Origin of the sequence: Thalassovita autumnalis (assembly GCF_001458255.1) — a bacterium.
GTDB lineage: Bacteria > Pseudomonadota > Alphaproteobacteria > Rhodobacterales > Rhodobacteraceae > Thalassobius > Thalassobius autumnalis.
Genome location: NZ_CYSB01000039.1, coordinates 113,843 through 171,513, shown reverse-complemented (window position 1 = coordinate 171,513; position 57,671 = coordinate 113,843). Strand labels below are relative to the sequence as shown.

The following is a 57,671-nucleotide window of genomic DNA, read 5'->3' as shown; positions in this document are numbered from 1 at the left end:
GGCAATGAAATTCTCCTTCGGGATTGATCTCAGCCCGACGCTGGTCACCCCGACGGTGATTGCGCAATCCACACAGGACATCAACGCGCTGTCCACAGTCAGCAGTTTCAATCTTGCGCCGGGCGGCGGCAATGATCTGCGTCTGACTTGGATCGACAATGACACCGGCGAACAAAAACGGGTGGAGGTCAATCTGGAAGGGTTGACCACATTGGGCGATGTGGTTGCGGCGATTGACGCCGCGGTGAAGGCCGAGTTTGGCGCAACGGTCAGCTTTACCTATGATGAAGCCAGCGGTCAGATCACCCTGTCTGACAGCAACAACACCATCATCGACGACACTGATGTGACCGCACTCTTCGGTGCCGGCGAAGTGACAGGAACTGATGACGGCGGTGCCCTGACCGTGGCGCTGGATGCCGGCTTCGCCGCCTTTGCGGATGAATTGATTTTCACCGTTTCGGTAAACGGAACCCCGGTGGAGGTGACCATCCCGGCCGAGGCGGACCGGACCCGTGCGGGGTTCATCGCGGCGGCCAATGTGGCGCTGCAGAACACCTATCTGGCGCGCAATGTGCTAAGCGCCTCCGCCCTGCCGATCCCGGCGGTGCAGCTGTCTAACCTGTTTGATCTGGTGGACGATGGCGGCGCGCTGAAACTGCGGGCAACTGATTATCCGCAGGCGTTGGGCTATGAGGCAATCACCTTCACGGTCAGCGGCGACGATAAGTCCCAAGACATCGGCTTCAAGGTCGAAAGCCTTGGCGGTTCCAACGTGGCGCGGGCCTTGGGCTTTGCCGGGAACAGTGATTTCAGCGCAGGCGATATGACATCTGAGGTGATCTATGACGGTGTCACTGTTGGTGCGCCGCGCGTCTATCTGGACACGGTCAACACCGGGATCATTGCCAGCTTCACCGCGGGCGTAAATGACGGGCTGGAGCTGAAGCTGGGCTTGGGCCCGATTGAGGTGATGGTTGAAAACGGCCATGCGCTGATCACCGCCGGCGACGATGCAGGGTCGCCCGCGTTCCTGAGACTGGGCATCAATGACATCGACGGGGATGAACACGCGGATCAATATGATCTGAGCCATGTGTTTGAAATCTCAAATGATCCTGCCGTGGGCTATGCCGATCTGTTTGATCTGGACGCGGCGATGGCGATCGATGTCTTCCTGCCGATGAGCGACACGTTGGGTCTGTTTGATCCCACCACTGATGGGTTGAGCTGGAAGGCGGATCTGCTGGTCACGCCGGATGATTTTGTGCTGGCCAACCTGACCTCAGCCAATTGGTCCACTTCGCTCGAAGGGGCGCTGATGGACATTTACAACGGCGTGGCGCTGGCGGTTGGCGACGGTCTGGGTGAAATCAAGTTTGAGATGCCCGATCTGTCAGAGTTCTTGGAGAACCTGAACGTTCTGGCGATCCTGAACGATCCCAAGCTGGTGCTGGGTGGCCTTGATATGCTGCTGAACCAGATGCAGCAGATCTTTGATGATTACCTCAGCGGGATCAATCTGCCGGTGGTCGGCGATGCGATTGGCGCGGGCGTGACCTTCTTTGACGAATTCCGCCTGAACGTAGTGCAAAAGGCCCTGGCCTGGGCGGAAACCCCACTGCCCGATGGCAGCTACCCCACCACGGTCGATTTCCTGACCGGCGTGGTGAACGACGCTCTGAACGATCTGTTGGGCACCTCGGGCACGCAGTATCTGCAGGCCTATCTGAACACCGACGGCGCGACTAAGGACAGCTACCTCTACGTGGCGCTGAACTTCAACGCGATCATCTTTGACGAAGAGGTGGCGATTGATTTTGACCTTGGCGTGCCGGGCTTTGATCTTGCGGTTGAAGATGGTTCCAAGGTGCGGATGACGCTGGATTACATCGTCAACATCGGCTTTGGTTACGATGGCAAGGGCTTCTTCCTGCTAAATGACACCGATGAGAATGAGGTCAGCATCGACTTCACCGTCGATGCAGGCAGCTTTGAGGGCTCGATGAGCTTGTTTGGCATTCTGGGTGTGAATGCTGAGGCGGTGACCGTCACCAATGGCACCGTGACGGAACGGGCCAGCGCCAGCGGCCAAAGTGGCACGGCGCAGCTGACCGCCAGCCTGGGTGCTGATCTATATGGTGATACTGGCCTGCAGATCCTGAACCCCGATGATCAGCCAGACGGCACCGGCGGTGTCACTGCGGACAGCGCCTATCGTGATTTCAGTGGCGTGGATGTGCGCGATGGTCTGGGCAACCGGATGCACTGGGAAAAGGTGGTCTATCTGGCGCAGCTGGATACCAGCAACCTGATCAGTTTTGACTTCGTTGCCGGCTTTGACATCCAGATCGGTCTGGAAGCCAACGTGCTGAACCCGGAAACCGGGGAGCCGATCGAATTTGGTGGCGCGCAGGTCATCCCAAGCGTGATGACCGAGCTGATCTTTGAAGGCGGCTACAGCGTTGCTGATGGTTTGAACATCGACAAGCTGATGTTCAATCAGGTCCGTCTGGACGCCAATGTTCTTTATGATGCGTTGCTCGCGCCGATCCTTGATCCGGTCATGGGCTTCATTGAGCCGCTGGCCGATTTCTTCAAGTTCCTGTCGTCGCCCCCCGTCAGCTTCCTGGTGGATATTCTGGGCAATGTGTTCCCGATCATCGCGATGGCGGACACAGTGATCACCGTCGGCAATCAGGTCACTCAGATGCTGGTGACGCTGAACCGTACGGGCGGAATGGTGATCTTTGGTGACTATGACTTCACCGGCAATGCGGATGACATCGAAAGTGGTGAAACCACCATGTCCAGCATGGATCAGTCCAACATCTCGCGGTCGAACGCTGACTCCGCGACCCAAGGTGGTGGCTTTGGTGTCTTCGGCGATCCCAACAAAGGCCTCTCGGCTGAGCTGCCGCTGCTGACCGATCCCTTCTCGGCGCTCAACATTCTGTTGGGCAACTTTGATGAAGTGGATCTGGTCCGTGCCAAGTTCACGTTGTTTAACGTGAACACCGGTGTGATCGACGTGGCTGACAAGCTGCTGAGCGAATTTGGTATGCCTGGTTGGGTCAGGAAAATTGTCCAAAGCGCCTTCAAGGCGACCTTTGAGGCACGTTTCATCGCCAAGTTCGAAGTCGGCTATGACATGTCGGGCATTGTGAACTTCGTGAATTCCTATGACCCTGAGCGTCTGCTGGATGGGGTCTTTATCGACGCCGCACCGGGCTCCTTGGTGGATGCCTATCTGGGCGCTTCGGTGCGTCTGAATGCAGGGCTTGCCGGGTTGAGTTCCAACTTCCACGTCGGGGTGCAGTTGAGCTTCAACGATCCCAATGATGACGGCAAATTGCGCATCCCCGAACTGATCGCACTGGTTGAGGCTGCAGCTGATTCACCCGGTGATACGCTTGGCTATCTGTTCCGCGGCAGCGCCAGCTACAAGTTCAAGCTGAGCGTCTGGGCCGGGATCAGCCTGCCCTGGCCGCTGCCGGATCTGAAATGGTCGACCACCGTCTTTAACTTTGGCGATTCAATTGATTTTGGCGGGCTTAAGCCGTCGGCGCAGCTGGCAACTGATCTGGGCGACACGGGCAACACCGCGATCATGAATGTGGGCGCGCGTGCCGGTGGCAGCATGTCGACCATCGAAGGCGACGGCGATGACCGGATTGTTGTGGATGGGCCCAATTCACCTTTCCAGGTGACGCTTAACAGCGGTGGCCAGACGATCCAAGGCAGCTTTGATCAAACCGCCGGGGCCATCATCGTGCCGGCCGGCAATGGTAACAACACCGTCGATCTGAGTGGCGTCAACAACGGCATCCCAACCGTGACCTACACGGGCACCGGTGCGGATCAGATCACCCTGCCGCCGTCTGGTGTGCATGTGGTCTTTGCCGGGGACGGCATTGACCGGATCACCGCACCCGCCGGGGCAACCGGGACCTATGTGATTTTCGGTGAAGGGGGTGCAGACACCGTCAATATCCCAAGCGGCAATGTGATCTACTTTGGCGATGATGATTTCGGGATGCGGGATCTGTTCCTCAGCGAATTTTCCAGCGGTGGCGTCACTGAGGCGAAGCTGCTGGCGCTGCTGGGCATTGATGCCAGCGGCAATCCCAACCCCAGCGCTGCAGCCAATTATGACTACAACGGCGGCAAACTGAATCTGCATAGCCTGTTGTCGGTCTATACCGCGGACACCCAGCTGAAGGCGGCGAAAGACGTTGAAACCGTCACCGTGGGCAACGGCAACCACGTGATCCTGACCGGTGCTGGGGATGACCAGATCACCGGCGTTCTGACGGGTACGGGCAATGTGCATGTCTTCTCTGGCGCTGGGGAGGATGTGATCTCCATCGGTGGGTCGGATGTTTACATCGAAGGCGGCGCCGGTGCGGATCTGATCAAGGTCGACGGCGCCCGGACCGAGGTCTGGGGCTGGGGCAAAGCCGCAGGCGAAGACGGGCTGACCGCGTCTGAGGCGATCAAAGCCATGGCGCTGAAAGACAAAGGCGACATCCTGATAGGCGGGTCCGGGGCAGACCAGCTGTTTGGTCAGCTGGGTCAGGACATTCTGGAAGGCGGCGCTGGTGCGGATGTGCTGGCTGGTGGTCTGGAAAACGACCTGATCAATGGCGGCCTTTTCGACATGTCCGACAGTTCCGGCAGTGCATTGGCGCTAAGCGATATTGATCTGAGCGTGCAGCGAACCTCTGGCCTTGTTGTGGCCAGCGAAGACATTGCTGATGGCAATGACACCGTGCGCGGTGGCGATGGTGCCGATGTGCTGATCGGCGGCGGCGACCGCGACAGCATCTCGGGCGGGATTGGCAATGACATCCTGCTGGGTGATTTCGGCACGGTGACCTTCTCGGCCAGTATGGTGGCGAAACACGCCACCACAACCTTTGACACCAGCAGCAATGGCGGCACCGATGTGCTGAAAGGCGAACAGGGCAACGACATCCTGATCGGCGGCCTGTCTGATGTGGGCCTGCCTGAGGTGCTGGAGGATTACGAAGGCAACAACATCTTCCTGGGTGACTTTGGTGAAATTGCCGGGTCGCGCATCCTTGAGGTGCCGACGCTGATCCGCGGCATCGCCAGCGCCAGTGGTGGCGACGATGTGATCCGGGCCGGGCGCGGCAATGACATGATCCTTGGCGGCGAAGGGGCCGATGAGATCTATGCAGGCCTGGGTGCGGATTTCGTGCTGGGCGATCTGGGACAGATCGATCTGACGGGGCCGTCGATGACGGGCACCGGTTCGGCGCATGATGGCAATGACACCATCGTTCTGGGTGTGGATACACCGTCTGAATACACCAGCCCCGCGCTGGAGGATCTGATGGATGTGGTGATCGCGGGTGGCGGCAATGATATGATCGCGGCGCAGGCCGCGGGTCTGGCCGTGCTGAGCGACAGCGGCACCATCAACATGACCTCTGTCGGGGTGAACGCCCTGCGCAGCTATGTGCCGCTGGGCAGCACCCCCACCAGCGATGAGGAGGCCGCCGACGCAAGGGCCAAGAACCTGATCCGGGCCATGGTGTCCGATATGATCAGCGCGGCCCACAGCGGTGACGGCGCGGACCAACTGACCACCACGGGCGGTGATGTGGCGGCGATCCTTGGCGGCGGCGCGGACGTGGCGACCCTGGCCGATGGCACCACTTACGTCATGGGTGATGACGGCTCGATCCGCATTGATGACAACAGCAGCTACACCGGCCGTGAGGTGGTGATGACCAGCACCGCCAGCGTGACCGCCGGCAATGGTGACCGGATCACTGCAGCCAATGGCACGGCGTTGATTGTTGCTGGCGATGGCAATGACACGATCAGCGCGGGCAACGGCACCTCCGCGGTGATGAGTGACAGCGGCACGCTGACCCATGACAGCCGCAGCGCTGATCTGTCGGTTTCCCTGGTTGCGGATGTCACCCCGGGCAGCGGGGATGATCACGTCACGGTTGGCAATGGCGACATGCAGCTGATGCTGGGTGAGGGCGCAGATACGCTGATTGCAGGCAATGGTGATTTTGAAGTGCTGGCCGATTCCGGCACCCTACGCAACAACGCGGCAGAGCGGTTCCTGCAGTTGGATGCCAGCCAGGCCGGTGGCAATGATAGCCTGACCATTGGCGCAGGGGATCACATTGCAGCATTGGGTCTGGGCGATGATGAGGCGCGCTTTGGTCTGGGCACCGCCGCGGTGCTGGGCGACGTTGGCACGTTGAGCCTGACCCGCAGCACCGGCGATCTGCGCCTCAGCTCTGACGGGATCACCGCTGGGGGCAATGATGATGTGACCACCAGTGACGGCAACGATTGGGTGCTGCTGGGCTCCGGCGATGACACTCTGGCGGCGGGTGATGGTGACAACCTGATCCTTGGCGACAACGGTGTGATTGATGTGACGGCGGCAGAAACCACGCTGACCAGCACCGACGATGCCACCGGCGGCGCGGATAGCGTGACCTCGGGCACTGGCAATGACTGGGTGAACCTCGGCGAGGGTGCCGATTGGGCGCACTTGGGCGCGGGTGACAACCTGGTGATGGGCGACAACGGTGTGATCCGTGTCGCGGGCACCAGCACCACCCTGACCACACAGAGCCCGGCGCTGGGTGGCAACGACACCATCACCGCGCTGGGCGGCAATGACATGATGGCGCTGGGCGACGGCGCGGATGTGGCCGATCTGGGTGAGGGCAACAATATCGGTCTGGGTGATAACGGCGTGATTGCCGTGACACCGGTGCAGACGCGGGTGGAAAGCAACACCGCCGCGGAGGGCGGCAATGACAGCCTGACCTCCGGCGCCGGGCTGGACGTGATGGTCCTTGGCTCCGGCGATGACACTCTGGCGGCGGGTGATGGTGACAACCTGATCCTTGGCGACAACGGTGTGATTGATGTGACGGCGGCAGAAACCACGCTGACCAGCACCGACGATGCCACCGGCGGCGCGGACAGCGTGACCTCCGGCACTGGCAGTGACTGGGTGAACCTCGGCGAGGGTGCCGATTGGGCGCACTTGGGCGCGGGTGACAACCTGGTGATGGGCGACAACGGTGTGATCCGTGTCGCCGGCACCAGCACCACCCTGACCACGCAGAGCCCGGCGCTGGGTGGCAACGACACCATCACCGCGCTGGGCGGCAATGACATGATGGCGCTGGGCGACGGCGCGGATGTGGCCGATCTGGGGGAGGGCAACAATATTGGTCTGGGTGATAACGGCGTGATTGCCGTGACACCGGTGCAGACCCGGGTCGCTACCTCCAGCCCTGAGCTGGGCGGCAATGACAGCCTGACCTCAGGTGCGGGTCAGGACACCATCGTTCTGGGCGTCGGCGATGACACTCTGGCGGCGGGTGACGGGGACAACCTGATCCTTGGCGACAATGGTGAGATCCTGGTCAACACCAGCGGCATCAGTCAGGTGTTCGCGACCCATGGTTTGGATGGTGCGGACACGATCACCACAGGTGCAGGTCTTGATGTGATCATCGGGGCCTTGGGGGCTGACAGCATTCAGGCGGGCCATGGCGATAACACTGTGATTGGTGACATGGGGATCATCACCCAAGACGCCGGCCTTGCCGGCGCGGCAACGCGCACGGCTGTGACACAGACCGTGGGCACGGGGGACAATGACACCATCACCGCGCTGGATGGGGTTGATGTGATCCTTGGCGGTGCGGGTGCGGATCGGATTTCCTCGGGCGCGGGTGACGATCTGATCCTTGGCGATGATGGCAACTGGACCTCTGCCCATATGTCCGGGCTGGGTCAGGCAACGGTTGAGGTGATGCAGACCGGTGGCGATGATTGGATCGATGCCGGTGCAGACAATGACATCGTGATGGCCGCACAGGGCAATGACACCGTTCTGGCCCAAGCGGGTGAAGATGTGGTTCTGGGCGACGATGGCACCGTGACCTTCCGCAATGAAACTGATGTGGAAACACTGGTGCTGACCAATCAGGACCGTGGCGGTGATGATGAACTGACCGCGCTTGGTGGCGCGGGCGACAACATCATCATCGGTCAGTTCGGCAACGACAGCATCACCGGCGGTCTGGATGATGACCTGTTGGTCGGGGATCTGGTCACCCTGCACTTTGACAGCTACCAAAACGTGCTGCCGGGTCAGTCTGCCTGGGACCGGATGAGCCGCATGGTTGGCATCCGCGAAGATCTGGGTTTTGACGACACGCTTTATGGCTCTGATGGTGATGACTTCATCATGGGCGGTTTCGGCGATGACATCATCTATGGTGAGGCCGGTCAGGATTTCCTGATCGGGGAAACCGTGATCTACGTCCGCAGCTGGTCGTTCAACACCGAAGGTCTGCTGGATGAGGTGATCACCATCGACACCAACTTTGCCTTCCTTGATGGCGGATATGATGAGATGAGCGGCGGCAGCGGCTTTGACATCATGGTGGGCGGTCTGGGCCCGGATCTGTTCTACGGCGACACGGCTGAGGATCTGCTGCAGTCCGATGGTTACGCGGGCCTGTTCCGCGCCACTTGGGGCATTGATGGCTTTGTCGGCGACACCCCGCACCGGGCGCTTTACACCTCAAACTATGCGGGTCTGGGCGCCACCGATGTGGTCTCTGCCGCGCAGGAAGAGGATTCCATCGGTGTGCCGCTGAAGTTCACCTCACCCGAAGAGGTCGAGGATGACGTTGTGGCCGAAGAGACTGAGATCGAAGTGCCTGAGGGCTATCAGGCTGAGGCGCGGCCGCTGCAACGCGGTCAGATCGTGGCCCATGTGCTGGCCTATCTGGAAAGCGCCGCGGTCACCGATGCGCTGGCCAATGCAATTGCCGCCGGGGCAGATCTGGATCTGGTACGCGGGGCGCTGATTGAAAGCGCGATCAACGATCTTGGGTCCCTGTCGCGCATGGGCGCGGTGGAGTTCGAAGCGCTGATCGGTGAGGTGGTGGATTATCTCCTCAGCAGGGTTGTCACTGACCGTGATGCGGTTACACAGATGGAAAAACTGGCCCTTGCGGCTGAGTGAACTGGCCGCGTGACTTGGCTGAACAACAACGTAGATGTGAGACGGATAACATGACGGAAAAAGTAACCGGCGCCCCGACCGCCCTGAACGGCACGACCATCAACTGGGATGACAGCGAAATGGTCAGCGCCTACGCCAATGTTGGTACGGCAACGGCCAACCGCGAAGAGTTCTTCTTGCTGTTTGGCACCCACCAGCATTGGCGCGGCAGCCGTGAGGAAACCGCAGAGGTGGATGTGAAACTGGCCAATCGCATCGTGATGAGCCCCTTTGCGGCCAAACGTCTGGCGGTGATCCTGACCCAATCGATCAAAGCCTATGAAAACCAGTTTGGTGAAATCGAAACCTGATTGAGCGGTTGCGATGCTGGAAGATGTAAGCGCGGTTCTGCAGTTTGAGGCAGCGCCAGACGCCGATGCGGTGGTGCTGAAGGGTGCCTTGCCTGCGGGGATGTCTGTCCAGGATCTGCGCGCCATGTGCGCCGATAAACCCAATATGCGAAAACTGGCAGAGCGGCTGGCGATTGTCCTGCCGGTCGCCACTACGCTGCCGCGCTGGCAGGCCTGGGTCTTTGACACGGTGCCACCGCTGAATGCGCTGTCAGCACTGGTGCAGGACATTCAGGCGCGCGGGGCTGCGGTTCTGGCGGCCTCTGGTGCGGCGCAACCCGGGCAACAGGGCGCAGAGGCCTCTGTCACTATGGCCGATGGTCAGGTCGCGCCCGATACGGCAGCGGTGGTGGCCCTGACCGCGCTGGGGCAGGGCAGCAAACGCGGGGTCAAAGCGGTGTTGCAGGTCATCGCCAATGCGATGATTGAAACCGGCTTGTGCCAGTTTGCGGCTTTGGCCGAACTGCGCCGTGGCAAGGTGCGGGCGCTGACCTTAAGTGATCAGGTCGGCGAACCCTACGCAGATGAGTTGCGCCATGTGATCCTACACCAGATCGGTGATGAACCGCAGCAACGCCGCATCCCTGCCAATGACTTCACTGCTGAAAACCTGGATCCCGCCCTGTTGGGCGACATGTTCGGGGGCGGCGATCTGGTGCTGGACCTGCCCGCCCCTGGTACTCATGGCTATGCTTTCATGCTGTTTGGCGCCACCGCGCAGGCGGAAACGCAGCTTGCCGCGTTAAAGGCGGTGTTGGCGGCGGCCCTGCCGGGACGCACCCCGCGCCCCATGCGCGCCTTGGCGTTGCGCGGTGCGGCGCTGACCACAACGGCGGCGCTGCTGGTCTGGCTGGCCTTGCCCGCCCCGTTGAAAGTGACCGCAACCGCAACCAGCCTGCCAGCCTCAGCCCAGGCGATGGCACTGCCGTTTGAGGCCTTTCTGGAACAGATGCATGTGCGGGTGGGCGATCAGGTGGTCGCTGGCGATCCCATTGCCGATCTGCGGGCGCCGAACCTGCTGGATCAGCGCGCCGATCTGGTGGCGCAGATCGCAATTGAAGAGGTTTCGGCACAATCGGCCCTCTCGGCCAATGACTACGGGGCCTATGTCCTGTCAGAACAGAAGATCGCGCAGAACCGCAAACGTCTGGATCAGCTTGAGGAGCGGCTGGCGCAGTTGCGGCTGCGCGCGCCTTTCGACGCCCGCGTGGTGCAGGCGCTGGGGCATGAGGTCCTGGGTGGCTACCAGCCCACCGGTGAAAACATCGCTGTGGTTCAGCCCGAAAACCGCTATGCGGCGCGGCTGAAGATCGCCCGCGTTGATGCGCCACTGTTGCAGGTCGGTCAAAGCGGTGTGATCTGGTTTCGCGGCATATCCGGGCAGGAGTGGCAGCTGGATGTGACCAGCGCCCCCAGCCTGACCGTGGACCCCACCACAGGCGAAGAAGAGCTGACCCTTAAGGCCGAACTGTTGGGGCAGGATCAGGCACGGCTGTTTGCGGGGCTGACAGGGTTTGCCCGGATTGAAACCGGTGAACAGATGCGGGTGCTGGTTCTCAGCCGTTATGCGCGGGAATACATCAGGATGAAGCTGTGGACCTGGTTCGACTTCCAACTCTGAGGCAGATCAAGCTGCGGCTGGCGGCTGAAGGGGGGCGGGCGATCTATCTGGCGCAGGACCTCTCAACCGGGCGTATTTTCACGCTGCCGGCCAAGGTGGCCCTTGCGGTGCGCAACAGTCAGATCGCGGTCAGTGATCCGCATCGAGCGGCTGACGCCAAAGCCTCGGTCGATGAAGAGGTTGCGAAAGAGGTCTACGGCTTCCTGCATATGATGAAGGCGGTGCAGGCCACCGATCTGCTGAAGCGCAAACCTTTCAATCCCTTGTTCATGAACCTGCCTCTGTTTGATCTGGGCCCCTGGCAGCGCCACCTGCAAGGTCTCGCGCGTCTGTTGGTCGGCTGGCAGAGCTTTGTGGCCTTGGCGCTGCTGGCGGTGCTGTGTTTTTCGCTGGGCGTGCGCAATAACTGGGCCATTCTGGAGGCGTTTCAAAACGTCTTTTCGTTGCAGGCGTTGCTGAGTTTCGGCCTTGTCGCCCCGTTTCTGAAACTGATCCACGAAGCCGGTCACGTGCTGACTGCCACACGCTATGGTGTGCGGGTAAGGCAGTTCGGGGTGATGGTGATCGGGCTTTACCCGATGCCTTTTGTGGATTGTTCAGATGCGGATATGACCGCGCGGCGACGCCACCGCGTGGCCATCAGCCTGGCGGGCATTGTGACGGATGTGTTCATCGGTCTTATTGCCTTTGCGCTCTGGCATGTGACCGAGGGCAATTTTTTCCATGTGCTGCTGGGCAATATCTTTGTGTTTTCGACGCTCAATTCGATCCTGTTCAACGCCAATCCGCTGATCAAACTGGATGGCTATTACGCGCTGACCGATGCCTTGGGGCGGCGCAATTTCTACACCCGGGCCATGGCCACGCTCAGCGGTGCGCGCGACTGGGTGGTGAGCTTTGGCGCGCAGGGTCAAAGCCTGCGGGGCTGGCGCCGCAAAGGGCTGGCAGGCTATGCGCTGGCCACCGTGCTTTACCGGGTGAACATCCTGTGGATTATCGCCAGCGCAATGATGCCGAAATACTTGGGGCTTGGTGCGGTCCTGACCGCTTGGGGGGCGTTGGCCATGTTTGCACTACCGTTCATGCGGGATCGGCCGCAAAACCCGGCCGCGGATCGCCCAAAACCCACGCGGGTGTGGGGCTGGCGCCTTGGGATCCTGTCGGCGGTTGTGGCTGGTCTGTTTCTGCTCAAATGGCCGTTTTCCACCGTTGTGCCGGTGTCCCTCGACATCACGGGCAGCTATCAGATCACCGTCCGCAGTCCCGGGTTTGTGGACACGCGCGCGCGCTATGGCCCGGTCACGGCAGGGCAGGTGATCTTGCAACAGGACAATGTTGTGCTGGCGGATGAACTGGCCATGCTGACTGAGGAGCTGCGCGGGGCGGCCCTTCTTTATGAGGCGGTGCGGGGCGCGGATCCTGCCAAGGCGCAGGCGGCACAGGAAAAGATCGCGTCACTGCAGGAACGGCAGGCCAATGTTCTGGCGGAGCAGGCAAACCTGACCCTCACCGCAGCGACTGCAGGGGTGTTCATGCCGCTGACCTCAATGGAGGCGCGGCGCTGGTTGGGGCCGGGTGATCTTGCAGGAGCCTTGCTGCCGCAGGAGGGCGCTGCGGTGCTGACCGGCGCCTTCCCTGAGCGGTATGTGACGCTTTACCGGGGTGGGGTGGATAAGGCGACGCTTAAGGTGGCGGGTCAGTATCAATCGGTGCCGGTCTCCGGTCTGGATCTGAGCGAAGTGATGCAGCGCAACAGCGAAAGCGGTGCGCGCAGTTGGCAGTTGCGCCTGCGTCATGAGGCGGCCAGCGCGGCCCAGATGGTTGGGCATCCGGGCCAGTTGCGCCTGTCGTTTGAACGGGCGCCAGCCTGGCGGCATCTGCAGTTCTGGTGGCAAGGCGTGGTTGAGAAGTATCGAAGCGCCCAGCTGATCGAACGGGAAACGCTTCTGGACTAGGTGCAGATGATTAGCCCGCTGGATAAACGCCCAGGATTGGCCCATGGGCGTGCAGCAACCCGATATAGAGGTTCACTGCGATCACCAGCCGTAGCACCAGCCCGCCCCAGCTGAGCGGGGCATGCAGATAGGGCGCCTGTCGCGTGGCGTTTTGCAGGTTTTCCCATTCGGGCATCTCACGCTTCTTGCGCCGATCAATCAGGCGCATGCCCATAAGGGCAAAAAGGCCAAAGACGGTGAACAGTATGGCATGGGCCAGCTGACCGTTTGGCACCAGATGGGCAAAGGCCCAAAGGGCAAGGGCCAGCAGAATAGGGTGGCGGGTATAGCGGATGAGGCCGGGACGTTTGGGATCAAAACTGGCGTTGTTGCGGCCCCCGAAGGAAAACGGATTGGGCCGCGCTACGCCAAGACACAGGATCAGGCAGAACAGCGCCATTGCGGTGAACGGCACGTGGTTTTGCCACGGCGCCCAATCCCATAGCACCACCACCGGTGCCCGGCCCGCCGCCATGATCAGCCAGTAAAGCACGGCCAGGCTGAGGACAGAATAGCCGATGCTGAAACCGCGCTTGCCTAACAGGCCCTGCAGTTGCGCCTTGGTTGCAGGGCGTGTGGGGATGTTATGTGCGGCAAAGAAGCCCAAGAAGGCGGCGATGTATTCAAACCAGTCTGTCATCAGGTGGATTAAACCACGACATCCATTGCCTGTTGTTGCCCAACATCAAACACCCGCTTGTAGCGCTCAATCTCGGATGTGGGGCCCATCGCCTTGTTGGGATTATCCGACAGTTTCACCGTTGCTTTCCCGTCTGCGGCCACCGCCTTGCAGACCAGTGAGAAGGGCGACAGCGCATCGCCCGGGGTCAGGCCACGGAAGTCATTGGTCAATAGCGTGCCCCACCCGAAGGAGGGGCGAACCCGGCCAGCAAACTGCTGGTGCAGATCCTCGATCTTGTCCACATCCAGACCGTCCGAGAAGATCACCATCTTCTGCGTGGGATCCTCACCGCGCGAATGCCACCAGTCGATGGCAGCTTCGGCGCCTGCGGCTGGTTCGCCACTGTCGATGCGGATGCCGGTCCAGCCTGCCAGCCAATCCGGCGCCTGTTTGAGGAACCCTTTGGTGCCGAATGTGTCGGGCAGGATGATGCGCAGATTGCCCTCATGTTCTTCATGCCAGTCGGCCAGAACCTGATAGGGCGATTGCGCCAGTTCGGCGTCATCTTCGGCCAGCGCGGCATAGACCATCGGCAGCTCATGCGCGTTGGTGCCAATCGCTTCTAGATCGCGGTTCTTGGCGATCAAACAGTTGGAAGTGCCAACAAACTTCTCGCCCAGACCTTCGGTCATGGCCTGCACGCACCAGTCCTGCCACAGAAAACTGTGACGGCGGCGGGTGCCGAAATCTGCGATCCGCAAACCGTCGACCTGGCGCAGACGTTCGATTTTTTCCCACAGCTTGGTCATGCCGCGGGCGTAGAGCACCTGAAGTTCAAACCGTCCCATATCGCGCAGCACGGCGCGTGAGCGCAGTTCCATCAGCACAGCGAGGGCGGGGATTTCCCACATCATGACCTCGGGCCAGCTGCCTTCAAAGGTCAGCTCATACTGGCCGTCGCGTTTTTCCAAGTGGTAGTCGGGCAGGCGCAGCTGCTCAAACCACTCCATAAAGTCCGAGCGGAACATCTGGCGTTTGCCGTAAAACGTGTTGCCGCGCAGCCAGGTGCTTTCGCCACGGGTGAGCGAGAGGGAACGGATGTAATCCAGCTGCTCGCGCAGCTCACCTTCGTCAATCAACTCAGCCAGTTTGATATCGGTCGAGCGGTTGATCAGGCTGAATTTCACCTGTGTGTCACGCTTGTTGCGAAACACCGACTGACACATCAGCAGTTTGTAGAAATCCGTATCGATCAACGACCGTACAATCGGGTCGATCTTCCATTTGTGGTTCCAGACACGGGTTGCAATATCGACCATATCTCAGTCCTTGGTTTGCTTCCAAACGCGGGGCGACACCTTAGCGAAAACACGTAACCGTGGCTTGGGCACCGAAGTTTTAGGCGGCACACCGGCTATTTACCAGTGGTTGGGGCGATTTTCTTGCCTCCGCCATGATTGTGAGACGCTGCGCGGGGTCCTGCTGTGGCAAATTCGTCAGTTCAGGGGATGATTGCGCGCAAATCCAGATAATCAGGGACAAAAGCGGCTGGCCTTCTAAATCTTTGCAGGTATTCGGCGTATCAATTTGCAACGCATGCCTGCAAACAGGAGGGAAAACCGTGACCGCAAAGACAGGGATCACCACCGTTTTGGCCACAGTAGTGGCGCTGTCTAGTGCCCTCTGGGCGGTGCCCGTGGCCGCCTCAGGCGCAACAGGTGGCAGCGGCGCGCCGGGCTTCCTTTCGATCTGGGGCCAGACGGTTGCACCCGCACCCGCGCCAAAAACCCAGAGTCGCGCAGGATATTGGGAATATGGATCCTGGAAGGTCTCGGTCGAGCGTCAGGACAGCTATGAGGACGGTGTCTATTACAACTGTCAGGCCTGGACCGGTGGCGATGGCGAACCCTACGCCCGCGTAGGGATCTCATCGCAGGATGTTGGCCCGCCGCATGCCTATCCCGGTGTCACGATTGAGGAATACGCGCCCCGTGGCTATCAGACTTTTATGCAGGATCAGCAGCGGATGTACCTGTGGTTTGATGACGAAGACACCTATGACGGAATCGTCGAATCCTATTACGACAATGACGGCCTGCCCAATGCGGTTGTGTCGTTCTACTACCCCTACAGCCTGCCCGTGCTGCTGGCGATGCGCCGCAACAACCAGATGGACGTGGTTGTTGAAGGCCGGGTGTTCCACAGTTTCTTCCTGAACGGGTTCACTGCGTCTTACCTGAAAATGATGGAAGGCTGCGGCTTTAGCGGTGTGGGCGTCGTTCACTGACGCCCAACCAATTGTCGCCGGATACCGTTACGCGAGGGTGACACCTGCGGCGGTCATGCCTGCCTGTGCGGCGGCCAGGGAACCGTCGAAATCGATGGCCCGGCACAGGTCTTGGCGGACCGTGACGGCAAACCCCAGTTTGGCCGCATCCACGGCGGAGAAGTTCACGCAGAAATCGGTTGCCAGCCCAACCATCACCAGATCAGTGATGCCCCGGGTGCGCAGGTAGCCTTCCAGACCGGTTGGGGTGGTCTGATCGTTTTCAAAGAAAGCTGAATAGCTGTCGATCGCCGGGTTGTAGCCTTTGCGGATGATCAGATCGGCGCGGGTGGTGTTCAGATCTTTATGAAACGCTGCGCCGCCGCTGCCTTGCACACAGTGGTCGGGCCACAGCACCTGTGGACCATAGGGCATATCCACCAGTTCCATCGGGGCCTTGCCCGCATGGGATGACGCGAAGGAGCTGTGCCCTGCCGGATGCCAGTCCTGTGTCAGGATCACCGTATCATGGGCATCAATCAGCGCGTTGATGCCGGGCACGATCTGATCGCCCTCTGGCACCGCAAGGGCGCCGCCGGGGCAGAAATCATTTTGAACATCAATCACAATCAGGGCTTGGGTCATGGTCCATCTCCTTCTGTCTGATATGACTAACCACGCTTTGCGCTATTCCTCAATTGCATCAATCGGGCAGAGCGCGTAATTCTGCGGCCTTTCTGGTACGAACACTGCAGGAGTGTGCGGAAATGACGGTTCTTGGCATTGATTTTGGCACCTCCAACACGGCCGCTGCGGTGGCTGTGAACGGCAAACCCTTTGTGATCCCGCTGGAGGCGGGTGAACAGACCTTGCCAACCGCCGTCTTCCTGGATTTTGCCAACCGCCGCACGCTGTATGGCCGCCCCGCCGCCCGCGCCATGATGGAGGGCGAGGAAGGCCGTTTCATGCGGGCGCTGAAATCTGTCCTGGGCACCTCGCTGGCGCGGGAAAAGCGGCAGTTCATGAATGAAAAGCTGACGCTGATCGAAGTGATCGCGCGGTTTCTGGCTGAGATCCGCAAACGCGCCGAAGCGACCACCTATCAGGAGGTGACAGGCGTGCTGTCTGGCCGCCCGGTGCGCTTCCACTCGGCCGATGAGGCGCGCAATGCGCAGGCGGCAGAGGATCTGGAAGAGGCCTATCGCCTGGCTGGCTTCAAAACCATCAACTTCCTGCCGGAACCTGAAGCCGCTGCGCTGGCCGCCGGGGGACAGGGGCGCAGTCTTATTGTGGACATTGGCGGCGGTACATCGGATTTCACCCTATGTGACCGCGATGGCGATGGGTTCCGGGTGCTGGCGTCGCAGGGGATCCGGCTGGGCGGCACCGATTTTGACAAGGCGCTGAGCCTTGCGCATGTGATGCCTCTGTTTGGCTATGGGGCTGAGATCGGCAATGAAATGGGGCCGGGCAGCCACCGCGCGCCGCGAGCGCTCTATCAGGATCTGGCCAGCTGGGAAAAGATCACCTTTGTCTACGGTCCCGCCCTGTTGCGGGATGTGCGACGCTGGGAACGGCTGGCACGTGATCCGCGGCTGTTTGGCCGATTGGGGGAGGTGCTGGAAATGCATCTGGGCCATGATGTGGCCTATGCCGTGGAGGCCGGCAAAATCCGCGCCAATGGCGAAGGTGAGGGCATGATCCAGCTGGATCCGGTGGAGAAGGGGCTGCGCGTTGCCCTGATGCGCGATCTGATGCAGGCAGAGCTGGAAGGCTACGCGGATCAAATCGCCGCCTGTGCCGCTGAAACCATCGCCAAGGCCGATGTAATGCCTGAAAGCATCGACCGGATCGTTTATGTTGGCGGTTCCTCCCTTCTGGGGGTGATCCAACACCGGATGGAGGCCCTGCTGCCAGAGGCGCGGCCTGAAACATCTGAGGTTTTTACCGCGGTGGTTGATGGGCTGGCCCTTGCGGCGGGGCGCGACGGCTAGACCCAGACGTATAGCCCCCCCTTGTTTCACTGAGGTCAAAGGCGTATCTGGGCGACATGTATATCGTTTGCGCTCTCTATCACTTCACCCGATTCTCTGATCCCGCTGCGTTGAAACCGGCGTTGCTTGATCTGGCTGAGGCCAATGGCGTCACCGGTTCCTTGCTGCTGGCCCATGAGGGGATCAACGGCACGATTGCGGGATCGCGTGCCGGAATCGACGCGGTGCTGGCCCATGTGCGTGGCCTGCCGGGCTGCGCCGATCTGGAATGGAAGGAAAGCAGCGCGCAGGATGCGCCCTTCCCGCGGATGAAGGTCAAGCTGAAGAAAGAGATCGTGACCATGGGCCAACCGGATGTGGATCCGCTGGCCAAGGTGGGGCACTACGTGGCGCCTGAGGATTGGAATGACCTGATCCGCAGCCCGGATGTGGCGGTGATCGACACCCGCAATGATTATGAAGTGGCCATCGGCACCTTCGAAGGCGCGGTGGACCCCAAGACTGACACCTTCCGTGATTTCCCCGCCTGGTGGGACGAAAACAAAGAACGGTTTCACAACAAGCGCATCGCGATGTTCTGCACCGGTGGCATCCGTTGTGAGAAATCCACCAATTTCCTGATGTCGCAGGGGGTTGAGGATGTCTATCACCTCAAAGGCGGTATCCTGAAATACCTTGAGGAGGTGCCGCAGGAAGACAGTTCCTGGGAAGGTGAATGTTTCGTCTTTGATGGCCGCGTCTCGGTGGGGCATGGGCTGGCCGAAGGGCCACATGTGTTGTGTCACGCCTGCCGCCGCCCGATCCTGCCCGAAGATCAGAAACGGCCCGAGTTTGAAGATGGTGTGACCTGCCATCTGTGCATCGATGAGAAGACCGAGGCCGACAAAGCCCGTTTCCGCGAACGTCAGAAGCAGATAGAACTGGCCAAAGCGCGCGGTGAAACCCACATGGGCGGATCGCGCGGGGTTTAAGGCCTTAGGGCCGCGTCTGACCTTGGGGAGGCGCTTTGCGACCTTTTGAGTTGGATGACGCCCCAAAAACCGCAGCGTTTGATTGTTTTGATGACACTGAGAATGCGTCTTCCCGGGGGGAAGGTCAGGCGCGGCCCGGGCTGACGCCCGTGCTGTGCGTTCAATAGCTGACTACCTGCGCGTAGTTTACTCAAACCCAACAAAAAGGGCCGCCGAAGCAGCCCCTTTCTAAATCCGTGATGCCAGTGGCGCTTACAGGCGCTCGATCGCGACGGCGATGCCCTGACCGCCGCCGATGCACATGGTGATCAGCGCTTTGGAACCGCCGATGCGCTCCAGCTCATAAAGCGCTTTCACGGTGATGATCGCGCCGGTTGCGCCGACTGGGTGACCCAGGGCGATGGCGCCGCCGTTCGGGTTTACCTTGGCGGCGTCCAGACCCAGACCTTTGTTCACGGCCAGGGCCTGTGCGGCAAAGGCTTCGTTGCTTTCGATCACGTCAAAGTCCGAGATTTTGAGGCCGGTCTTGGCCATCAGGTTCTCAACCGCTGGGACGGGGCCGATGCCCATGACCTCGGGGCGCACACCTGCGTGGGCGTAGCCCAGGATGCGGGCCTTGGGTTTCAGGCCAGCCTTCTCAGCGGCTTCGGCGCGGGCCAGAACCAGGGCCGCAGCGCCGTCGTTGATGCCAGATGCGTTGCCTGCAGTCACGCGGCCGTCTTTTTTGAAGGCGGGGCGCAGACCGGCCAGCACCTCAGCGGTGGTGCCGCCCTTGACGTGTTCGTCGGTGTCAAAACCCACCATCTCGCGGCGCTTTTTCACCTCAACCGGGACGATCTGGCTGGCGAAGTGACCAGCCTCAATCGCAGCGGCTGCGCGCTGCTGGCTGGTCAGGGCGAAGGCGTCCATATCTTCGCGGGTGACGTCGTTTTCATCAGCCACGTTTTCCGCGGTGATGCCCATGTGACCGGTGCCAAACGGGCAGTTCAGCGCGCCCAGCATCATGTCCAGCGTGCGCACGTCGCCCATTTTGGCGCCCCAGCGCTGGTCAGGCAGGATATAGGGTGAGCGGCTCATGTTTTCGGCACCGCCTGCGATGGCGAAATCAGCATCCCCCAGCATCAGCGACTGGGTGGCGGACACAACGGCCTGCGCCCCGGAGCCGCAGAGGCGGTTTACGTTCATCGCCGGGGTGGTGTCGGGGATGCCTGCATCCATTGCGGCAACGCGGCTCAGGTACATGTCGCGGGGTTCGGTGTTGATCACGTGACCAAACACAACATGGCCGATCTGGCCCGGTTCCACACCGGCGCGGGCCATGGCTTCGCGGGTGACAGTGGCGCCAAGCGCGGTGGGGGCGGTGCCAGCCAAAGCGCCGCCAAAGGTGCCGATGGCGGTACGCACGCCATCCAGAATTACGATATCGGACATGGAAGCCTCCCAGAATGATGTTGCGGGTAGGCTAACCGATCAGGCGTCAATTAACATTAAGACGTTCCGTCAGAACGCGTGGGTAGAAATACGGATGGGGTGCCGGCGCGGTGTAGATCAGTCCAGCGGTAGCAGGGGCTGACGGCCAAAGGGGCCCAATTCCCAGACGTTGCGCCCTGCGATCACCGCAGCGGTAATGGGCCGGCCAAAGCCCGCACCTGAATCCAGATTGACCCGGTTGCCATGGTGTTCTGCCCGCTGCACGGCGGTGTGGCCATGCACCACCAGCCAGGGATGGGGATCGGGATGCTCCAGAAACTCGGCCCGGATCCAGTAGAGGTCTTCCGGGTCCTGATCGGCCAGCGCCACCTCAGGGCGGATGCCGGCGTGCACGAACAGCAGGTCCGCCACCTGATGGTACAGCGGCAGCTGGCGGATAAATTCCAGATGCCGGTACGGGATATGTTCCAAAGCGTCGCGGCGCAGATCCTCAGGATCGGTCAGCCGCATGTCACTGCCGTAGGAGGCCAGCGTGGCCGAACCGCCTATGGTGGAATCCAGATAGGACAGCCCCAGCCGGGTGCGTGGATGAAACAGCTCCGCCTCTTCCAGGAAGGCCTGGAACATCGCATCGTGATTGCCCTTCAGAACCGTCCAGTTGCGGCCTGCTGCGATACCGCGCTGCAACCTCTCAATCACGCCGCAGCTGTCTGGGCCACGGTCTACCAGATCGCCCAGAAACACCACCTGCGCATCCGGGCCGCCATCCTTTTCGATCAGCGCCAGCGCGTGATCCAGTTGGTCCAAATGGCCGTGGATATCGCCAATGGCGTAGATAGGATCGGAGGGCATCGTCAGTATTCCGGCAGCAGAGATTTCGCGGCGAACCTACTGAGGCACCAAAAGAGAAGAAAGGCTTGAGCGTGGCTTATCAGGTGATTTCAGACGAAAAGACCGATAGCGCGGCCTTCGCGCCACGGCCGACCGCGGGATTGCTGGTGGTTTGAACAGAAAAAGGGCACCGCCAAGCGATGCCCTTTGGAATGTTACGTGTCTGTGGTGCTTAGGCGACGTCGAAGGTCAGCGGTTTCATCTGCTTGAACAGACCGGTTGCAGCCAACTGGCCCAGCACCTTCTGATCCACCACACCGTCAACATAAAGCAGTGCAATCGCTTCGCCACCAGCCGCCGCACGGCCCAGGGTGAAGTTCGCGATGTTGACGTTGTTTTCGCCCAGCACACCGCCGAGGGTCCCGATGATGCCCGGCACGTCTTCGTTGGTGGTATAGAGCATGTGTTCACCCACTTCGGCGTCGATGTTGATGCCTTTGATCTGGATGAAGCGCGGCTTGCCATCCGAGAAGACGGTGCCCCCGATGGAGCGTTCGCGTTCGTCTGTGACGATGGTCACTTTGATATAGCCGTCAAAGGCGCCCGACTTGTCCTGATTGGTGGTCGAGATTTGGATGCCCTTTTCCTTGGCGACAACAGGGGCCGACACCATGTTCACATCCGGGTTGGCCTTTTTCATGATGCCCGCCACCACAGCGCAGTTCAGCGCCGGCAGGTTCATGTCAGAGACAACACCGTCATAAAGGATGTTGATCGCTTTGATCGGCTCATCGGTCAGCTGGCCAATGAAGCCACCAAGGTGACCCGCCAGTTCCACCCAGGGGCCCATGACCTTGGCTTCCTCAGCGGTCATCGACGGCATGTTCAGCGCGTTTTCAACGGCGCCGTCCAACAGGTAGTTTGACATCTGGTCGGCCACCTGCAGTGCCACGTTTTCCTGTGCTTCGGTGGTCGATGCGCCCAGGTGCGGGGTGCAGACCACGTTGGGCAGGTTGAACAGCACGTTCTCTTTGGCAGGCTCCACTGCGAAGACGTCAAAGGCTGCACCGGCAACGTGGCCGGATTTCAGCAGATCGGCCAACGCCTCTTCGTCCACCAGACCACCACGGGCACAGTTGATGATGCGCACGCCTTTCTTGGTTTTTTCCAGATTCTCACGGCTCAGGATGTTTTTGGTCTGCTCGGTGAAAGGCACGTGCAGGGTGATGAAATCGGCGCGCTCCAGCAGCTCGTCCAGCTCAACCTTTTCGACCTGCATGTCGCGGGCTTTCTCTTCGCTGAGGAAGGGGTCATAGGCGGCGACTTTCATTTTCAGGCCGCGGGCACGGTCACAGACGATGCCACCGATGTTGCCTGCACCGATGACGCCCAGGGTTTTGCCGGTCAGCTCAACACCCATGAACTTGGACTTTTCCCACTTGCCCGCATGGGTCGAGGCCGAGGCTTCGGGCAGCTGACGTGCGACGGCGAACATCATCGCGATGGCGTGTTCAGCGGTGGTGATCATGTTGCCGAAAGGGGTGTTCATGACGATCACACCCTTTTTCGACGCCGCTTCTTTATCCACGTTGTCGGTGCCGATACCGGCGCGGCCCACGACCTTGAGGTTGGTGGCCGCGTTCAGGATGGTCGGGGTGACTTTGGTGGCCGAGCGGATCGCCAGACCGTCATACTGACCGATGATTTCGGCCAGTTTTTCTTTGTCCTTACCCACGTCGGGCAGGAAATCCACATCAATGCCGCGGTCACGGAAGATCTGAACTGCGGTTTCGCTGAGTTTGTCGGAGACGAGTACTTTGGGAGCCATTTTGAGCGTCCTTTATGTCGGGTGGTCAGTACGACCAGAAAATTGCGAAGGGGCGCGGCCCGGCCTGTGGCCGGGCTCAGATAGGTTTAGCCTTGTGCGGCGATTTCGGCCTCGAAGGCCCACTCCAGCCAGGGCAGCATCGCGGCGATGTCGGCGGTTTCCACCGTGCCACCACACCAGATGCGCAGACCGGCCGGCGCGTCGCGGTAGGCGCCAATGTCCAGCGCGATGTTTTCCGCTTCCAGACGTTTGGCTACAGCCTTGGCAAAGGCGGCGCCGTCTTGAATGCGCGCGTCATCGAACTTCAGGCAGACCGAGGTGTTGGAACGGGTCGCTTCATCTTCGGCCAGGTTGGCGATCCACGGACGGGCGTCGCAGAAATCAAACACCGCTTGCGCGTTGGCGTCAGCGCGGTCCTTCAGGCCCTGCAGGCCGCCCACGTCGCGGGCCCAGTCCAACGCAACCAGATAATCCTCAACCGCCAGCATCGAGGGCGTGTTGATGGTTGCACCTGAGAAGATGCCATCAATCAGCTTGCCACCTTTGGTCAGGCGGAAGATTTTAGGCAGCGGCCATGCCGGGGTGTAGCTTTCCAGACGTTCCACAGCGCGCGGGCTCAGCACCAGAATGCCATGCGCCGCCTCGCCGCCCAGTACCTTCTGCCAGGAGAAGGTGGTCACATCCAGCTTGTCCCACGGCAGGTCCATCGCAAACGCGGCCGAGGTGGCATCGCAAATAGTCAGACCTTCGCGGTCATCCGCGATCCAGTCCGCATTCGGGACGCGCACGCCCGAGGTGGTGCCGTTCCAGGTGAAGACAACGTCGTTGTTCTTGGTGTCGACGGTCGCCAGATCCACGATCTGACCGTAGTCGGCGGTTTTCACCTCGGCGTCGATCTTCAGCTGTTTGACCACATCGGTCACCCAACCCGCGCCAAAGCTTTCCCAGGCCAGCATTTCCACGCCACGCGCGCCCAAGAGGTTCCACAGGGCCATTTCAACCGCGCCGGTGTCGGACGCGGGAACGATGCCGATCTTGTAGTCTGCGGGGATGCCCAAGATCTCGCGGGTGCCTTCGATGGCATCTTTCAGCTTGGTCTTGCCAACAGCTGCGCGGTGCGAACGGCCCAGAGCGGCGTCCGACAGCTTGTCCAGCGAGAATGTGGGGATTTTGGCACAGGGGCCCGAAGAAAAACGCGGATTGACCGGCCGCGTGGCCGGAGCGTGAGTAGCCATAAATGCTATCCTTCCAGATAAATGCCTCTCGTTGGGGAGAGGTGTCCCACGGACCGAGATAGAGCGCTGTACCGCGGCGAGCAACCGGGAAAATGATCCAAAAGCGGCATTTTGCTGAGTCGTTGCGACGGAAATGTCTACGATCGGAAACTTCGGTTTCTTGCCCATGGAACCAGTGCTGTGATGCTGGAAATCATGCGGCACATCGGCTAAGCGGCCTTTAACACGGCCTTACCTTCAGGATTCTGACCCATGTTCATTGCCACCCTGCTGACCAACCCTGCCAAAACCAAACTGGACCCTGCGCTGGTCGAAAACCTGCGCAATGCCTGGGGTGGCGGCGATGCGGTCTGGCTGTCGGCGGATGAGGCGGCAGAATTCACCTTGGCCGAACAGCCCGGCAACCAATGGGATGTCTGGCAGGATCTGCAGGAGCTGGGTGTTGATCTGATTGTGCAGCCGCTTGAGGGGCGTCGCAAAAAGATGCTGCTGGCGGATATGGACAGCACCATGATCCAGCAGGAATGTATCGATGAACTGGCCGCAGAGGCGGGCATCGGTGAACGTGTGGCCGAGATCACCGCACGCGCTATGAACGGCGAGCTGGATTTTGAAGGCGCCCTGTTGGAACGTGTCGGTCTGCTGAAAGGTCTGCCCGAAGCGATCATCGAAAAGGTGCTGGCGGAACGCATCACCTTCATGCCCGGCGGCAAGGCGCTCCTGGCGACGATGAAGGCCAACGGCGGCTATGCGGCGCTGGTGTCGGGCGGGTTCACGGCCTTCACCGCCAAGGTCGCGGCGGAACTGGGCTTTGATGAAAACCACGCCAACACTTTGATCGTTGAGGACGGCGCGCTGAACGGTGATGTGGGCCGTCCAATTCTGGGCAAACAGGCCAAAGTGGACCAGCTGGAACGGATCACCGCCAAGCTGGGCCTGAGCGAGGCGGATGTGATCGCCGTGGGTGACGGGGCCAATGATCTGGGCATGTTGGGTCGGGCGGGCAGCGGTGTGGCGCTGCATGCAAAACCTTCGGTCGCGGCGCAATGTGATATCCGGATCAATCATGGTGACTTGACGGCGCTCTTGTTTCTGCAAGGGTACGCCCGCGCCGATTTCGCAGCCTGACCTGACCACTCTGACATAGATCGAGACCTCCATGTTTTTTGAATTCAGTGCCGAGGTGCTGGCAATCCTGCTGGCGGCCGCTTTTGCTGCGGGGTTTGTTGATGCCATTGCAGGTGGGGGCGGGTTGATCACCCTGCCGGTGCTGATGCTCTCGGGCGTGCCGCCGGTGCAGGCGCTGGCCACCAATAAGATCCAAGGCATGTTCGGGGCGGGCACAGCCGCGTTTTCCTATGCCCGCAGCGGCCATGTTGATCCCAAGGCGCAGGCGCCCGCGGCACTGCTGGCGGCGGCGGCCTCCTTTGGCGGGGCGTTGCTGGTCACCGTGTTGCCAACCGAATGGATCCGGCTGATCCTGCCGGTTCTGCTGATCGGTATTGCGCTGTTCTTTGCCCTGCGCCCCGGTCTGGATGACAGTGATCGCACCCGACGCCTGTCACCTTTGATCTTTACCCTGACAGCGGTGCCGCTGGTGGCGGGCTATGACGGGTTGCTGGGGCCGGGGGCAGGCAGTTTCTACATGCTGTCCTTTGTGTTGCTGTCGGGCTACGGCATTTTGAAAGCGACGGCGCATACCAAACTGCTGAATTTTGCCTCAAACGTCGGCGGGCTGTTGGCCTTTGCGCTGGTGGCGCAGCCTTTGTGGCTGTTGGGGCTGGCGATGGGTGTAGTGCAGATCGCGGGCGCCCGGCTGGGCGCTAAGATGGCGCTGAAACAGGGGGCGAAGGTAATCAAACCGCTGCTGGTGATCACCTCCCTCAGCCTGGCGGCAAAACTCCTGTGGGAGATGGTCTGACGCGCTTGATCCACGAGTGCAGTCCCTTGCCCGTCACAGCGGGCGGGCAAGGGATTTTTTGAGTATTTAAAGAACGTTGAAAGACGCTTAGGCGGCTTTTTCTGCGTTCAGCCCGGCGCGGGTCTGGCCGATCATCAGTGCGGCGCGGGCCGCTTCGCGTCCTTTTTCGACGAAGTGATCGCGGTAGATCGCCTTGTGGTGAGCGGTTTCCTGGAAATGATGCGGCGTCAGCGAGATCGACAGAACCGGCACGCCGCTGTCCAGACCTGCGCGCATCAGCCCGTCAACCACAGCCTGAGCGACAAAATCATGGCGGTAGATGCCACCATCCACCACCAGCGCGGCAGCGGCGACGGCGGCGTAGCGGCCGGTCTCGGCCAGATCGCGGGCCAGTAGCGGCATTTCAAAGGCGCCGGGTACGTCGAACACATCGACCTGTGCGGCGGGGATCACTTCGCAAAAACCGGCCAATGCCTGATCAACGATATCAGCATGCCAGTTGGCCTTGATGAAGGCGTAGCGGGTGGATGTCATGTCATGGTCCTTTCCTATCTCGACACATCCCCCCAAGGCGTTGTCACGAACAGGAAAGGCACCTCACCTGTGGGTGGGGCCTTGCTGTCGCTCTCTTCCATCCGGACTATGACCGTCGGCTCTGGAGTCGCACCAGATCTGCTGACCCACGTCCTGAAAGGGACGTGGCGCTCGCGGGCTTCGGGGTTGGCCCCGTTACCGCCGGTGGGGAATTTCACCCCGCCCTGAGAACGGGCGCAAAAATGGCAGAGGCTGGCGCAAAAAGAAAGAGGAAATCCAGCCGTCAGCGCCGCAGCTTTTTCAGCAGGGAGAGGGAGGCAAAGCCATCCGGCACATCGCCGCGCGCCGCCTGATAGGCGCGGATGGCGCGTTGGGTCATCGGCCCGACCATGCCGTCGACACCGCCGGTGGAGAACCCGGCCTTGGTCAGCAGCGCTTGCATTTCCTTGCGTTCCGCCCGGTTCAGCACCCTATCGTTGCGGGGCCAATCGGCAGTGATGGGACCAGCCCCTTTCAGCCGGTCCGAGAGGTGGCCGACCCCGACCACATAGGAGGTGGCAAAATTGTAGCGGGAGATCACTTTGAAGTTCTTGAAGATCATAAAGGCCGCGCCTTTGTGACCGGCCGGCAGCAGGATTGAGGCCTGCCCGTAATTGCGCACCGCGCGACCTTGGGTGTCTTTCACCCCCAGACGGGCCCATTCTGCCGGGGATTTGGTGATCTTCTTGCTGGCGAGGCTGTAATTGAACCCACCCGGCAGCCTGACCTCGACGCCCCAGGGCTGGCCGGAGACCCAGCCGTGTTTCTTGAGGTAAGCCGCGGTGGAGGCGAGTGCATCAGCGGGGTTGTCTGACCAGATATCGCGCCGCCCGTCGCCGGTGAAATCGACGGCAAAGGCCTGATAAGAGGTGGGAATAAACTGGGTGTGGCCCATGGCCCCGGCCCAGCTGCCCTTCATCTTGGCGGCTGTTGTGTCACCGGATTGCAGGATCTTCAGCGCCGCAATCAGCTGTTTTTCAAAGAAACGACCGCGCCGCCCGTCATAGGCCAGGGTTGCCAGCGCCTCGATCATATTGTGGTCGCCGCGGTATTCGCCATAGGCGCTTTCCAAGCCCCAGACGGCCGCCACCACCTCTTTGTCGACGCCATAGGTGCGTTCGATCTGGGTTAGAACACGGCGATGTTGGCGCAGCGCGGCCTTACCGTTTTTGATCCGTTTGTCCGAGGCGGCGCTGTCCAGATAGTCCCAGATGGGTTTGGTGAACTCACTCTGGTTGCGGTCGCGCTCAATCACCTCGTCATTGAACGTGACGCCGCGAAAGGCGCGCTTGAAGGTGGCATCGGAAATTCCAGCCGCCCGGGCGCGGGGCTGAAAATTGCGGATCCAGCGCTGAAACCCGGCTTCGGTCGCGCGGCTGGCGGCGGGAATTACGGGCAGGGCTTGCGAGGAGCTGGGGACGGTCGATCCCACGCCGGACCCAGGCCGGGCCTGCGGGCGCAGGGAATTGTCCACCGGCATCGCCGCCACTGATGTGGCCGCAATGGAAAGGAGAAATGTGCCAGCGCGCAGGCTGGTCTGTGCCAGGTGTTTCATTGCCTCTGCCCTGTGTTGTGGCCCCCAGAGTTGTGCCTTGGGGTGCGGTGTTCTGTGGTAGAACTTGGGGCCGAGGATAGCCTGCGGCAAGGGGGGCGGAAAGTCTTTGACCCCGCCGCCCTGTCAAAAGGCAAGAATGTGCTGAGGTGCAGTGCCTCAGATCGTCAGGATCACGGAACCGGCACGGTCCCCGCTGGCGATAATGTCATGGGCTTTGGCGCAGTCCTCCAGCGGCAGCTCATGGGCGATGCGCATGTCCAGGGCGCCCGTTTCCAGCAGGGCGTTCAGCTGCGCTTCGCATTGGCGGCGTTCTGCATCGGTCAGGATATAGATCAGCGCCATTTCCAAGGTCACACCTTTGAACATCAACGGGTAGAAAGGCAGGGTGGGGGCGCGATCTTTGGCAGATCCATAGGCAATGATGCGACCGCGTGGCGCGATCACCTCGGTGATCATCTCGGCGTTGGGGCCAAATTCTACCTCAACAACCTGATCCACCGGCTGGCCGTTGTTGGCGGCCAAAACCGCGGCGGCCAGATCGGGGTCATTGTAGCCAATCACCGCATCGGCACCTGCCTCCCGCGCCGCCTCCTGCTGGTCGGGGCTGCCTGCGGTGGAGATCACCCTTGCGCCGGAGGCTTTGGCGATTTGTACGGCCAGACGGCCCACGGTGCCGCCACCACCACTGATCAACAGGGTTTTGCCAGCCACATCCCCACCGCCCAGCACGCAGTAGGTGGCGGTCATCGCCGGAATGCCCAGCACCGCCCCTTCGGCAAAGCTGATGTTGTCGGGCAGGGTTACGGCCTGATCCTGCGGCAGGGCGATGTATTCGGCGGCGGTGCCATAGGCGCGCTGCCATTGGCCGTTCCAGATCCAGACCCGTTCACCGATGCGGGAGGGATCCACATCATCCCCCACCGCTTCGATCACACCAGCGCCATCGCTGTGGGGAATGATGCGGGGGTAGGGCGGTTCCGTCACGCCGGGGCGGGTGCCCGAGCGGGCGTCGACGTCTGAGGGGTTCACGCCCGAGGCTTTCAGCCGCACCAGCACCTCACCCGCTTCGGGGGTTGGGGTGGGCAGGTCGCTTAGGGTCAGGACTTCGGCCGCGGGGCCAAATTTGCTGTAAGTGATGGCACGCATGGCACTCTCCTTTTGCTTTGCCTCTTTGTACGGGCTGGTTGAGCATAAAAGAAATGAATTGATTGAATGCTCAGGATGTGGATATCAAATCCATATGCAGGATATTGATCTCGACCTTTTGCGGTGTTTCACCACCGTGGCTGATGTGCAGAATTTTACGGAGGCCGGCACCCGCCTGGGCCGCTCACAATCGGCGATCTCGGTACGGATCCGTAAGTTGGAAGAAGCCCTGGGCCAGAGCCTGCTGTCCCGCAACAGCCGCGATGTGCAACTGACTGAGGCCGGGCGTCGCCTGATGCCGAAAGCGCAGCAGATGTTGCAGGCAAGTGAGCGGCTGATGGCGGATATGCGGGCGCCGGTGGTGTCCGGGGCGCTGCGGATCGGGGTGGTGGAATACCTTGCCCCACATCGGATGCCCGAGTTGTTACAGGCGATGGAACGGCATTTGCCGGGGGCTGAGCTGTCGTTCCGCGTTGGCCTCAGCAGCGGGTTGATGCAGGCGTTGAAGGATGGCCAGATCGATCTGGCGCTGGCTCTGCATGATCCTGAGGCTGACGGATCCCTGCCGGTTGGACAGGATCCGATGGTCTGGATTGAGGGTGAAGAGGCGCCGGCGCAAAGCCCGGAGGATCCGCTGTCCCTGTGCCTAATGCAGGGGCCCTGCATTTATCGCACTGCGGCTGAGGCGGCCTTGGGGCCAGCGCGGGGGCGGGCGCGGGATGTGTTGACGGCAGGCAGTGTGGCCTATGTCCGCAGCGCGGTGGCCTCTGGCCTGGGGGTGACGGTTTTGGGGGCCTCTAGCTTGGGGCCGGGGGTGCGAATCAACCGTGCGCTGATGCGGGCCTATCCGCTGCCGACCCTGGCGTTGGGGCTGCATGGGCGCGATCCCCGCCGGGATCAGGTGGCCGTGGTCCTGCGTGAGGTGCTGGCCCAACAATTGCCCGGCGCGCGCTAGCGCCTTAGGGTCGGGGCATGGATGTTGTGACAGATCACCCCTTTGCCGATCCTGCGGTTGCTGCAGCTTTTCAGGCGTTTGAACCGGACGCGCGTGCAGGGCTGATGGAATTGCGCCATCTGATCCTGACCATCGCGGCAGAGTTGCCTCGGGTCGGCCCGGTTGAGGAATGCCTGAAATGGGGACAGCCCGCCTATCTGACGCCCAAAACCAAGGCAGGCTCGACCCTGCGACTGGGGGTGCCCAAAACAGGCGGTTTTGCCCTTTATGCTCATTGTCAGACCAGCATCATCCGCGATTTTGCTGAGGCCTTTCCGGGGCAGGACCAGATTGAGGGCAACCGCGCCGTGCTGTTTCAACGCGCGGAACAGATCACGCCAGCGCGCCACGGTGTGTTGATCCGTCACGCGCTGACCTATCACCTGCCGCAGGGCTAGCGTCGCGTGCGTTTGACCTTGCGCTGAACCTTGGCGGATTTCTTCTTGGCGCGGTTCATCTGACGCTTGCCGGGGCGGCCTTTGCGATGGCCCCCGCCGCGGCCTGAACGCGGCACCTCTTCGCCCTCGACCGAGACCAGTTCCAGCGCGACGGAGCCTGAGATCGGCGCGGTTTCCGTCAGTTTCACGGTGACCTTCTGGCCCAGCGACAGGGTAAAGCCGCTGTCGACCCCCATCAGCGTGCCGCTCTCGCGATCGAAGTGGAAGAATTCACTGCCTAGCGAACGGACCGGGATCAGACCATCCGCGCCGGTGTCATCCAGCCGGACAAAGGCGCCGTATTTGGCGATTCCACTGATCCGGCCTGCAAACTCATTGCCCACCCGTTCAGACAGGAAGGCCGCCAGATAGCGATCTGTGGTGTCGCGCTCCGCCATCATGGAGCGGCGTTCGGTTTCGCTGATGTGATTGGCGGTTTGCTCCAGATCTTCGCTGTCTGCCGCTGTCAGCCCATCGTCCCCCCAGCCGTGTGACGAGACCAGTGCGCGGTGCACGATCAAATCCGAGTAGCGGCGGATGGGCGAGGTGAAATGCGCATAGCTGCGCAGTGCCAGCCCGAAGTGGCCAAAGTTCGACGGGCTGTAATAGGCCTGCGTCATCGACCGCAGCGTTGCCATATTGATCAGCTCGGCAAAGTCGGTGTCTTTGGCTGCTGCCAGCAGGCGGTTCAGGTGCGCGGTCTGCAACACCTGCCCCTTGGCCAGCGTCAGGCCCGAGGTCTCAGCCGTTTCGCGCAGGGCGTCCAGCTTTTCGACGCTGGGTTCTTCATGCACCCGGAACAGCAGTGGTGATTTCTTTGCCGTCAGGGTTTCTGCCGCCGCCACATTGGCGAGGATCATGAATTCCTCAATCAGCTTGTGGGCGTCCAAACGGTCGCGGAAATTGACGCTAAGCACCTCACCCGCATCGGACAGAACCACCTTGCGTTCGGGCAGGTCCAGATCCAGCGGCTGGCGGCGTGCGCGGGCTTTGACCAGCAGATCATACGCCTCGTAAAGCGGATGAATGACCTGATCCATCAAGGGTGCGCATTTCTCATTCACGTCCCCATCCCGGGCGCGCTGCACCTCCTGATAGTTCAGCGACGCGACCGAGCGCATCAAGCCCCGCACAAAGCGGTGGCCGATCTTTTCACCGCTGGCGTCGATCTGCATCCGCACAGCCAGACAGGCGCGCGGCACGCCTTCGTGCAGCGAACACAGATCACCTGACAGGCGGTCCGGCAGCATCGGCACAACGCGGTCGGGGAAATAGCTGGAGTTGCCGCGCTTGCGCGCTTCGCGATCGAGCGCTGAGCCGGGGGTGACGTAATGGGCAACGTCCGCAATGGCGACCCAGATGACATAACCGCCCTTGTTCTTGGGATCGTCATCGGCGTGGGCCCAGCAGGCATCATCGTGATCGCGCGCATCGGCGGGATCAATGGTGACCAGCGGCATGTCCCGCATGTCTTCGCGTCCGGTCAGGACGGCGGGTTTCTTGCCATCGGCTTCGGCAATCACCGCATCGGGGAAATCATCAGGGATCCCGTGCTGATGGATCGCGATCAGCGACACGGCCTTGGGTGCGCTGGGGTCGCCCAACCGGCTGACTATGCGGGCGCGCGGCAGGCCCATGCGGCCCTTGGGACCGGCCTGTTCGGCTTCGACCAACTCACCTTCTTTGGCGCCATGTGTGGCACCGGCAGGGACCAGCCATTCTTTTTGGTCGCCCTTGTCGATGGGCAGGATGCGGCCGCCTTCGGCGGATTTGCGGAAGACACCCAACACCCGATGCGGGTTGGTGCCGATGCGGCGGATCAGCTTGGCCTCATATTGATGCGCCTCACCTTTGACCTCACTCAGTCGGCCAAGGATGCGGTCCCCCGCCCCAAGCGCCGGGTCCGAGGCCCGCAATACCATCAGGATCTTCGGCTCTGCCCCCTCGCCCTGCCATTCCATGGGGCGGGCGTAAAGATCGCCATCGCTGTCCGCCTCGGTGATCTGAATGACCGAAACCGGTGGCAGCTTGTCTGGATCGCGGAAGGTTTTCTTGCGCTTTTCCAGATGGCCCTCGGCCTCCAGCTCTTTCAGCATGCGCTTGAGGTCGATCCGCGCAGCACCTTTGATGCCAAAGGCTTTGGCGATGTCACGTTTCGAGGTGAGGGTCGGGTTGTCCGAAATCCATTCAAGGATCTCAGGCTTTGTTGGCAGCTTGCTCATAAGGCGCAGGTAGCACGGCAGGGCAGGGGCGTCACGCGATTATGCGTTTTGGGGAGGAGTGGGTTTGGCGAGATGGAATGCCAGCGAAGTATGTTCCGCCCAACAGGAACTGTTGGGCCGCGCCGTTCCGCCCCCACGGGGCGGCGCGTTCGCACCTCCCCTCGGAACGGCGCTAGGCTTAGGCGTTTTTAGTGGGTGCAATTTTTCAGCGCTTTCAAATCCGCCAGCGTGTCCACATCATCGAGTGTATCCACCAGTGCGATGCGTTTGCCGGGTAGACTGGCCATTGTGTCGGACAATGCGTGTTCACTCGACCAGCGTACCTTCTGGAACAGGCTGCGCGGTGGGCGGGTGGCCTGTTTCAGGCCCACCAACCAGTATCCACCGTCCGGCGCGGGGCCGAAACAGGCGTCATGATCGCCAAGTGCGGTAAAGGCGCGGGCGATATGGGCGCGGGTGATGCCGGGGATATCGGCGCCGATGATGCAGACCGGGCCGGGTGGTGCGGTCAGAAACACGCGGCCCATCCGGTCCCCCAGATCTCCACGTCCCTGCGGGATGCGCGGCAGATGCGCGGGCCAGACGCGGCTCATCATGCCTTCCACATCCGGGGCGACGGCCGGTACCGTGTCCCAGCGGGGATCTTCGATCCGGCGCAGCAGGGCCTGCACCTGATGGCGAAACCACCATGCAGCAGTGGTCATGCCCAGATCGCGACCTAAACGGGTTTTGACGCGCCCGGGGCGGGGTTCCTTCACCATGACCACCAGATGCGGCCGGCGTTGTGAGATCATGACAGTTCCAGCTTCATATCGCGGTGATCGATGCCGGCATCATCATAGACCGGGCCGTAGGCGGTGAACCCCAGCTTTTCATAGAAGCCCAATGCGTGCAGCTGCGCGCCCAGTTTGACCTGCTGGATGCCTGGGGTGTCACCGGCAATTGCGATGCAAGCCTTGATGAGCGCCGCGCCAAGCCCGGTGCCGCGGGCGGTTTGCACCACGCAGACACGGCCCACTTTGGCGGTTCCCTCGGTGAAGACGATGCGCGCGGTGCCCAGTGGTGTGTCCCCCTCTGTGGCCAGCACATGGGTGGCTGTGGCGTCCAGCGCGTCCTGCTCTTCGGCAACTGGGACGTCCTGTTCCAGCACAAACACCTCATGGCGCAGGGCGAAACAGGTGGTCAGGTCATCGGTCTGGGCAATCTGCCAGGTCATGCAAAGTAATCCGCCAGAATGCGGCTGTAGATGGCTTTCAGCTGGTGGATCTGCTCCACCTCGATCCGTTCATCGACCTGATGCATGGTCTTGCCCACCAGACCAAACTCCACCACCGGGCAATGGGCTTTGACAAACCGTGCATCCGAGGTGCCGCCGGTGGTGCTGAGGTCAGGCGACACACCGGTTTCCGCCTCCACCGCTTTGGCCACCAGATCGGACAGCGGGCCGGGCGGGGTGATGAAGCTTTCGCCGGAGATTTTGATCGTCATGTCGATCTCCACCCCGGTTTCGGCGGTGACTTTGTTGGCTTCGGTCTGCAGCCAGTCGCTGAGCGATTGCCCGGTGTGGGTGTCATTGAAGCGGATGTTCACCGCGCCGGTACATTTGGCAGGGATCACATTGTTGGCCGGGTTGCCGGTGTCCATGGTGACGATGGCCAGGGTGGAGGGATCAAAATGATCGGTGCCCTGATCCAACTCATGGCTGGCCAGCTGGTCCATCAGCCGGGCCATCGCGGGCAGCGGGTTGTTGGCGCGATGCGGATAGGCGGCGTGCCCCTGTTTGCCGGTGAAGGTGAACCAGGCCGACATTGACCCACGGCGGCCGATTTTCATCATCTCGCCCATATGGTTGGGGCAGGTCGGCTCACCCACTAGGCAGACGCTCATCGCTTCGTCGTTTTCATCCATCCAATCCAGCAGCGCAACGGTGCCGAAATCGCCGTCACCTTCCTCATCCCCGGTGATGGTCAGCACGACCGATCCGTCTGGCGCCTTGTCGCGCACGAAATCCACGGCCGCAGCGGCAAAGGCGGCAACACCTGTTTTCATATCCGTCGCCCCACGGCCCCACAGGATGCCATCCTCAACTTCACCGCAGAAGGGCGGTTTGGTCCAGGCGGCCTCATCCCCGACCGGCACCACATCTGTGTGGCCGTTAAAGCCAAAGGTCTTGGCATGACCCTTGCCGCCCCAGCGGGCATAGAGGTTGGGAATGCCCTCACGATCCACCCGGGTGCAGGTGAAACCGGCGTCGCTCAGCAGATCCTCAAGCAGGACCAGCGCGCCACCTTCCACCGGGGTGACAGAAGGGCACTGGATCAGTTTGGCCGAAAGATCGACGGGACAGATGGGCGAGGGATGGGTTTGCGACATCAGAGGGCTCCTTAGGCTTGGCCAAGGGCTAGCGCGTCTGGGCGGCAAGGGCAATTGCCTGCACCGGTATCACGGATCAATTGATCGCCAGGGGGCGTATGCAACACTTGCCTGTTAGATGGAAAGAGGCCCTTACTTCAGCGGGTTGATCCGTGTATAAAGGCAAAAAATGTCCCGAGGCAGGACGCAAGAACCATAGAGGCCAAAAGGCCCAGGTGAGCAGAAATTTGACTGATTGCCCCAGATCTGATGTCTGGGCTGCTCTGGCTGCGTGCTGCCCATGAGAGTGGGTGGGGTGAGCATATGGCGATCGCAAATGAACTGCCGATCAACAATAACGCCAGCGCGATTCAGATGGCCGAAGAGATGTTCGGCGCTGGGGTCACGGTGGTGGATGCCGATTACTATGGGGATCGGCGGTCTTCGGGCACCTATTCCAATGGGGATTCGATTTCCGAAGGTGTGACACCGGGCGACACTGGCGTGATTCTGTTGACGGGGCGCACCAGCAACTTCACCAAAAGCAGCGGCTCCAGCAACACGAACACTTCCAACAGCACCTCGACCAACACCAGCGGGGTGAACAACAATGCGGCCTTCAATGCGGCGGCGGGCACCAGAACCTATGATGCGTCCTTCATGGAAGTGGAGTTTATCCCTGACGGCGATACGCTGACGCTGCAGTTTGTCTTTGCCTCGGAAGAATACCCCGAATACGTCAACAGCCTGTATCAGGATTTCATCGGCGTCTGGGTGAATGGCCAGCAGGTGGATCTGGCGGTGGGCGATGGTGATATCGATCCGCTGAATATCAACGGCGGCAACAATGAGTCGCTGTTCATCTCGAACCTCAATGATGAATACAACACCGAGATGGACGGTTTCACCGCCACCATGACGCTGAAGATGAACGTCAATGTCGGTGAGGTGAACACGCTGCGGATCGGGATCGCGGATGTGACCGATTCAAGCTACGACTCGACCCTGTTGATTGCCGGGGACAGTGCCCAGACCGCCTTCATTGCGCAGGATGATGCGGTGGATGTTGCGCCGGGCTTTTCCAAAACCATCGACGTGCTGGGCAATGATGGCGACGGCAGCAGCACGCTGACGCTGACCCATATCAACGGTCAGGCTGTTTCCGCAGGATCGGTTATCACCCTGACGACCGGTCAGCAGCTGCAGGTCAATGCCGATGGCACCCTGACCGTTCTGGCGGATGGTGATCTGGAAAGCGTCATCTTCTCCTACACCGCGGAAAACGGCGCTGGCATCAGCGACTCGGCCTTTGTGACGGTCAATCAGGTGCCCTGTTTTGTTGAAGGCACCAAAGTGAAAACGCCCGAGGGCGAGGTTGCAGTGGAACATCTGCAGGTGGGCAATCTGGTGCTGACCAAAGATGATGGTGCCCAACCGCTGCGCTGGATCGGGTCACGGACGGTTGCGGCTGCGGGCAGCTTTGCCCCGATCCACATCCGTCGCGGCACCTTTGGCGAACATGGTGACCTCTGGGTGTCGCCGCTGCACCGTGTTCTGGTGCGCGACCCGATGAGTGAACTGCTGTTTGCGGAGGCCGAAGTGCTGGTTGCCGCCAAAGAGCTGGTGGATGGCAAAAACGTGCGTCAGGTCGAAGGCGGTGAGGTGACCTATGTGCATCTGCTGTTTGACCGCCACCAGATACTCTGGTCCGAAGGTCTGGAAACTGAAAGCTTCCTGCCCGGTCCGCAGATCGTGCATGCTTTGGAACAGGATGTGATGACTGAGATCTGCACGCTGTTTCCGGAACTGGACCCTGAGACCGGGGCGGGCTATGGCCCTGCCGCCCGCCAGACGCTACGCCAGTATGAGGCCAGCCTGCTCAGCGCACCTGCCACATCTGCCCCCAAAGATGAGGTGGCTTAACCGTGGCTTGGATCGCGCTGTCAGATCAGCACAGGCAGGTCTTTGACCCGGGCGGCATTGGCACCGCGCGCCCCGCTGCGCCGCTGGAGGTGACGCCCAACAGCCTGCTGACGCGCGGATCGATCCTGTTTGAAATGCGCCTGCCCGGTGATGGGCGACCGCGCAAGCTGCTGGGGTATCGCCGCGATCACCCCTGGGTCAGCTCGCTGTCCATCCAGGAGCTGCCCACAGGCGGCATCGCGCTGGTCATCACCCAGGGCCGTGAGGTGTTTCACACCGTGCTGGAACATGATGCAGTGACCCAGGCCGAAGAGCTGCGTGTCACCTATAGCTGGGACGCCCCCGCACGCTGGGGCCGGCTGGCGATTGAGCAGGTGCGCAGCGGCAAGGTGTTCCTGAAAGAGTTGCAAGACCCCAAGCCGCTGCTGCTGTCTGATCTTAGGGTGATGACGCTGGACCCGATGCAGCGCCAGATGGACCGGGCGGTGCTGTTTTTTGCCGTCTCTACCGAGGTGGAGCCGATCGGCCCCATGCCCAGCATTGCAGCGCAGGTACCAATCCTGACGGATCAGGGTTATCGCCCAGCACATAAGATCCGGCGCGGCGATCTGTTGCGGACCCCCCACCATGGACTGGTGCCGGTGTTGCAGGTGGTTTCACGTGAAGTGCCAGCCTTTGGCAGTTTCACGCCTGTTTGCCTGCGTGCGCCTTATTTTGGGCTGCAGCGCAATCTGGTGGTCGGGGCGGAACAACGTTTGCGCTCTGGCGGGTCGGCGGTGGAATATCTGTTTGGCAAAGCCTATGTGCGCATCCCGGCAACGCATTTGATCAATGGCGTTTCTGCGATCCGGCAAGAGGCCGGCAATACCATCCGCTACCACCAGTTCCTGCTGCCGGGCAATGAACCCTGCATCGCGGCGGGCACCACGTTGGAGACGTTGTTCCTAGGGCGGGGGCGGCGCAATGCAGCGGTGATGCAGGCCTCACTTCTGGCGGATGCGGAACGGGCACGTCTGCCGGAACATGTGGCCCCGGCCTATCCGTTGTTGGATCACTTCGAGGCCATCACCCTGGCCGAGCTGCGCGCGGCCTAGGTACCTCGCAAAAGAGCCGGTTACTGAACCGGCCCCTCCACATCATTCAGATCTTCGCCGTCAAAGAACGGCGTCATCTGCGCCACAATGACCGAGTTCTCTTCCAGCGCGCGGGCCATCAGCTCACGCTCCTCGGCGTTGATGTCGTGACCCTGTTCAAGTCGCTCATCCAGCGTGCCGTAGCCGGTGACATCCAGAGGTGCCAGATCGGCCTGCTTCAGGATCGCAACGGTTTCGCGCACAGCCTCGGCTTCATCAATGCCGCTTGCATAGATCATCAGCGCGCCGCCGGTTGCGCCTTCGGGCAGACCGTCACCGTCTTTGCGACCAACCTGCACCAGCAGGGTATAGACCTGCTGGCGCGAGGGTTTCTTTTGTTTCTTTTTCTCGCTCATGTTCCGGCAATACGCCGATGCGCTGAGCGGATCAAGCGGTTAGGGGCTGTCGGTGCCCGCTCAGGGGCGGCCAAGGAAATCACGGCTGACCGTGCCTTTGAAACAGCGGGGGAAGAAGGGGAAGCTGTCGGTGGCAAAATACACATAGCGCCCCTCAACCTCGGCCCCATTGCATTCATCTAGGTTGCCGCTGCCGGCCTTATAGATCCAATCCTGCACATAGGTGCCATCATGCCTGCCACCGGGCCCGCCGTTCCGATTGCCGGATTTCAGCTGATAGGAGCTTTGCGCGCCGCCCCCGACATAGTGGATTTCGAAACCATCCGCCGCATAGCCGATGAGGGAGCCATGCAGATCACCGGTCCAGACGTCAGCCGGGGCGTGGTAATGATACAACCCGCGTTTATCGACATGGGCATTGGCGTGATCCATGCCCAGCATATCCGCACCGCCCATGCCCTCAACCTGCCATCCGCTGGCGCGATTGCGGGAAAAGCCGCGGCGGCTGGAGGCGTCATAGAACTCTGCCGTGCCGGGGCGCAGCATGATCCCTGTCAGCGTGATGCCCGATGCATTGGTGCGGGTCACGGTGCGCCCGGTCTGTGCCGGGGTGGCATCAACGCAGATCTTTATCGACTGGGTTTTGAAACTGTTGGGATTGCCCCGGGTCGGAAACCGACCAATGTCATGTGGCGGCGTTCCGTTAGAGGTGATGCAGCGCTGATCGCCTTTGACGGTGACCTTGGCTTGGCTACCGTGAGCCTTATCGTGTGCTTGGGCGTGCTGCGCGGTGAATCCCAAAACAATTGCGACGGTCAATAGGCTGGCACGAATCATGCAATCTCTCCTCTCAATATGGTGTGAGATAGCACGCATGCGCCTGATGATTCCGTCGCGTCAGCCGGGCAAATTTCGCTAAACTCACGAAAAGGCTAGCGAAACACTCGTGAAACACGCCTCCTTTGGGATGTGTCTCGCGGTGGTTTCCCATTCTTTTGGGGTGGCGCCTCTACGGAATCATGCCCACTCCCCTCCCTATGCTGCACCTGCGATTGAGAGTGGAAGCTGCTAGCTTTGGACAGGTTTTTTAAGACGCAGTTTGCGAGTTTCAGGGGTTCACGATGGTTGCGGCGAGTCAGTTGGACATCAACACCAGTGCATCAGCCGATCAGATGGCAGAGGCGATGTTTGGCGCGGGGATCGAGGTGGTCAGCGCCACGTATTCTGGCGACAACGCTTCTTCTGGTATCTATTCTGGCGCGGATGAGACCATGCCGGGTGTTGCACCCAGCGACGGCGGCGTGATCCTGTCTACTGGTCGCGCAACCGATGTCACCAATAGTTTCGGTGAGGCGAACCAAGCCTCGAACACAACGACAGACACATTTGGTGTGGATGGGGATGCCGGCCTCAATGCGATTGCAGGAACTCAAACTTACGACGCCGCAATTTTTGAGGCTGAATTCATTCCGACCGGTGACATTCTGTCGATGCAGATCACCTTCTCGTCCGAGGAATATCTGGAATGGGTGAACTCCGGCTACAACGATGCGGTTGGTATTTGGGTCAATGGTGAACAGGCTGAGCTGACCATCGGGGACAGCGAAATCTCCATCGATGAGATCAACCCAGAAAGCAACCCGGATTGGTACATCGACAACGCCAACGATGAATACAACACCGAAATGGATGGGATGACGATCACCCTGACATTGCGGGCGCCGGTGAATGCCGGGGAAAAGAACACCATCAAAATCGGCATCGCGGATGCGGGCGATTCTCAATATGACAGTAACCTGATGATCGCTGCAGACAGCGTTCAGAGCTACATCACCGTAAACGATGATGAGATCGAAATGCAGGTCGGCTCTGAGGGAACCTTGGATGTGTTGGCCAATGATGAGATCATGGATGACGGCACGCTGACCATCACTCATATCAACAACCAGCCGCTGGTCCTGGGCAATGTCATCACGCTGAACTCCGGCACCCAGGTCAGCCTGAATGAGGATGGCACCCTTAACATCGTTGCGGCGGATACTGAGGGAGAGACGACCTTCACCTATTCGGTTGTCGACGATATGGGGATGGAGGCGTCGGGCTACGCGACGGTCAAGACCGTTCCCTGTTTCCTGTCCGGCACCATGATTGACACCGCCCGTGGCAGCCTGCCGGTGGAAAGCTTGCTGCCCGGCGATCTGGTCCTGACCCGCGATCACGGCTATCAGCCGGTGCGCTGGTCGGGCACCTGCAACCTGATTTCCAAAGAAGACAACGCCCCGATTGAGATTGCCGCCGGCGCGCTTGGCAATCACGGCAAGCTGGTGGTGTCACCCCAGCACCGGGTGCTGTTGCGTGATCTGCGGGCGCAGCTGATGTTTGATGCCAATGAGGTTCTGATCCCCGCCAAACACCTGATCAATCAGCGCACCGTGCGCCGACAGGAGGTTGGGCAGCGCGTGACCTATGTGCATCTGCTCTTTGATCGGCATGAGGTTCTGCGGTCCAACGGCATGTGGACCGAAAGCTACCTGCCGGGCCCTGAGGCCGGCACCAGCTTTGACGCAGATGTGCAAAATGAGATCCTCAACCTGTTTCCGCAGCTGGATCTGTCGACCGGTCGCGGCTACGGTCCGGCGGCGCGTCTTTCTTTGCGTGAATTTGAAACGCAGGCCTTGCTGGCCAGCTGATTTCAGTAACAAAAAACGGCGCCCGGTGAGGCGCCGTTTCTGTATTCAGGGATCTGCGGCAGATCAGTCGCGCAGCAGTTCGTTGATGCCGGTTTTCGAACGGGTCTTTTCATCCACGCGCTTCACGATCACCGCGCAGTAGAGGTTGATGCCGTTCTTCGATGGCATGGAGCCTGAAACAACAACCGAATAGGGCGGCACTTCGCCATACATGACTTCGCCGGTTTCACGATCAACGATTTTGGTCGACTGGCCGATGTAAACGCCCATGCCCAGAACCGAACCTTCACGGACGATACAGCCTTCAACAACCTCGGAGCGCGCGCCGATGAAGCAGTTGTCCTCAATGATGGTTGGGCCAGCCTGCATCGGCTCCAGCACGCCGCCAATGCCAACGCCACCGGACAGGTGTACGTTTTTGCCGATCTGTGCGCAGGAGCCAACGGTGGCCCAGGTGTCTACCATGGTGCCTTCGTCAACATAGGCGCCCAGGTTCACGAAGGACGGCATCAGCACAACGCCAGGGGCCACATAGGCCGACTTGCGCACAATCGCGTTCGGTACGGAACGGAAGCCAGCCGCTTTATACTCGGCCTCACCCCAGCCCGCGAACTTGCTGTCGACCTTGTCCCACCAGCTGGAGCCCTGCGGGCCACCGGACTGCAATTCCATGTCCTTGATGCGGAACCCCAAGAGAACCGCCTTCTTGGCCCATTGGTTCACATGCCAGTCGCCGCTTTCCAGCTTCTCCGCCACGCGCAGCTTGCCCGAATCCAGCGCATGCAGGGTGGATTCGATGGCATCGCGGGTTTCGCCAGTGGTGGCGGGGGTGATGGTGTCACGGGCGTCCCAGGCGGCTTCGATGGCCTGTTCCAATTGAGCGTTCGACATGGAATGTCCTCTTGTTCAATGCTGCGTTTCGCAATCGCTATAGGCGAGAGGCGCGGTTTTCGCAATGCGACCGCACGACCTCATGCGTCCGTCAGCGACCCAAGCGCGGCAAACATGTCGCGATCGTCGCCGGTTCCGGCGTTTGGCGCGGTCAACAACACATCGCCGTAGAACACAGAATTGGCCCCGGCCAAGAAGCACAGCGCCTGCTCTGCGGTGGAAAAATCCGATCGCCCTGCTGACAGGCGGACGCGGGTTTTCGGCATCACGATCCGGGCGGTGGCAACCATGCGCAGCAGGTCAAAGGCCTGCACCTTTTCGCGGTGTTCCAGCGGCGTGCCTTTGGTGGCGATCAGCGCGTTGATCGGTACGCTTTCGGGGTGCGGGTCAAAATTTGCCAAAACCTGCAACATGCTGGCCCGGTCGCGCCAGCTTTCGCCCATGCCGATGATGCCGCCACAGCACAGATCCAGTCCGGCGTCGCGACAGTAAGACAGGGTTTCCAACCGGTCCTGATAGGTGCGGGTGCCGATGATTTCGCCGTAAAACTCAGGGCTGGTGTCGAGGTTGTGGTTGTAGGCTTTCAGCCCAGCCTCGGCCAAGGCTTCGGCCTGATGGGGCTGCAGCATGCCCAGGGTGACACAAGCCTCCATCCCCAGATCGTTTACGCCGCGCACCATTTCCAACACGTTGTCAAACTCCTGCCCATCCTGCACCTTGCGCCATGCCGCGCCCATGCAGAACCGTTCGGCGCCTGCCTGCTGGGCCCGTTTCGCCAGGGAAATGACGTGTTTCGGGTTCATCAGCTTTTCTTTGTCCAGATCCACCTCTTTGTGGTGGGCAGATTGTGGGCAATAGGCGCAGTCCTCGGGGCAGCCGCCGGTTTTGATCGACAGCTGGCTGGCCTTTTGAATGTCATCGGCGCTGTGGTGGCGCTGGTGCAGAGTGCTGGCCTGTCCGACCAGTTCCAACAAGGGGAGGCGCATCAGCGCCTCCACCTCATCCACGGTCCAGTCCGAGCGGATTTCGGCCCGAACGGCGGATGCTTTCTGGGGATTATCAAGCATCCGAAGCGGTCCCGCGGATTTTGGCAATCAGGGCCGCCGGTGCGCCCAGCACCACAACGGCTGCGAGGGTGATCTTCACCAGGTCACCAGCGATGAAAGGGGTGAAGCCCCAGGCCAGCAGTTTGCCGTCAGGGGCGAATTGCGCCAGCCAGGCCAGTCCCAATGCATAGATCGCAGCCAGACCTGCCAGCATTGCCGGCCAGAGCGCCATTCTCGGCAGTTTGTCGGCTGCATAGCCCACGATCACCGTAGCGACGAGGAAGCCGGCCAGATAGCCGCCTGAGGTGCCCATCATATAGGCTAGGCCGATGCCTTTCTCAGGTGTGCCAGCGAACACCGGCAGGCCCGCAGCCCCGGCTGCCAGATAGGCCGCCATGGTCGAGGTGCCCAGACGCATCCCGTAGGTGGCGGCGATCATCATCAGCGCGGCAACCTGCAGGGTCATCGGCACCGGCCAGAACGGCACCTGTACCTTGGCGCTGACGGTCAAAAGGGCGACGCCAGTGGCAACGCGGATCACCTGATCCGTCAGGCTGAGCGAGGTGGCGGAGAGTCCGAGAGTGGATTTCATAGCAGGGGCCTCCTTTTATAGATAAAATATCCCGTATGCTGCGTTGCATCATTAATAAAATAGATAATTTGGCAAGGCATAACTTTGAGAAAATAGTTTTTGTCTATAAAATGAGGGTTTAGCGCAGGGTGATGCGGTCTGCGCGGCGCAGGTGGCGGCGCAGCAGCTCACAGGCGGCGCTCACATCGCGCCGTCGCAGCAGCGAAAGAATCGCAGCGTGATCCTTATCCTCGCGCTGGCTCCAGCCGCTTTTCCAGTTCGCAAGCAGGTGACGGGCCGAGGCGATGTGCAGGTCGTCAATCGCCGCCAGCAGGCGTGGCATGCGGCACGGCGTCAGGATGGCGCGGTGAAAGGCGCGGTTGCGCGCCTCCCAGGTGGGCAGGTCCTCGGCCGCATCGCAGGCTTTGCGGGCCTCTTCAGCAAGATGCAGCTCGGCCGTTGTCATCGCCAGACCGGCATGTTGCAGCGCCAAAACCTCAAGCGCGGTGCGCATTTCGGTGATTTCGCGCAGCTCTGCCGGATCCAATTCACTGACCCGGGTGCCACGGCGGGGCAGGCTGACCGCCAGACCATGGGCTTCCAGTTTCAGGAAGGCTTCGCGCACGGGCACATGGCTGGTGTCAAAGGCACGCGCGATGTGGTCCTGACGCAGCTTCTCCCCCGGTGGCAGGCTGCCACGGATGATCTGTTCGGACAGGGTATCGTAGATGCGGTCGGCGATGGTGGCATTGGACATAGATTATCTATAATTTCCCATCGCTTTGGCGACAACTGGCGAAATGACGCTGTTCTGCCGGAATTCCCCGCCCGTTCCTGTCACGATCGCATGAGATGCACTGGCCTCCCCCCGGAGGGCGCGCTAGGCTGAAAAGATAAACATGAGAATAAGGATTTCCGAGCATGAAAGATGATCGTCGTAGCCGTTTCCGGGATGCCCACACCGATATCGAAACCTCGCATGAGGTGCCCGATACCGCGCAGACGCGGGCACCGTCTTATAAGCTGGCGTTCAACGACGATGATTTCCTCTGCCGGGAGGAGCTGCGGCCGGTGCGGCTGCAGTTGGAGCTGCTGAAACCGCAGCTGCTGATGGATGAATATGGCGTCGACAGCACCGTGGTGCTGTTTGGTGGCGCACGCATTCCGCGGCCAGAAAACAAAGATCAGGCGCGCACCCAGACCTTGGCGGATCTGTCTAAATACTATGACGAAGCGCGCGAATTTGCCCGGCTGATGACCCTGCGCGGAATGCAGGAAGAGGGGCGCGAATACGTTGTCTGCACCGGTGGCGGTCCCGGCGTGATGGAGGCAGGCAACCGTGGCGCACAGGATGCGGGCGGCGTGTCTATTGGCCTGAACATCGTGCTGCCGCATGAGCAGGCCCCGAATGAGTTCGTCTCACCGGATCTCTGCTTCAACTTCCATTACTTTGCCATCCGCAAGATGCATTTCCTGATGCGGGCGCGCGCTGTCACGGTGTTCCCCGGTGGCTTTGGCACGTTGGATGAAACCTTTGAGGCGCTGACGCTCATCCAGACCGGCCGCATGGAACGGGTGCCGTTCCTGCTGTTCGGCGAAGCCTTCTGGCGGTCGATCATCAACTGGGAGGCCCTTTCAGAGGCAGGCACCATCTCGGCTGAGGATCTGGATCTGTTCCGCTTTGTCGAAACCGCGCAAGAGGCGGTGGATATCATCGACAACTGGGAAGGGGCTGGCACCAAACGGGACGTGATCCCGGGCCGCTAAGGCGGTGGATTAGTGCAGCAGCTCCTGCGGGATTTCGCAGATTTCTTCGTGGGAGCTGAGGTTCTCAATCACATCACCGTGGTCGGTGTGTTTGACACCATAGCCGTAGCCGAACAGGCGGTGCTTCCACTCGCGGACCGAGACCGACTTGCGGCGCTCTTCGCGGATAAGCTCCATCACGGCGACAGTTTCTAGGGTATTTGATTCATGGATACTCGCAAACATAACACTGATCTCCAACATGGTTCACAGCTTCAGTAGACCGTAGATCTACGTATGCGGAAAAGCGCCCTATTCAGGTAATTATGTGAAACTTCGATGCCGCTACCCCCAAAAGGGGGTGCGGTTTTACCAATTCCCGGCTGGATTTCGGTTCAGGAAATCAGGAAAATAGGCCCATCAAGATCGCCGGTTCCGGTCGGTCTTTTGCGGCCTACTCCCCAAAATCAGCTGTTCATGCCCGCTTCGGCTTCGATCTGCTTGCGCGACTTGCGGGCACGTTCGGTGGCCGATTTCAGTTGGCCACAGGCCGCCATGATGTCATCGCCGCGGGTTTTGCGGATCGGGCTGGCGTAGCCGGCTTTGTAGATGATGTCGGCAAAGGCCCGGATGCGGTTGTTCGACGAACATTTGTAGGGCGAACCGGGCCATTCGTTGAACGGGATCAGGTTGATCTTGGCCGGGATGTTGTAATCCTTCAGGTATTGGATCAGGCGATGGGCGTCCTCATCGCTGTCGTTGACACCGTTCAGCATCACATACTCAAAGGTGATCCGCTCCGAGTTCGAGGCCTTGGGGTATTCGGCCAGTGCGGTCAGCAGTTCGTGGATGTTCCACTTCTTGTTGATCGGTACCAGAACGTCGCGGGTTTCATTCGTGGTTGCGTGGAAACTAATTGCCAGCAGACAGCCGATTTCCTGCGCGGTTTTAGCAATTTCAGGCACCACGCCTGAGGTCGATAGGGTGATGCGGCGGCGGCTGAGTGAAATGCCCTCGCCATCCATCGCGATCTTCATCGCGTCGCGCACGTTGTCGAAGTTATAAAGCGGCTCACCCATGCCCATCAGCACGATGTTGGACAGCAGGCGGGGGCCCGCATCGCCAGTGCCGACACCGGGTTCGGGCCATTCGTCCAGATCGTCCCGCGCCATCATGATTTGGCCGACAATCTCACCAGCGGTCAGGTTGCGCACCAGTTTCTGGGTGCCGGTGTGGCAGAAAGAACAGGTCAGTGTGCAGCCCACTTGCGATGACACACACAGCGTGCCGCGGCCCTCTTCGGGGATGTAGACCACCTCCACCTCATGGCCGCCGGCGATGCGTACCAGATATTTGCGGGTGCCATCGGTCGAGACCAGCTTGCTGACAACCTCAGGAATTTCGATGACGAAATGCTCGGCCAGTTTGGCGCGGTAGGCCTTGGCGAGGTTGGTCATTTCGGCAAAGTCACGCACGCCCCACTGATAGACCCACTGCCAGATCTGGTTGACCCGCATCTTGGCTTGTTTCTCAGGGGTGCCGATTTCGATCAGCGCCTCACGCAGACCGGCACGGGTCAGGCCGACAATGTTCTTCGGCCCCTCCGGCAGTTTCCGGGGGAATGTTCTGACATCCTGAGTAATCGGTGCAGTGGCCGTCATATCGCGCTTCCTAGATGGGATGAGCGCGTTCCATACAGGATTCGGATGGGTTTGCCAAAGCCTATATGGCATAGGCTCTGGCGTTGCATGGCTGCTATGCAGGCGGGCTTAACCGTAAAGCTGACGCGCCTGCGCAAAGCTGAGCAACCGCTGGGTCTTGTCATCCCACAGATGCAGCCGCGCGTTGCGCAGGCTTTCGCGGATGTTCATGCGGTTGATCTTGGCCAGTTCCGCATGGTCCTTCAGTACCTCAGGCAGGCGATAAAAGGGGATGCGGCTGTAGACATGGTGCACATGGTGGATGCCGATATTGGCGCTGAACCACTGCAGCACCTTGGGCAGCACATAGTAGGACGATCCATGCAGTGCGGCGTGGTGCATCTGCCAATCGGTATCAGGCGCCCATTGAGTGCATTCAAACTGGTGCTGCACATAGAACAGCCACATTCCGGCCGTGGCGGCAATCAGGATTGAGGGCAGGGCGATCAGCAGCAGCGGTGCCAGGCCACCGAAGTACCAGATAACCCCAAACAGCACGATGATCGACAGGTTGGTGGTCATGGCAGAGGCCCAGTAACGCCCCTGTTTCATCAGGCCAATGGGCAGGCGGTTCTGCAGGAAGAACAGGTAGCTGGGGCCGAAACCGAACAGCACAAACGGGTTGCGATACAGGCGGTACTGCAGCTTACCCAGTTTCGACAGGGCCTGGTATTCCTCAACCGTCATGGTGTGGATATCGCCCATCCCGCGTTTGTCCAGATTGCCCGCGGTGCCGTGGTGCGCCGCATGGGTGCGGCGCCAGACGTCATAGGGCGTCAGGGTCAGCACGCCGATGATCCGGCCGGTCCAGTCGCTCAGATGGCGGTTCTTGAACAGGGCGCCATGACCGCAGTCATGCTGGATCGCAAAGAGGCGCAGCAGGAACAGCGCGTTTGCCGCGCCCAGAACAAAGGCGAGAATGTAGCTGTAGGACATCACCCACCAGGCCAGCGCCCAGATGCCGATGAAGGGCAAAAGGGTGATCGCCACCTCGGTCAGACTGCGGCCAGTGCTGGGTTCGCGGTATTGAGCCAGAACTCGGACCCAATGCTGGGCTTTGCGTTTCTCTTGCGTTTCAACGGTGCGGCTGTCTTGGGAGTCTAACATCGGGTCTTTCGTCTTTTAGCGTTCAAACCCGCATAGACGAGAGGGGCCACAGTGCAAGGAAATAATTGTCAGGTTCAAATAAATGACGAAAAAGTCGCGGCTCGGCCCACAGTCGCGGGCCGAAATCCGCCGTATTCCCGTGTTACTTGCAGCGGGTCTGCGCCTCTTCAATCGCGGCGGTGAATCCGGAGAGCGAGAAGGTGTCTTTGGTCGTGGTGCGACTGCGCGCTGACAGGCCAGTGACCACGGCTTCACGGCCACGTTTCAGCGCGGTGATGATCTTGGCATCATCCGCTGCGCTTTGGGTCCAGGCCCATTCGCCTTCGGTGAAGAGTTTGAATTCCTGTCCATCCACGTTGAGGAGCACATCCACACCTTGGGCAAAGCCGTAGCCGCCGGTGAAGGCGATCTGGCCCTGAATGCCTGAGCCGGGGCGATAGAAAGCGATCAGCAGAATATCACTGCGCTTTACAGATACGATCCGGCCCTCGCGGGTGTTGACGGTTTCCTTAGGGGCGGCCACTGCCCAGCACTCTTTGGGGTCTTTGTCTTCAAAGACACTCCAATTGGTTTTGGTGGCGACCTCATTGGTGCTGCTTTCTTGTGCCCAGGCGGCGCCCGATGCAGACAGTACCATCGCTGCCCCGATAAGGGTGCGTGCAATACGTGATACCATGTGTTCCAGCCTCCAGCTGTCCTTGCCTCAAATTTGCTTTACTGCCTTTTGCCAAAGCTTCTACTGGCGTTTCGTGTCGGAAAAAGGCACATCTGTCTCGACATTGCTACATTAGCGCAAAATCTGCCAGCAACGAAAGGGCGATTGGCGGATTTTCGCAGAAGTTTGAGGAGGAAGACCCATGGTGGCAGCCGTCCCCTTGGTAGAGATCTGGCGCGGTGACTTTCTGGAGAGCCTGCACTGCGGTCATGCGGTGATTTGTGGCCCCGATGGCGAGATTGTCGAAGCTTGGGGCGATCCCCATGCGGTGGTTCTGCCGCGGTCTTCGTCAAAGATGATCCAGGCGCTGCCCTTGGTCGAAAGCGGCGCGGCAGACGCGCGTGGCCTGACAGGAGAACAGTTGGCGCTGGCCTGTGCGTCGCACAATGGCGCACCGATCCATGTTGAGCGGGTCAATGCCTGGCTGAAAGACATCGGATGCGGCGATGATGACTTTCGCTGTGGTCCGCAGGAAAGCCGTGACGATGACCTGCGCATTGAGATGATCCGCAACGGCGAAAGCGCCTGCCGGGTGCATAACAACTGTTCGGGCAAACACGCAGGCTTTCTGACGCTGAGCCAGCATCTGGGCGGCGGTGCGGAATATTGCCAGATCGATCACCCCGTGCAGCAGGCCTGCCTGTCTGCCTTTGAGGAGGTGACAGAGGAAACAAGCCCAGGCTTTGGCATTGATGGTTGTTCGGCACCGAACCACGCTGCCACCCTGCATGGCATCGCCCGCGCCATGGCGTTTTTCGCCGCTGCTGAAGAAGGTGGCGATGCCCGTCAGGACGCCGCAGCGCGTCTGCGGCAGGCGATGGTGACCTATCCGGAACTGGTCGCCGGCGAAGGCCGCGCCTGCACCGAGCTGATGCGGGCCTGCGACGGCCGTGTGGCGCTGAAAACCGGGGCTGAGGCGTTTTTCATCGCCATCATTCCGGAAAAGAAACTGGGTGTGGCGCTGAAGATCATGGATGGCACCACCCGCGGCGCCGAAGCGGCGATTGCCGCTATTCTGGTGAAACTGGGCATTCTGGACGCCAACCACCCGGCGGCACAGAAGTTCATGACCCCGATGATCCGCAACTGGGATGGCCTGGCGACCGGCGCGATCCGGCCGGCGGCGGCGCTGCTCTGACAGCAGGATGCCTCCGGCGGGAGTATTTTGGGAACATTGAAAGGGCGCCGCAGCGATGTGGCGCCTTTTGTTATCAAAGATGTGCTGCGAAGGCGTCAACCACCTTGGCATAGACCTCGCGTTTGAAGGGCACGATGTTGGCCACCAGGTCATCGGCAGGCAGCCAGCGCCATTCGGAGAATTCCGGATGATCGGTTTCGATGTTCACATCGGCATCTTCACCGTTGAAACGGATCAGGAACCATTTCTGTTCCTGCCCACGATAGCGGCCTTTCCAGATCCGGGGCACGATGTCATGGGGCAGGTCATAGGCGATCCAGCCATCGGTTTCGGCGATGATCTGGGCCTTGTCTTCGGTGACGCCGGTTTCTTCCCAAAGCTCGCGCAGGGCTGCGGCGCGTGGCGCTTCGCCCTCGTCGACACCGCCCTGCGGCATCTGCCAGGCGGGGGCGTCATTGTCGAGGCGCTGGCCAACAAAGACGTGGTTGTCAGCATTGATCAGCATTACCCCCACGCAGGGGCGATAGGGCAGTTTGGCGATCTCTTCGGGTGTCATGTCCGGATCCTCTGAGGGCAGGTTTGACCCTGTCTGGCATGGAAGTTCGATATAGAAAAGCCCCCGGGATCCCCGGGGGCTGATCTTGTCAGTTGCTGTGTAGCTTTGGCTCGCGGCTTAGTCCTGCGATGCCAGCGCGGTCAGGCCTTTCAGCAGGTCCACGGCATAGGCCAGCTGATAGTCGTCTTCGCGCAGCTTGGCGGCCTCTTCTGCCTTGGCGCGTTCGTCTTCGATCTGCTGGATTTCATCTTCGCTGAGCGAGTCGTTGGAGAGCGAACCGCGCAGATCCGCCTCGGAGCGGCTGCTGCGCGCCTCTTCTTCCGCGGCCTCCGCCTCGGGGGTGCGGCGCGGCTGTTCCACCACGATGTCAGGCGACACGCCCAGGTTCTGGATGGAGCGGCCCGACGGGGTGTAGTAGCGCGCGGTGGTCAGGCGCATGGCCCCGTTGGAGCGCAGCGGCATCACGGTTTGAACCGAGCCTTTGCCGAAGCTTTTGGTGCCCACAACAATGGCGCGGCGGTGATCCTGCAGGGCGCCAGCGACAATTTCTGACGCCGAAGCGGATCCGCCGTTGATCAGCACCACAATTGGTTTGCCCTCGGCCAGATCACCTTCTTTGGCGTTATAGCGTTCACCCTCGGCCGGGTTGCGGCCACGGGTCGACACGATCTCACCGCTTTCCAGGAAGGCATCGGAGACGCGGATTGCCTGGGTCAGCAGGCCGCCGGGGTTGTTGCGCAGGTCCAGAACGATGCCATCGACATTGTCGAGCCCGCCCAGATCGGCGGCAGCCTTTTCCAGCCCGTCCTTGAGGTTGGGGTAGGTCTGATCGTTGAAGGTGGTGACCCGCAGCACAACGGTGTTGCCTTCGGTGCGGGTGCGCACGGCGGTCAATTTGATGGTGTCACGGATGATTGAGATGTCGAAGGGCTCGGGCTCACCCTCACGTACAACGGTGATGATGGTTTCGCTGCCCACCGGGCCGCGCATCAGTTCCACTGCTTCGTCCAGGGTCAGACCCAGCAGCGTGTCACCGTCGACATGGGTGATGAAGTCACCGGCCTCAACACCTGCTTCGCTGGCCGGGGTGCCATCGATGGGCGAGACCACTTTGACGAAACCCTCTTCCTGGGTGACCTCAATGCCAAGGCCGCCAAATTCACCGCGGGTCTGCACACGCATATCGGCGGCATCATCGGGCGACAGGTAGCTGGAATGGGGATCAAGCGAGGTGAGCATGCCGTTGATCGCGGCTTCGATCAGCTCTTTCTCATCAACTTCTTCAACATATTGCGCGCGGATCCGTTCAAAGATGTCGCCAAACAGGTCCAGCTGTTCATAGACATTGGTTTGCGCTTGGTTTTCCTGCGCCAGCAGCGGGCCTGCGACCTGGGTGGTGGCGATCACCCCGGCCAGAGTGCCGCCCAATGCGGCCATCAGAAATCGTTTCATAGGTTACTTATCCTTCCCCGTTGCGAACCACGCGACCGGATCCACCGGGGCGTTGTTTTCTCTCACCTCTATATAGAGCGTTTCTGAGGCCTCAGTTCCAGCCCCCTCACCAGCCTGTGACAGAATGGTGCCAATTTCTGCTTCTTCGCCGCCCATAAGGCCGATCGGGCTGCCCGAGGGCAGCACCTGACCGGCGCTGCCATAGACCACATCCAACCCCGCCAGCACCAGCAACAGACCAGCCTGCGGTTCCAGAATGACCACATTGCCATAGTCCAGCAGCGGACCAAGGTAGCGCAGCGTTGCGGCGGTTGGGGTTGTCACCAGCGCACGTGGGCGGGTCGCCAGGATCAGACCGGGGCGGGTGATGCCAGCTGCGTCCGCCTCACCCGCGCGGCGCAGGATCGTGCCCTGAACCGGCAGCGGCAGCTTGCCTTTGCGATGGCTGATATCGGGCAAGGAACCGGGTGCTTCGCCTTCAGCAATCTCACTGAGGCCTGAGGCAAAACCCGTTAATGTTTCCGCCGAGGCCACCAAAAGCGCCGTTTTCAGCGGATCTTCGGTAAAGCGTTTGGGCAGGTTTGTGCGATCAGAAATGGCCTGGCTGAGGTCGGTGCGGGCCTGTTGTACGCCGTCCAATCCCTGCGCCAACGTATCTACCGCGCTTTGCTGCAGGCTGCGCAGAATCGCCACTTCCTGCAGTTTACTGCGCAGCGCCTGGGCCTGATCGGTCAGCGCCGGGGTGACATCCGCCAGCAACATGCCTGAACGCGCGGTATCTGTTGGCCCGTCGGGGTGCATCGCCAGCACCGGATCCGGCGTGGCGGCGATCGATTGCAAAACCCCTAGGAGCTGCGAAATCTCGGTTTCCCGCGCGTCCAGTTCGCGGGTCAGCTGCGCCTCCCGCAGGGACACCCGGCGCAATCCTTCGCGCATCGCTTCCAGCCCGTCCTCAAAGGCGCGCAGGGTTTCGGTCAACGCTTTGACCCGATCTCGTGCTTTTTCCGCAGCGGCCAGCGTCTGCCCTGCCTGATCCAGCCGCGCTGCCGCGGCTTCGGCCAGGGCCGCGGGCGAGGTTTCGGCCGCCACCGCGTTCATCAGGCCGATGGTCAGGCCAACACTCAGGCTGAGCGGGAGGATCAGCGCGCGGATCATTCCTGCAGCAGGCTCCGGCCAGTCATCTCTTCGGGTTGCGGCAGGCCCATCAGTTCCAGCAATGTCGGTGCCAGATCGGCCAAGCGCCCGTTGCGCAGAGTTGCCCCGGCGGGGCCGCCAACCAGCGCCACAGGCACCGGGTTCACGGTATGCGCGGTGTGCGGGCCACCGGTTTCGGGATCCACCATGGTTTCGCAATTGCCGTGATCTGCGGTCACGATCATCGCGCCACCTGCTTTTTCCAGCGCCGCCATCACCGCGACCAGCCCCTGATCCACGGCTTCGCAGGCTTTGATCGCCGCATCCAGATCGCCGGTGTGGCCCACCATATCGGGGTTGGCGTAGTTGGTGACGATCAGGTCATAGCCTTCTTCGATGGCGCGGACGAAGTTTTCGGTCACTTCCGGCGCGCTCATTTCGGGCTGTAGATCATAGGTGGCAACCTTGGGCGATGGCGCCATATAGCGATCTTCGCCAACCTCAGGATCCTCTTTGCCACCGTTCAGGAAGAAGGTGACATGGGGGTATTTCTCGGTCTCGGCCAGACGGAACTGCCGTTTGCCCTGTTTCGCAACCCAGGCGCCCAGCGTGTTCACGATATTGCGCGGGGGAAACACGGTGGAGAGGTAGGCGTTGTGGCCTTCGGAATATTCAACCATCCCCAGGAGCGCCGCCCAATCCGGGCGCGGGCTGACGTCAAATTCTGCGAAATCCTGTTCGCCGATGGCGCGCAGGATCTCACGGGCACGGTCTGCGCGGAAGTTGAGGCAGAAGAAGCCATCGCCGTCTTTGGCGCCGGCGTAATCACCAATGACCGTCGCGGCCACAAATTCATCGCTGGCGTCTTTGCTGTAGGAGGTCTCAACCGCCTCTGCGGCGGAGGTCGCAGCGGCGCCTTGGCCCTGCACCATCGTGGCATAGGCGGTGGAGACCCGTTCCCAGCGATTGTCGCGATCCATCGCGTAGTAGCGGCCCGTTACCGTCGCGATCCGGGCGTTGTCGGGCAGCGCTGCCTCCAGCTGGGCCAGATAAGTAAGGGCGGATTTAGGCGCCACATCGCGTCCGTCGGTGACGGCGTGCAGCGCGACCGGCACACCGGCATCTGTCACGGCTTTCACCGCCGCGATGATATGGGTCAGGTGACCATGCACCCCACCGTCCGAGACCAGGCCCATCAAATGCGCGGTGCCGCCTGAGGTTTTCAGCGTCTCGATGAAATCGACAAGGGCCGCTTCGGTCTGGAAGGTGCCTTCTTCAATCGACAGGTCAATCTGCCCAAGGTCCATCGCCACCACCCGGCCTGCGCCGATATTGGTGTGACCCACCTCAGAGTTGCCCATCTGACCGCGCGGCAACCCAACATCGGGACCGTGGGTGATCAGCTCTGCCGAGGGGCAGGTGGCCATGATCCGATCAAAACCGGGGGTGTTTGCCAATGCGGGCGCATTGGCCCCGTTTTCCGCGCGTTTGCCCCAGCCATCAAGGATGCACAAAACAACGGGTTTTGGATGAGTCATAGCCTGCCCTTTCGCTCTTACTTGCTATCTAAGCGGCTGAGCGGAAGGGGGCAAGCTTTCAGGCCAAGCTTTCAGGCGGGGCTGATCAGACCCGATGGTAGGGGCTGCCCGCTTGAATGGAGGCCGCGCGGTAAAGCTGTTCGGACAGCATCACCCGCACCAGCATATGCGGCCAGACCATCTTGCCGAAGGAAATGGCAAAGTCAGCTTTGGCCCGCAGGCTGGGATCAATACCATCCGCGCCGCCGATCACAATCGCCAGATCCTGACGCCCGTTGTCGCGCCATTCGCCCAGCTTGTCAGAAAACTGCGGCGAAGACAGAACCTTGCCGCGTTCATCCATCACGCAAAGCAGGGCCCCCTTGGGGATCACACGCTCCAGCAGCGCGGCCTCCGCCGCCATGCCGCCGCCCTTTTTATCCTCAACCTCATGAAAGGTGAGGGGGCCCAGGCCGTGGGCCCGGCCAGTGCGGTCAAAACGTTGGGTGTAATCGTCAATAAGCGCCTTTTCAGGGCCGGTGCGCAACCGGCCCACGGCGCAGATGTGAACCCGCATGGGCTTAGCCCTGCGGTTTGTCGGGCGAAATGCCGTCCCGCCACATTTTTTCCATCTGATAGAATTCGCGCACTTCGGGGCGGAAGACATGCACGATGATGTCGCCGGTGTCGATCAGCACCCAGTCACCGGTCGCCTTGCCTTCCACACGGGAGGCACGGCCCAGATCCTGTTTCAGACGGTCCACCAGTTTTTCTGAGATGGCCGAAACCTGACGTGAGGAGCGGCCGGAACAGACCACCATGTAATCGCCGATCGAGGTTTTACCGCGCAGATCGATCTGCTCGATATCCTCGGCCTTTTCATCTTCGAGAGTGGAAAGGATGTGTGCCAGCAACTCTTCGCTGGTGACATCTTTGGCGGATTGGCTCATTGCGGACTCCGCTTTGGTGTTGAGAGACAGGACATAGTCCTCCTTCTTGCAAACGCCGTTCTGCGTCCCGGCGCTGGACAGATTCAGATTAGCACCGGATATGTGGAATCTCAATCTTACCTTCAAGCAGGAAAACGCCCCGTTTTGCCCATTTTCACGCCTTTGCGCCGCTTTTTGGCGGGTTTTGCCTTCGGCGAGAGTATTTGGGGACGTTGAAAGGCGGTTTCACGGTTTTGCAAATACTCTGGGGTTTGGGGCAAGGCCCCAATCGGTCAGTCGGTATCCATGGGCAAACTTGACGGCAGCATGGTAACTTCGCGCTGTGGGAAGGGGATGGAAATGCGATGTTCCTGGAAAGCATCCCAAAGCGCCAGATAGACATTGCCGCGGATGTTGGTCAGCCCGCCGGTTGGGTCTTCGATCCAGAACCGCAGCACGTAGTCCACCGAACTGTCGCCAAAGCCGATGATGTGGCAGACGGGCGGCTTCTTTTCCAGCACACGATCCACGCTGAGCGCCGCTGCAATGGCGATGCGGCGCACCTGATGCGGGTCATCGTGATAGGCGGTGCCAAAATGGATATCCAGACGTACATAGTCGTTGGAATGGGACCAGTTGACCACCTGACCGGTGATCAGATCCTCATTGGGGATGAGGTATTCCTTGCCGTCCCGGGTGACCACGCTGACATAGCGCGCGCCAAGGGCTTCGATCCAGCCGAAGGTGGACCCGAGCGAGATCACGTCACCTGGTTTGATTGACTTGTCCAGTAGGATGATCACGCCGCTGACAAGGTTTGAGACCACCTTTTGCAGGCCAAAACCAAGGCCCACACCAATGGCGCCTGACAGGAAGGCAAGCCCGGTGAGATCAACGCCAACCGCCTTCAGCCCGACAAAAAGCGCGGCGGAGTACAGCGCCAATTGCAGAACCTTGACCAGCAGCACCTGCATCGAGGGGGAAATCTCAGCGTTGCGGCGGATCCGGTCTGTGGTGACACGGGCCAGAAACCGCGCCGCTGCGATCAGCACCCCAACCACGGCGATGCCCTGCACGACCGTCCAGAGCGACAGTTGCAAATCCCCAAAATCGACGGCAGCACTTTGCAGCAGGGCCTGCGCTTCGTCGGTGAGGTTCAAAATCGAGAGGGTGACCCAGATCCAGCCGGTATATCGCACCACGGAGCGCAGGAATTTGTTGCCGATCAGTCGGGTCAGGAAGGCAATGACCAGCCAGGCCAGCGCCAGTTGCGCAATGATCGCCAGCATATAGCTGCGGCTGGGCCAGGTGACTTCGCGCATGATCCAGACGGTCGGCCAGATGAGCGCGGCAAACAGGATCAGGTTCAGCCGTTTGTGCAGGATCACCAGAATGCGCATCCGCCAGGTGGGCCAGCCGGTGAGGGTGCGCATCCAGTCATGCAGTCGTGGGCCCAGAACACGGGTCAGCAGGAAGGTCGCCAGAACCAGCCCCAGGGCAATCGCCACCTGATATGCGTTCCAGGGCCGCAACAGCCCGGTGAGAAACCGTTCTAAGTCCGATGCCAGCCCTAACGCCACATCCTGTGCCATCTCCTGCGCAGCGGCGGGCGCGGTGTCAGCGGCAGCTTCAG

At 60.7% G+C, this 57,671-nt stretch carries 47 protein-coding genes and 1 riboswitch (2 of these 48 running past the window's edge); of the genes, 16 read left to right on the top strand and 31 right to left on the bottom strand.

Annotated elements, in window-relative coordinates; all coding sequences use genetic code 11:
• The 4 genes in view from TL5118_RS16600 to TL5118_RS16585 are tightly spaced (at most 50 nt apart) and all read left to right on the top strand, a layout consistent with a single transcriptional unit that may run on beyond the window.
• On the top strand, positions 1-9,052 hold the 3' portion of the coding sequence (locus TL5118_RS16600) for a calcium-binding protein (protein ID WP_058245436.1). It extends 3,938 nt beyond the left edge of the window; only the last 9,052 of its 12,990 coding nucleotides appear in the window; the start codon falls outside the window, past its left edge; its stop codon occupies positions 9,050-9,052.
• A gap of 50 nt (positions 9,053-9,102) precedes the next feature.
• Complete coding sequence (locus TL5118_RS16595) at positions 9,103-9,402, top strand: DUF3467 domain-containing protein (RefSeq protein ID WP_058245435.1); 300 nt, start codon at positions 9,103-9,105, stop codon at positions 9,400-9,402.
• Positions 9,403-9,415: 13 nt separating this feature from the next.
• Entirely contained in the window at positions 9,416-11,062 is a 1,647-nt protein-coding gene (locus TL5118_RS16590) for an efflux RND transporter periplasmic adaptor subunit (RefSeq protein ID WP_058245434.1), read from the top strand.
• Positions 11,035-13,017 (top strand): site-2 protease family protein, encoded by a 1,983-nt coding sequence (locus TL5118_RS16585; protein ID WP_058245433.1) that lies wholly within the window; start codon positions 11,035-11,037, stop codon positions 13,015-13,017. The genes TL5118_RS16590 and TL5118_RS16585 overlap by 28 nt, the downstream gene beginning before the upstream one ends.
• Before the next feature lie 10 nt (positions 13,018-13,027).
• On the opposite strand, the gene TL5118_RS16580 is transcribed toward TL5118_RS16585, so the two are convergent.
• Positions 13,028-13,696 (bottom strand): NnrU family protein, encoded by a 669-nt coding sequence (locus tag TL5118_RS16580; protein ID WP_058245432.1) that lies wholly within the window; start codon positions 13,694-13,696, stop codon positions 13,028-13,030.
• Between the two features lie 8 nt (positions 13,697-13,704).
• Positions 13,705-14,997, bottom strand: a complete 1,293-nt coding sequence (gene pncB, locus TL5118_RS16575; protein ID WP_058245431.1) for a nicotinate phosphoribosyltransferase — start codon at positions 14,995-14,997, stop codon at positions 13,705-13,707.
• Positions 14,998-15,299: 302 nt separating this feature from the next.
• Here pncB and TL5118_RS16570 point away from each other — a divergent pair, with 302 nt between their 5' ends.
• Entirely contained in the window at positions 15,300-15,965 is a 666-nt protein-coding gene (locus TL5118_RS16570) for a hypothetical protein (RefSeq protein WP_058245430.1), read from the top strand.
• Positions 15,966-15,992: 27 nt separating this feature from the next.
• Here TL5118_RS16570 and pncA read toward each other — a convergent pair whose 3' ends face one another.
• Entirely contained in the window at positions 15,993-16,589 is a 597-nt protein-coding gene (gene pncA, locus TL5118_RS16565) for a bifunctional nicotinamidase/pyrazinamidase (protein ID WP_058245429.1), read from the bottom strand.
• A gap of 122 nt (positions 16,590-16,711) precedes the next feature.
• On the opposite strand from pncA, the gene TL5118_RS16560 reads away from it, so the two are divergent.
• On the top strand, positions 16,712-17,938 hold the full coding sequence (locus tag TL5118_RS16560) for an Hsp70 family protein (protein ID WP_058245428.1): 1,227 nt from the start codon (positions 16,712-16,714) through the stop codon (positions 17,936-17,938).
• A gap of 56 nt (positions 17,939-17,994) precedes the next feature.
• On the top strand, positions 17,995-18,909 hold the full coding sequence (gene trhO, locus TL5118_RS16555; protein WP_058245427.1) for an oxygen-dependent tRNA uridine(34) hydroxylase TrhO: 915 nt from the start codon (positions 17,995-17,997) through the stop codon (positions 18,907-18,909).
• Positions 18,910-19,161: 252 nt separating this feature from the next.
• On the opposite strand, the gene TL5118_RS16550 is transcribed toward trhO, so the two are convergent.
• The 4 genes from TL5118_RS16550 to TL5118_RS16535 all read right to left on the bottom strand — a co-directional run bounded on the left by TL5118_RS16550 (position 19,162) and on the right by TL5118_RS16535 (position 24,234).
• The gene (locus tag TL5118_RS16550) at positions 19,162-20,340 is read right to left on the bottom strand and encodes an acetyl-CoA C-acyltransferase family protein (RefSeq protein WP_058245426.1); all 1,179 of its coding nucleotides are present in this window, start codon (positions 20,338-20,340) and stop codon (positions 19,162-19,164) included.
• A 117-nt stretch (positions 20,341-20,457) separates the two neighbouring features.
• On the bottom strand, positions 20,458-21,192 hold the full coding sequence (locus TL5118_RS16545) for a metallophosphoesterase family protein (RefSeq protein ID WP_058245425.1): 735 nt from the start codon (positions 21,190-21,192) through the stop codon (positions 20,458-20,460).
• 211 nt (positions 21,193-21,403) lie between these two features.
• Entirely contained in the window at positions 21,404-22,999 is a 1,596-nt protein-coding gene (serA, locus tag TL5118_RS16540; protein ID WP_058245424.1) for a phosphoglycerate dehydrogenase, read from the bottom strand.
• 86 nt (positions 23,000-23,085) lie between these two features.
• On the bottom strand, positions 23,086-24,234 hold the full coding sequence (locus tag TL5118_RS16535) for a phosphoserine transaminase (RefSeq protein ID WP_058245423.1): 1,149 nt from the start codon (positions 24,232-24,234) through the stop codon (positions 23,086-23,088).
• A 252-nt stretch (positions 24,235-24,486) separates the two neighbouring features.
• Here TL5118_RS16535 and serB point away from each other — a divergent pair, with 252 nt between their 5' ends.
• Both serB and TL5118_RS16525 read left to right on the top strand, forming a co-directional pair.
• Positions 24,487-25,362 (top strand): phosphoserine phosphatase SerB, encoded by an 876-nt coding sequence (gene serB / locus TL5118_RS16530; protein ID WP_058245422.1) that lies wholly within the window; start codon positions 24,487-24,489, stop codon positions 25,360-25,362.
• A 31-nt stretch (positions 25,363-25,393) separates the two neighbouring features.
• Positions 25,394-26,155 carry a TSUP family transporter gene (locus TL5118_RS16525; protein ID WP_058245421.1) on the top strand — a complete coding sequence of 254 codons (762 nt, stop codon included), beginning with the start codon at positions 25,394-25,396 and terminating at the stop codon, positions 26,153-26,155.
• A gap of 87 nt (positions 26,156-26,242) precedes the next feature.
• On the opposite strand, the gene TL5118_RS16520 is transcribed toward TL5118_RS16525, so the two are convergent.
• The 3 genes from TL5118_RS16520 to TL5118_RS16510 form a co-directional block, all read right to left on the bottom strand.
• Positions 26,243-26,689 carry a 6,7-dimethyl-8-ribityllumazine synthase gene (locus TL5118_RS16520; RefSeq protein ID WP_058245420.1) on the bottom strand — a complete coding sequence of 149 codons (447 nt, stop codon included), beginning with the start codon at positions 26,687-26,689 and terminating at the stop codon, positions 26,243-26,245.
• An 85-nt stretch (positions 26,690-26,774) separates the two neighbouring features.
• Positions 26,775-26,925: riboswitch (FMN riboswitch) on the bottom strand.
• A gap of 47 nt (positions 26,926-26,972) precedes the next feature.
• Positions 26,973-28,283 carry a lytic murein transglycosylase gene (locus TL5118_RS16515; RefSeq protein WP_058245419.1) on the bottom strand — a complete coding sequence of 437 codons (1,311 nt, stop codon included), beginning with the start codon at positions 28,281-28,283 and terminating at the stop codon, positions 26,973-26,975.
• A gap of 156 nt (positions 28,284-28,439) precedes the next feature.
• Complete coding sequence (locus tag TL5118_RS16510) at positions 28,440-29,429, bottom strand: NADPH:quinone reductase (protein WP_058245418.1); 990 nt, start codon at positions 29,427-29,429, stop codon at positions 28,440-28,442.
• Between the two features lie 94 nt (positions 29,430-29,523).
• On the opposite strand from TL5118_RS16510, the gene TL5118_RS16505 reads away from it, so the two are divergent.
• Positions 29,524-30,384, top strand: a complete 861-nt coding sequence (locus TL5118_RS16505; RefSeq protein ID WP_058245417.1) for a LysR family transcriptional regulator — start codon at positions 29,524-29,526, stop codon at positions 30,382-30,384.
• Between the two features lie 17 nt (positions 30,385-30,401).
• The gene (locus TL5118_RS16500) at positions 30,402-30,821 is read left to right on the top strand and encodes a DUF1801 domain-containing protein (RefSeq protein WP_058245416.1); all 420 of its coding nucleotides are present in this window, start codon (positions 30,402-30,404) and stop codon (positions 30,819-30,821) included.
• On the opposite strand, the gene rnr is transcribed toward TL5118_RS16500, so the two are convergent.
• The 4 genes from rnr to dapE all read right to left on the bottom strand — a co-directional run bounded on the left by rnr (position 30,818) and on the right by dapE (position 35,455).
• The gene (gene rnr / locus TL5118_RS16495) at positions 30,818-33,082 is read right to left on the bottom strand and encodes a ribonuclease R (protein WP_058245415.1); all 2,265 of its coding nucleotides are present in this window, start codon (positions 33,080-33,082) and stop codon (positions 30,818-30,820) included. The two genes, TL5118_RS16500 and rnr, sit on opposite strands and share 4 nt — an antisense overlap.
• 188 nt (positions 33,083-33,270) lie before the next feature.
• The gene (locus TL5118_RS16490) at positions 33,271-33,876 is read right to left on the bottom strand and encodes a TIGR04282 family arsenosugar biosynthesis glycosyltransferase (RefSeq protein ID WP_058245414.1); all 606 of its coding nucleotides are present in this window, start codon (positions 33,874-33,876) and stop codon (positions 33,271-33,273) included.
• Positions 33,873-34,298 carry a GNAT family N-acetyltransferase gene (locus TL5118_RS16485; protein WP_058245413.1) on the bottom strand — a complete coding sequence of 142 codons (426 nt, stop codon included), beginning with the start codon at positions 34,296-34,298 and terminating at the stop codon, positions 33,873-33,875. The genes TL5118_RS16490 and TL5118_RS16485 overlap by 4 nt, the downstream gene beginning before the upstream one ends.
• Positions 34,295-35,455, bottom strand: a complete 1,161-nt coding sequence (gene dapE, locus TL5118_RS16480; RefSeq protein WP_058245412.1) for a succinyl-diaminopimelate desuccinylase — start codon at positions 35,453-35,455, stop codon at positions 34,295-34,297. Before dapE ends, TL5118_RS16485 begins: the two co-directional genes overlap by 4 nt.
• Before the next feature lie 303 nt (positions 35,456-35,758).
• Here dapE and TL5118_RS16475 point away from each other — a divergent pair, with 303 nt between their 5' ends.
• Together TL5118_RS16475 and TL5118_RS16470 are read left to right on the top strand one after the other, a co-directional pair.
• Complete coding sequence (locus TL5118_RS16475; protein WP_058245457.1) at positions 35,759-37,357, top strand: Hint domain-containing protein; 1,599 nt, start codon at positions 35,759-35,761, stop codon at positions 37,355-37,357.
• A gap of 2 nt (positions 37,358-37,359) precedes the next feature.
• Positions 37,360-38,451 (top strand): Hint domain-containing protein, encoded by a 1,092-nt coding sequence (locus tag TL5118_RS16470; protein ID WP_058245411.1) that lies wholly within the window; start codon positions 37,360-37,362, stop codon positions 38,449-38,451.
• Positions 38,452-38,471: 20 nt separating this feature from the next.
• On the opposite strand, the gene TL5118_RS16465 is transcribed toward TL5118_RS16470, so the two are convergent.
• Positions 38,472-38,846 (bottom strand): DUF8846 family protein, encoded by a 375-nt coding sequence (locus TL5118_RS16465; RefSeq protein WP_058245410.1) that lies wholly within the window; start codon positions 38,844-38,846, stop codon positions 38,472-38,474.
• Between the two features lie 60 nt (positions 38,847-38,906).
• Positions 38,907-39,683 (bottom strand): YHYH protein, encoded by a 777-nt coding sequence (locus TL5118_RS16460; protein ID WP_058245409.1) that lies wholly within the window; start codon positions 39,681-39,683, stop codon positions 38,907-38,909.
• 284 nt (positions 39,684-39,967) lie between these two features.
• Between TL5118_RS16460 and TL5118_RS16455 the strand changes: the two genes are divergently transcribed.
• Positions 39,968-41,536 carry a choice-of-anchor L domain-containing protein gene (locus tag TL5118_RS16455; RefSeq protein WP_058245408.1) on the top strand — a complete coding sequence of 523 codons (1,569 nt, stop codon included), beginning with the start codon at positions 39,968-39,970 and terminating at the stop codon, positions 41,534-41,536.
• A gap of 63 nt (positions 41,537-41,599) precedes the next feature.
• Here the strand turns inward: TL5118_RS16455 and dapD are convergent, their stop codons facing one another.
• From dapD to TL5118_RS16435, 4 genes are all read right to left on the bottom strand, one after another.
• Complete coding sequence (gene dapD, locus TL5118_RS16450) at positions 41,600-42,427, bottom strand: 2,3,4,5-tetrahydropyridine-2,6-dicarboxylate N-succinyltransferase (RefSeq protein ID WP_058245407.1); 828 nt, start codon at positions 42,425-42,427, stop codon at positions 41,600-41,602.
• Positions 42,428-42,507: 80 nt separating this feature from the next.
• A complete protein-coding gene (bioB, locus tag TL5118_RS16445; RefSeq protein ID WP_058245406.1) occupies positions 42,508-43,494 on the bottom strand; it encodes a biotin synthase BioB in 987 nt (328 codons plus the stop codon).
• A complete protein-coding gene (locus tag TL5118_RS16440; protein WP_058245405.1) occupies positions 43,487-44,065 on the bottom strand; it encodes a biotin transporter BioY in 579 nt (192 codons plus the stop codon). Before TL5118_RS16440 ends, bioB begins: the two co-directional genes overlap by 8 nt.
• Before the next feature lie 118 nt (positions 44,066-44,183).
• Positions 44,184-44,801 carry a GntR family transcriptional regulator gene (locus TL5118_RS16435; protein ID WP_058245404.1) on the bottom strand — a complete coding sequence of 206 codons (618 nt, stop codon included), beginning with the start codon at positions 44,799-44,801 and terminating at the stop codon, positions 44,184-44,186.
• A 164-nt stretch (positions 44,802-44,965) separates the two neighbouring features.
• On the opposite strand from TL5118_RS16435, the gene TL5118_RS16430 reads away from it, so the two are divergent.
• Positions 44,966-45,811 (top strand): LOG family protein, encoded by an 846-nt coding sequence (locus TL5118_RS16430; protein WP_058245403.1) that lies wholly within the window; start codon positions 44,966-44,968, stop codon positions 45,809-45,811.
• A 9-nt stretch (positions 45,812-45,820) separates the two neighbouring features.
• On the opposite strand, the gene TL5118_RS16425 is transcribed toward TL5118_RS16430, so the two are convergent.
• The 4 genes from TL5118_RS16425 to TL5118_RS16410 form a co-directional block, all read right to left on the bottom strand.
• Positions 45,821-46,036, bottom strand: a complete 216-nt coding sequence (locus tag TL5118_RS16425) for a hypothetical protein (RefSeq protein ID WP_106404236.1) — start codon at positions 46,034-46,036, stop codon at positions 45,821-45,823.
• A gap of 221 nt (positions 46,037-46,257) precedes the next feature.
• Complete coding sequence (rlmN, locus tag TL5118_RS16420) at positions 46,258-47,451, bottom strand: dual-specificity RNA methyltransferase RlmN (protein WP_058245401.1); 1,194 nt, start codon at positions 47,449-47,451, stop codon at positions 46,258-46,260.
• 108 nt (positions 47,452-47,559) lie between these two features.
• Positions 47,560-48,597, bottom strand: a complete 1,038-nt coding sequence (locus TL5118_RS16415; RefSeq protein WP_058245400.1) for a fatty acid desaturase — start codon at positions 48,595-48,597, stop codon at positions 47,560-47,562.
• Between the two features lie 142 nt (positions 48,598-48,739).
• The gene (locus TL5118_RS16410) at positions 48,740-49,273 is read right to left on the bottom strand and encodes an invasion associated locus B family protein (RefSeq protein WP_058245399.1); all 534 of its coding nucleotides are present in this window, start codon (positions 49,271-49,273) and stop codon (positions 48,740-48,742) included.
• Between the two features lie 181 nt (positions 49,274-49,454).
• Between TL5118_RS16410 and TL5118_RS16405 the strand changes: the two genes are divergently transcribed.
• Positions 49,455-50,450, top strand: a complete 996-nt coding sequence (locus TL5118_RS16405) for an asparaginase (RefSeq protein ID WP_058245398.1) — start codon at positions 49,455-49,457, stop codon at positions 50,448-50,450.
• Between the two features lie 73 nt (positions 50,451-50,523).
• On the opposite strand, the gene TL5118_RS16400 is transcribed toward TL5118_RS16405, so the two are convergent.
• The 7 genes from TL5118_RS16400 to TL5118_RS16370 all read right to left on the bottom strand — a co-directional run.
• Positions 50,524-51,006 (bottom strand): RNA pyrophosphohydrolase, encoded by a 483-nt coding sequence (locus TL5118_RS16400; RefSeq protein ID WP_058245397.1) that lies wholly within the window; start codon positions 51,004-51,006, stop codon positions 50,524-50,526.
• 117 nt (positions 51,007-51,123) lie between these two features.
• On the bottom strand, positions 51,124-52,458 hold the full coding sequence (locus TL5118_RS16395) for a S41 family peptidase (protein WP_058245396.1): 1,335 nt from the start codon (positions 52,456-52,458) through the stop codon (positions 51,124-51,126).
• Between the two features lie 3 nt (positions 52,459-52,461).
• On the bottom strand, positions 52,462-53,613 hold the full coding sequence (locus TL5118_RS16390; protein ID WP_058245395.1) for a murein hydrolase activator EnvC family protein: 1,152 nt from the start codon (positions 53,611-53,613) through the stop codon (positions 52,462-52,464).
• On the bottom strand, positions 53,610-55,130 hold the full coding sequence (gene gpmI / locus TL5118_RS16385; RefSeq protein ID WP_058245394.1) for a 2,3-bisphosphoglycerate-independent phosphoglycerate mutase: 1,521 nt from the start codon (positions 55,128-55,130) through the stop codon (positions 53,610-53,612). The genes TL5118_RS16390 and gpmI overlap by 4 nt, the downstream gene beginning before the upstream one ends.
• Positions 55,131-55,215: 85 nt before the next feature.
• Positions 55,216-55,686 carry a 23S rRNA (pseudouridine(1915)-N(3))-methyltransferase RlmH gene (gene rlmH, locus TL5118_RS16380; protein ID WP_058245393.1) on the bottom strand — a complete coding sequence of 157 codons (471 nt, stop codon included), beginning with the start codon at positions 55,684-55,686 and terminating at the stop codon, positions 55,216-55,218.
• A gap of 4 nt (positions 55,687-55,690) precedes the next feature.
• Positions 55,691-56,059: a ribosome silencing factor gene (rsfS, locus tag TL5118_RS16375; protein WP_058245392.1), complete on the bottom strand. Its 369-nt coding sequence runs from the start codon at positions 56,057-56,059 to the stop codon at positions 55,691-55,693.
• A gap of 272 nt (positions 56,060-56,331) precedes the next feature.
• Positions 56,332-57,671 carry the 3' portion of a mechanosensitive ion channel family protein gene (locus TL5118_RS16370; protein WP_082626440.1) on the bottom strand. It continues 37 nt past the right edge of the window, so 1,340 of the gene's 1,377 nt are visible here — the last part of the coding sequence; its start codon lies beyond the right edge, outside the window; it ends in the stop codon at positions 56,332-56,334.

What these genes read in the sequence shown, in the direction of transcription:
- TL5118_RS16395 (WP_058245396.1), bottom strand. Translation starts at nt 52,458, where the DNA reads ATGAAACGATTTCTGATGGCCGCATTGGGCGGCACTCTGGCCGGGGTG.
- serA (WP_058245424.1), bottom strand. Translation starts at nt 22,999, where the DNA reads ATGGCTCCCAAAGTACTCGTCTCCGACAAACTCAGCGAAACCGCAGTT.
- TL5118_RS16500 (WP_058245416.1), top strand. Translation starts at nt 30,402, where the DNA reads ATGGATGTTGTGACAGATCACCCCTTTGCCGATCCTGCGGTTGCTGCA.
- TL5118_RS16550 (WP_058245426.1), bottom strand. Translation starts at nt 20,340, where the DNA reads ATGTCCGATATCGTAATTCTGGATGGCGTGCGTACCGCCATCGGCACC.
- dapE (WP_058245412.1), bottom strand. Translation starts at nt 35,455, where the DNA reads ATGTCGCAAACCCATCCCTCGCCCATCTGTCCCGTCGATCTTTCGGCC.
- TL5118_RS16490 (WP_058245414.1), bottom strand. Translation starts at nt 33,876, where the DNA reads ATGATCTCACAACGCCGGCCGCATCTGGTGGTCATGGTGAAGGAACCC.
- trhO (WP_058245427.1), top strand. Translation starts at nt 17,995, where the DNA reads ATGTATATCGTTTGCGCTCTCTATCACTTCACCCGATTCTCTGATCCC.
- TL5118_RS16415 (WP_058245400.1), bottom strand. Translation starts at nt 48,597, where the DNA reads ATGTTAGACTCCCAAGACAGCCGCACCGTTGAAACGCAAGAGAAACGC.
- TL5118_RS16460 (WP_058245409.1), bottom strand. Translation starts at nt 39,683, where the DNA reads ATGATTCGTGCCAGCCTATTGACCGTCGCAATTGTTTTGGGATTCACC.
- pncB (WP_058245431.1), bottom strand. Translation starts at nt 14,997, where the DNA reads ATGGTCGATATTGCAACCCGTGTCTGGAACCACAAATGGAAGATCGAC.
- TL5118_RS16430 (WP_058245403.1), top strand. Translation starts at nt 44,966, where the DNA reads ATGAAAGATGATCGTCGTAGCCGTTTCCGGGATGCCCACACCGATATC.
- TL5118_RS16590 (WP_058245434.1), top strand. Translation starts at nt 9,416, where the DNA reads ATGCTGGAAGATGTAAGCGCGGTTCTGCAGTTTGAGGCAGCGCCAGAC.
- TL5118_RS16515 (WP_058245419.1), bottom strand. Translation starts at nt 28,283, where the DNA reads ATGAAACACCTGGCACAGACCAGCCTGCGCGCTGGCACATTTCTCCTT.
- TL5118_RS16510 (WP_058245418.1), bottom strand. Translation starts at nt 29,429, where the DNA reads ATGCGTGCCATCACTTACAGCAAATTTGGCCCCGCGGCCGAAGTCCTG.
- rsfS (WP_058245392.1), bottom strand. Translation starts at nt 56,059, where the DNA reads ATGAGCCAATCCGCCAAAGATGTCACCAGCGAAGAGTTGCTGGCACAC.
- TL5118_RS16520 (WP_058245420.1), bottom strand. Translation starts at nt 26,689, where the DNA reads ATGACATCCACCCGCTACGCCTTCATCAAGGCCAACTGGCATGCTGAT.
- TL5118_RS16475 (WP_058245457.1), top strand. Translation starts at nt 35,759, where the DNA reads ATGGCGATCGCAAATGAACTGCCGATCAACAATAACGCCAGCGCGATT.
- serB (WP_058245422.1), top strand. Translation starts at nt 24,487, where the DNA reads ATGTTCATTGCCACCCTGCTGACCAACCCTGCCAAAACCAAACTGGAC.
- TL5118_RS16560 (WP_058245428.1), top strand. Translation starts at nt 16,712, where the DNA reads ATGACGGTTCTTGGCATTGATTTTGGCACCTCCAACACGGCCGCTGCG.
- TL5118_RS16525 (WP_058245421.1), top strand. Translation starts at nt 25,394, where the DNA reads ATGTTTTTTGAATTCAGTGCCGAGGTGCTGGCAATCCTGCTGGCGGCC.
- bioB (WP_058245406.1), bottom strand. Translation starts at nt 43,494, where the DNA reads ATGCTTGATAATCCCCAGAAAGCATCCGCCGTTCGGGCCGAAATCCGC.
- TL5118_RS16390 (WP_058245395.1), bottom strand. Translation starts at nt 53,613, where the DNA reads ATGATCCGCGCGCTGATCCTCCCGCTCAGCCTGAGTGTTGGCCTGACC.
- TL5118_RS16455 (WP_058245408.1), top strand. Translation starts at nt 39,968, where the DNA reads ATGGTTGCGGCGAGTCAGTTGGACATCAACACCAGTGCATCAGCCGAT.
- TL5118_RS16410 (WP_058245399.1), bottom strand. Translation starts at nt 49,273, where the DNA reads ATGGTATCACGTATTGCACGCACCCTTATCGGGGCAGCGATGGTACTG.
- rlmH (WP_058245393.1), bottom strand. Translation starts at nt 55,686, where the DNA reads ATGCGGGTTCACATCTGCGCCGTGGGCCGGTTGCGCACCGGCCCTGAA.
- dapD (WP_058245407.1), bottom strand. Translation starts at nt 42,427, where the DNA reads ATGTCGAACGCTCAATTGGAACAGGCCATCGAAGCCGCCTGGGACGCC.
- TL5118_RS16465 (WP_058245410.1), bottom strand. Translation starts at nt 38,846, where the DNA reads ATGAGCGAGAAAAAGAAACAAAAGAAACCCTCGCGCCAGCAGGTCTAT.
- TL5118_RS16425 (WP_106404236.1), bottom strand. Translation starts at nt 46,036, where the DNA reads ATGTTTGCGAGTATCCATGAATCAAATACCCTAGAAACTGTCGCCGTG.
- TL5118_RS16535 (WP_058245423.1), bottom strand. Translation starts at nt 24,234, where the DNA reads ATGGCTACTCACGCTCCGGCCACGCGGCCGGTCAATCCGCGTTTTTCT.
- rlmN (WP_058245401.1), bottom strand. Translation starts at nt 47,451, where the DNA reads ATGACGGCCACTGCACCGATTACTCAGGATGTCAGAACATTCCCCCGG.
- TL5118_RS16440 (WP_058245405.1), bottom strand. Translation starts at nt 44,065, where the DNA reads ATGAAATCCACTCTCGGACTCTCCGCCACCTCGCTCAGCCTGACGGAT.
- TL5118_RS16545 (WP_058245425.1), bottom strand. Translation starts at nt 21,192, where the DNA reads ATGCCCTCCGATCCTATCTACGCCATTGGCGATATCCACGGCCATTTG.
- TL5118_RS16595 (WP_058245435.1), top strand. Translation starts at nt 9,103, where the DNA reads ATGACGGAAAAAGTAACCGGCGCCCCGACCGCCCTGAACGGCACGACC.
- TL5118_RS16405 (WP_058245398.1), top strand. Translation starts at nt 49,455, where the DNA reads ATGGTGGCAGCCGTCCCCTTGGTAGAGATCTGGCGCGGTGACTTTCTG.
- TL5118_RS16580 (WP_058245432.1), bottom strand. Translation starts at nt 13,696, where the DNA reads ATGACAGACTGGTTTGAATACATCGCCGCCTTCTTGGGCTTCTTTGCC.
- TL5118_RS16485 (WP_058245413.1), bottom strand. Translation starts at nt 34,298, where the DNA reads ATGACCTGGCAGATTGCCCAGACCGATGACCTGACCACCTGTTTCGCC.
- pncA (WP_058245429.1), bottom strand. Translation starts at nt 16,589, where the DNA reads ATGACCCAAGCCCTGATTGTGATTGATGTTCAAAATGATTTCTGCCCC.
- rnr (WP_058245415.1), bottom strand. Translation starts at nt 33,082, where the DNA reads ATGAGCAAGCTGCCAACAAAGCCTGAGATCCTTGAATGGATTTCGGAC.
- TL5118_RS16435 (WP_058245404.1), bottom strand. Translation starts at nt 44,801, where the DNA reads ATGTCCAATGCCACCATCGCCGACCGCATCTACGATACCCTGTCCGAA.
- gpmI (WP_058245394.1), bottom strand. Translation starts at nt 55,130, where the DNA reads ATGACTCATCCAAAACCCGTTGTTTTGTGCATCCTTGATGGCTGGGGC.
- TL5118_RS16400 (WP_058245397.1), bottom strand. Translation starts at nt 51,006, where the DNA reads ATGACACCCGAAGAGATCGCCAAACTGCCCTATCGCCCCTGCGTGGGG.
- TL5118_RS16505 (WP_058245417.1), top strand. Translation starts at nt 29,524, where the DNA reads ATGCAGGATATTGATCTCGACCTTTTGCGGTGTTTCACCACCGTGGCT.